Below are 57,671 nucleotides of genomic sequence, written 5' to 3' on the forward strand. Positions count from 1 at the left end.
GCCCCCTTCGAGCGGAACGCGAACGATGATGAGGCGCCCCTCCTTCACAGCCTCCATCGGGCCGTCCCCTGTTCTCGGCTTCATGGCTGCCATCGTGGCTCCCTTTCGTGGATGTCGTGAACCTTAAGTTTATCGTCCCGCGGGGAACTCGCGGACGCCGTCCACATATGGGGCGTATTCTTGCCGCCATCTTGCGTCATGGGATGCGGCGGAACGTCACGGAATGCGCCAGAACGTGTTCGCGAGACCGTACATGTTGTAGATCCACCACCATTGCCCGGCGAGGCCGGCGACGAGGACCACGATCCGCCATACCGTGCTCCGTGGCACCGCGAGGGCGCCCCACAGCGGCGACACCGGCAGGAGGAGACGGAAGATGCTCGACTGGGGGAAGAACACCGCGAGCAGGTAGAGCAGGTAGGCCGCACTCCAGAGGCTGATCTCCACTCCCAGCCGGCGAACCGGCGCCGCGAACAGGAGAGCGGCCGCGACGCCGACGATCAGCAGTCCGAGCACGACGTAGCCGAGCACGACGGGCCACCCCCACTGCTCCGCCCAGAACCGGGTCGCCTCGAGGAAGCCGTCGAAGGGGAAGAACTGGCCCGGAGAATCGGGGATCCAGTTGCGGCGCCAGGCCAGCTCGGTCGCCAGATAGGCGCTGGCATCGCCGGTCACGATTGCCGCGATCACCTGCCACGAGAAGCCGACGACCGCCGCCCACAGCCCCAACGCGACGATGTGCACGACCTCGCGCGCGGGCAGCGGCTCGACGCGGCGGCGGAACCAGCGCCAGATGCCGAATAGCGCGAGGAACAGCGAGAACGCGAGCACCCCGGGTCGGGTGAAGCCCATCACCGGCACGAGCAGGTACAGCCACGCGTAGCGTCGCCGCATCACGAGCAGGAGCGCGAGGAACAGCCAGAACAGGAAGAGCGACTCGGCGTAGCCGACTTGGAAGAGCGCCGCCAGGGGCCCCGCCGCGAAGAATACGACCGCCCACGTCGCAGCGCTCCGGTCCAGGCGCAGCCGCAGCATCCGGTACAGCGCCCAGGACGCTCCGTATCCCGCCACGAGGGAGATGAGCACGGCGGCCACACCCCAGCCGCCGAGCACCGTGCCGAGCGCCCCCGCGAGGAACGGGTACAGCGGCATGAACGCCCACTGGTTCTCGGCGACGAGTCCCGTGTCGGTCAGCGGCAGCTGCGCCGGGTAGCCGTTCACGGCGACGAACCAGTACCAGGTCGAATCCCACCCCATCGCGAGATCGCCGACCGTGGCGTTCGCTCCGAATCGCGAGGTCGGACCCGACAGCGCGGCCGCCGCGACGAAGAATCCCGTCGTCACCGCGCGCGCCGCGAGGTACAGGATGCCGATGCGGAGCGCCGCCGGCCAGCCCGCCCAGCGCGCAGCGAGGCGTGTGGTCAGCGGGTCAGCCACGTGCGGAGTCCGCGTTCGACGTCGTCGATCTGAGCGAGCGGCACGGCCTCCTCGTCGTGGTGGGCGAGGCTCGGGTCGCCGGGACCGTAGTTCACGGCCGGCACCCCGAGCGCCGAGAACCGCGCGACGTCGGTCCAGCCGTACTTCGGGCGCGGTACGCCGCCGACGGCCTGGAGGAACTCCTTCGCGAGCGGCGCGTCGAGTCCGGGCCGCGCTCCGTCGGCGCGGTCGACCACATCCACCTCGAACCCGGCGAACACGTCGCGCACGTGCTCCTCCGCTTCGTCGACCGAGCGGCTCGGCGCGAACCGGTAGTTGACCTCGATCTCGCAGAGGTCCGGGATGACGTTGCCGGCGATGCCCCCGCTGATGCGCACCGCGTTCAGACCCTCGCGGTACTCCAGCCCCTCCACCTCGATGGTGCGAGGGCGGTACTCCGCGAGCCGGCTGAGAACAGGGGCCGCCGCGTGCACCGCATTCTCGCCGATCCACGCCCGCGCGCTGTGTGCGCGCACCCCGTGCGTGCGGACGATCGCGCGCAGGTTGCCGTTGCATCCGCCCTCGATGCGGCCGTTCGACGGTTCGCCGAGGATGGCGAAATCACCGGCGAAGAGATCGGGGCGGGTCCGGGAGAGCCGCGTCAAGCCGTTGAGGTCGGCATCCACCTCCTCGTGGTCGTACCACATCCACGTGATGTCGGCCCGGGGGTCGGTGAGCTCTGCCGCGAGGTGCAGTTGCACGGCGACGCCCGCCTTCATGTCGACCGTGCCGCGCCCCCAGAGCGACGGGACGCCGTCGATGTCGGCGAAGCGGGTGGGAAGGTTGCGATTGATCGGAACGGTGTCGATATGACCGGCGATCACGACGCGCTGAGCGCGACCGCGATCGGTCAGCGCGACGATCGTGTCGCCGTCGCGGTAGACGTCGAGGTGCGGCAGGGCGCTGACCGCATCCGCGATCATGTCGGCGAGCGTCGTCTCGTCGCCGGACACGCTCGGAACGTCGCAGATCAGGCGGGTGAGCTCGATCGAGCTCAGGGACAGATCGAGCTCGGGCATGCCGTCCACTCTAGCGAGCGCTGATCGACGCGCGTGCGAGGCCGATAGCCTGGTGCCGTGACGGAACAGCGAGCGATATCAGGCACGGGACTGGCGACGACGAGCGAAGACGGGACGGTCCTCGACACCTGGTTCCCGCGGCCGCGGATCGACGCGGGCGATTCCCCCGCCGACGCGGACGCCGCCGCGCAGGAGCTGCGCGAGTTCGAGGGCGCCGACGAGCGCCGTCGCGTGACGCGCACGATCGTCACCGTGCGGATCGATCCGGATGCGGCGCCCGCATCCACCGCCGATGCCTACCTCCGGCTCCACGCCCTGTCGCACCGCCTCGTGCGTCCCGGCGAGGTGAACCTCGACGGGATCTTCGGGCACCTGCCGAATGTCGCGTGGACGAACGCGGGACCCGTGCATCCGGATGTCGCCGCCGCGCGACGACCGGCCCTGCTGGCGGCCGGCATCCAGGTGCAGAGCCTCGACAAGTTCCCGCGGCTCCTCGACTACGTGACCCCGCCGGGCGTGCGCATCGCGGATGCCTCGCGAGTGCGCCTGGGCGCGTACCTCTCCCCCGGCACCACCGTGATGCACGAGGGGTTCGTGAACTTCAACGCCGGCACCCTCGGCACCTCGATGGTCGAGGGACGCATCTCGCAGGGCGTCGTGGTCGGCGATGGCAGCGACATCGGCGGCGGCGCGTCCATCATGGGCACGCTGTCCGGCGGCGGCACGCACCGCGTGTCGATCGGATCCCGCACCCTGCTCGGCGCCAACGCCGGGATCGGCATCTCGCTCGGCGACGACTGCGTAGTCGAGGCCGGCCTCTACGTCACGGCCGGCTCCAAGATCGTGCTCGCCGACGAAGCGCCCGGCGCGGACGGCGCCCGCCCCACGGCCAAGGGAGCCACCCTCTCCGGCCGGAACGGTCTGCTCTTCCGCCGGAACTCGTTGAGCGGAGCGATCGAAGTCGTCCGCCGCGCCGGCGTCGGCGTCACCTTGAACGAAGCGCTGCACGCATGAGCGGGCGGCTGAAGAAGAAGCTCTACAACGCCGAACTCGCCCGTCTTCAGGCCGAACTCGTCGAGATGCAGGCCTGGGTGCAGCGCAACGGCGCGCGCATCGTGGTCATCTTCGAAGGGCGGGATGCGGCGGGCAAGGGCTCGACGATCACGCGCGTCGCGCAGTACCTGAACCCCCGCGTCACCCGGATCGTCGCGCTGCCCGCGCCGACCGAACGGGAGAAGTCCCAGTGGTACTTCCAGCGGTACGTGCCGCACCTGCCCGCGGCCGGCGAGATCGTGCTGATGGACCGCTCCTGGTACAACCGGGCCGGCGTCGAGCACGTGATGGGGTAATGCACGCCCGACGAGTACCACCGGTTCCTGCATCAGGCGCCGCTGTTCGAGCGGATGCTGGTCGAAGACGGCATCCTGCTTCTGAAGTACTGGTTCAGCGTGTCGGACGTCGAACAGGAGAAGCGGTTCCGCTCGCGGGCGGAAGACCCCATGCGGCGCTGGAAGCTCAGCCCGAACGACGTCATGTCGATCACCAAGTGGGAGGACTACTCCCGGGCGAAAGACGCGATGGTGCTGCACACCGACATTCCCGAAGCGCGCTGGCACGAGGTCGACAACGAGGACAAGCGCCGCGGGCGGATCAACATGATCCACCATCTGCTCGGCGCCATCCCGTGGACCCCCGTGCCGCACGAGCACATCGACATCCCGGAGCGCCCCGCATCCGGAGGCTACGAGCGCCCGCCTCGCGAAGAGCTGGGCCTGGGACTCGTCCCCGACCACGCCGCAGAGCTGTCCTGACCCGAACGAACGAACGCGCCGGGTGCGTGATCCGCACCCGGCGCGTTCTGTTTCGTCGCGATCAGAACATGATCGACAGGGCGAAGTTCCAGACGCAGATGAACACGAGCATCCCGAGGCTGTAGAGGATCGACGCCCGGAGGATCTCGCTCTCCCGGCCCGACAGGCCTACGGCCCCCGCCGCGATGGCGATGGATTGCGGCGAGATGACCTTCGCCGTGTTGCCACCCGCGGTGTTCGCCGCGACGAGCAGAGCGGGGTCCGCTCCGATGCCGGATGCGGTCGCCACCTGCAGCGGCCCGAACAGCGTGTTGTTGTTGACGACCGAGCCGGTGAGGAACACACCGATCCAGCCGATGATCGGGGCGAGCAAGGGGAAGACCGGTCCCGCCGCCGCGAGTGCGGCACCCATCGAGGCGGATCCGCCGGAGAAGTTCGCGATGTTCGCGAGCATCAGGATCAGGGCGATCAGCACGAGCGCCTGCCAGAGCTCGCGAAGCGTTCGACCGAGCTCGACCCAGAGGTCGCGCCATCCGAGCGCCCTCGTCGTCAGAAAGGAGACGATGACGGCCAGCAGAATCGCCGTACCGGTCGCGTTGAGCGGTGTGAAGCTCCACGCCGCGGTGATCAGGTCGCCGTTCGGCCGGGTTCCGGCACCGGACAGCCCCGGGATCGCCCAGGTGAACACCGTTCCCGCGAGCGGACCGGCCGCCGCGCCCGTCGCCGGGTTGGCCGCGGCGAACAGCGCCTTGAAGGCCGGGATGCTCCACACGAAGATGAACGCCGTGAGGATGTAGAACGGGCTCCACGCGACCACGATGTCTCGCACCGAGTGACGCTCGGGAGTGGGCACCGCAGCGCCGTCCTCCCGGAAGATGCGCCGTGGCTGCCAGACGCGACCGAGCAGGAACACCGCGACCATCGTGCCGAGGCCCGCGCCGATGTCAGCGAGCTCCGGGCCGAGGAACCACAGCACGCCGGCCTGGATGCCGCTGAACACCAGGCTGACCACGAGCGTGGCGGGCCAGGTCTCTTTGAGTCCGCGCCAGCCGTCGAGGATCATCACGAGCAGGAACGGGATCAGCAGCGTCAGAGGCTGGAGCAGCAGCACCATCATGCGCGAGAGCTCGTGCACGTCGAGACCCGTGACCTGGGCGGCCACGATGACCGGGATGCCGATGGCGCCGTACGCGCCGGCTCCGGCGTTCGCGACGAGCGAGATCATGGCGGCCTTGACCGGCCGGAACCCCAGCTGAACGAGCAGGGCCGCGCAGATCGCGATCGGCACACCGAAGCCGGCCGCACCCTCCAGGAACGCGCCGAAGGCGAAGCTGATCAGCAGCACCTGAATGCGCTGGTCCTGAGAGACGCCGCCGATCGAGGACCGGATGACGGCGAACCGGCCGCTGGCGACAGCCAGGCGGTACAGCCAGACGGCCATGACGATGATGAACGCGATCGGCCAGATCGACGTCAGGAAGCCGAGAACGCCGGCGCCGGCCACGGCCGGTGCGGGCATGCCGAACACCGCGAGCGCGACCACGATCTCGACCACGAGCGCGATCGCAGCCGCGACCATGCCTTTGAGTTTGAAGACCACGAGCCCCAGCAGGAACACCAGGATCGGAATTGCGGCCACCACCGCCGACAGGAGCGCGTTACCGAGCGGGTCCGTCGTCTGAATCCACATGGGAGTCACCTTTCACGTCGCGCGTTGCGACCAGGACTCACGCTATGGGGTTTGAATCCGCTGTGAATAGGATGTGCGCCGTGAAAACTGGCGTGTCGCGACATCGGTGCCGCGAACGCCGGTACGCGCCGGTGAGCGTCAGCCCAGACCGGGGTAATTGCGCTCGGGTGCTCCCGTGTACAGCTGCTGCGGACGGCCGATCTTGCTCTGCGGATCGGTGTTGAGCTCCCGCCAGTGCGCCAGCCATCCGGGCAGACGCCCGATCGCGAACAGCACGGTGAACATGCGCGTCGGAAAGCCCATCGCCTTGTAGATCACGCCGGTGTAGAAATCGACGTTGGGATACAGACGACGCTCCTTGAAGTAGTCGTCACTGAGCGCGATCTCCTCGAGCTCCTTGGCGAGGTCGAGAAGCGGGTCGCTGACACCGAGCTCGGCGAGCACCTCGTCGGCGGATTCCTTCACGAGCTTCGCGCGCGGGTCGTAGTTCTTGTACACGCGGTGCCCGAAGCCCATGAGCTTCACACCGTCTTCCTTGTTCTTCACCCGCTCGACGAAGCGTTCGACGCTCTCGCCCGAGTCGCGGATGCGGCCGAGCATGTCGAGTACGGCCTCGTTCGCGCCGCCGTGCAGGGGCCCGGAGAGGGCGTTGATGCCGGCCGAGATCGACGAGAAGATGTTGGCGCCGGTCGAGCCCACGAGCCGGACGGTCGACGTCGACGCGTTCTGCTCGTGGTCTTCGTGAAGGATCAGCAGACGCTCGAGGGCGCGCGACATGACCGGGCTGATCTCGTAGCGCTCGCTCAGCACGCCGAAGTTCAGCTTCAAGAAGTTGTCGACGAAACTCAACGAGTTGTCGGGGTACAGGAACGCCTGACCGACGCTCTTCTTATGCGCGTACGCGGCGATGACGGGCAGCTTCGCCAGCATCCGGACCGTGTTCAATTCGACATGCTCGGGGTTGTGCGGGTCGGACTGGTTCTCGTAGTAGGTCGAGAGCGCCGCGGTCGCGGCTGACAGCACCGACATCGGGTGCGCGGTGTGCGGCAGAGCGGAGAAGAACCGCTTCAGGTCTTCGTGGAGCAGCGTGTGCCGGCGGATGCGGTTATCGAAGTCGGCGAGTTCGCTCGCCGAGGGCAGCTCGCCGTAGATGAGGAGCCAGGCGACCTCGAGGTAGGTCGAGTTCTTCGCGAGCTGCTCGATCGGGTACCCGCGGTAGCGCAGAATGCCCTCGTCGCCATCGATGTAGGTGATCGCGGACTTCGTGGCGGCGGTGTTGACGAACCCATAGTCGAGCGTCGTGTGCCCGGTTTGACGCGTCAGCGTCGAGACGTCGATGCTCGGGGCGCCATCGGTGCCGTGGAGCACGGGCAGATTGGCCGTACGACCTCCGACGGTGAGAGTTGCGTTCTCCTGCGGCGAATCGGCATCGCTCATGGCGCCTCCTTGCGGTCGATGGTCGTCAGGGGACCTCCGGATGGGGGTCCGCTCCGGCGCGCTTTGTGTGGGGCGCGTCGAGACGTTCTACAGCCTAGCCGGGGTGGCGGCCAACCATAGAAACCTCCAAGGGATCGGAGAATCGCTTGGAGAACTTCTACGAGCAGGACGAAAGTCGCTGCGCGGCGGCGGCGATCCGTTCGTCGCTCGCCGTGAGCGAGAGGCGGATGTGACGTGTGTGATGCGCGCCGTAGAAGTGCCCGGGACCGCTCAGGATGCCGAGCTCCGCGAGTCGTCCGACGCTCGCCCACGCGTCTTCGTCGAGCGTCGCCCAGAGGTACAGGCCGGCCTCGCTACGATCGATCCGGAAGCCGTAGGCCTCGACCGCGGGCTTCAGCACGGCGCGACGCCGGGCGTAGCGCTCCTTCTGCTCCCGCACGTGCGCGTCGTCGGCGAGAGCCACGATCATCGCCGCCTGCACGGGTGCGGGCGGGATGAGCCCGAGGTGCTTCCGCGCTGTCAGCAGCCGCGCGACGACGGCGGAATCACCCGCGAGGAAGGCCGCTCGGTATCCGGCGAGATTCGACTGCTTGCTGAGCGAGTAGACCGACAGCACGCCGGTCGGGTCTCCCCCGGTGACCGCAGGATCGAGCACCGACGGCACCGGCCGAGTGTCCCAGGGTGCCTCCCACCCGAGCTCGGCGTAGCACTCATCGCCCACGAGGACCGCTCCGAGTTCGGCCGCCCGCTCACGCGCGCGTCGAAGAGCCGCCACATCCCACACCCGCCCGTCGGGGTTGCCGGGCGAGTTGATCCAGACGAGCCGGGTGTGCGCCGGCCACTCCGCCGGGTCGTCGGACGCGACGGGCTCCGCACCGACGAGCCGGGCGCCGACCTCGTAGGTCGGGTACGCGGCACGCGGGTGCACGACAGCATCCGCCGGTCCGAGTCCGAGAAGAAGCGGCAGCAGGGCGACGAGTTCTTTTGACCCGATCGTCGGCAGGACGTTCGCGGGCGTGAGCCCGAAGACACCGCGTCGACGGCGGTACCAGTCGACGATGGCCTCGCGCAGCGGCGGGGTGCCGGCCGTCAGCGGGTACGCATGCGCGTCGGTCGCCGCGGCGAGGGCGTCGGCGATCAGTCGGGGCGTCGGGTCGACCGGCGAACCGATTGACAGGTCCACGATCCCGTCGGGGTGCGCGCGGGCGATGTCCGCGTAGGGCGCGACCGCGTCCCAGGGGTAGTCGGCGAGGTCGGCGACCCCCACGACCGGCCCTACTCGCCCTGCGGCGGAAGCGCCGCGATGAACGGGTGATCCTTGGGGATCACGCCCACCTTGGCAGCGCCACCGGGCGACCCGACCTCGTCGAAGAACTCGACGTTGGCCTTGTAGTAGTCCTGCCACTCGGCCGGCAGATCGTCTTCGTAGTAGATGGCCTCGACCGGGCAGACGGGCTCGCAGGCCCCGCAGTCGACGCATTCGTCCGGGTGGATGTACAACGAGCGTTCGCCCTCGTAGATGCAGTCGACAGGGCACTCGTCGATGCAGGCACGATCCTTGACATCAACGCACGGGAGAGCGATCACATACGTCACGGGTTCGAGTCTAGTTCGCCTCGGAGCGGACTCGACCGACGCCGCGCAGGTCGGGCCACGCGACGACGAGCGCCGTGACCAGCGGCACGCCGGCCATCCAGACGAGGGCAAGGATCTCGTTCTGCTGCGTGAACAGCACGGAACCCCCCGGGGAGGGCTGCGAGAAGAAGTAGGTCGCCAGCATCATGCCGCCGCCGCCCGCGAGCGCGGCCCAGCGGTCGCCGGTGAGCAGACGGAGCGCGACGACGAGGGCTGCCGAGCCGGCGAGGCCGAGCATCAGGCCGACCGGCACGACGCCGAGGAACGAGGAATGCGCGAGCGAGCCGGCTGCGCCGTACACGACGCCGACGACGAGGGCGATCGCCCAGGCGGCGACACGGGAGAAACGAGAATCCACCCGCGGAGTCTATGCTGCGCCGCCCGTGCACGGATGCCGCACGCGTCCGCTCACCCGTCGAGATAAGGGGAATCAGCCGAGCAGAGGGGGTTTCGGCGCGAATTGCCCTCGGCCCGGCAGATCGCCCTCGTCTCAGGAAGCCGCACGGGGACTTACGCGCGGTGCTCGCTCCCGCGGGCGCTGGCGTGGGGATCGCTCGGGGCGCGGTCGGTCCCACCGCGAGGCGACCGACCGCTCAGGCGGCCCAGCCGAGGAGGCGCAGCAGCGCCGCGACGACGGCGGCCGCAGCGACCACCACGAGGAACGGCGCCCGCAGCGCCAGCAGCACCCCCGCCACCACGAGGGCGGGCAGCCGCGCATCGATCTCGATCGCCTGACCCGCACCGAGCGCCTGCACGGCGACCAGCGCGCCGAGGAGGGCGACCGTCAGCAGATCGGCGATCCGGGCCGGGCGCGGCGCCTCGATGAAGCGTGTCGGGATGAGGTACCCGACCGTTTTGAGCACGACGCAGACGATGGCGGCGATCAGCACCGCGTTCCACAGGGTCATTCGCTCGACTCCGGATGCGGAGGGCGCGCGCCCGCCGGCCGATCCCACCAGTTGAACCAGCCCACGACGAGGGCGACCACCGCCGCGAGCAGGACCGGAACTCCGGGCATGAGGGCCGGGGTGAGAACGGTCGCGACGACGGCGGCCGCAACGCCCACGGCGATCGCCTGACGCCCCCGCAGGCGCGGCCAGAGCAGTGCGAGGAACGCGGCCGCCGCCGCCGCATCCAGTCCGTACGCCCGCGGGTCGCCGAGCACATCGCCGAGGAGCGCGCCGAGGAGGGTCGAGAGGTTCCAGCCCAGGTAGATGCCGATGCCGGTGACCCAGAACCCCCACGTCCTCGCGCGGGGCTGCGTCTGGGCGAGAGCGACCGCGGTGGACTCGTCGATGGTGAACGGAGCGGCGAGAGCCTTGCGCCAGAACCCGCCACCCACGACGGGCGACATCCGCATCCCGTACGCGACGTTCCGCACCCCGAGGAGCGCGGACGAGGCGATCGCGGCGGGCGCGGCCGCGAGTCCGCCGGCCGCGATCACTCCGACGAACGCGAACTGCGACCCGCCGGTGAACATGAGGAGGCTGAGCACGCAGGTCTGCCACACGTCGAGCCCCGAAGCGACCCCGAGCGCACCGAACGAGATGCCGTACGCGCTTGTGGCGAGGGCGACGGCGAGTCCCTGACGGGTCGCGCGGCGGACGTCATCCGCATCCGCAGTTCTGCCCATCCTTCGAGCCTAGCCAGGAGCTGAGGAAGAGCGACAGAATCGCCGAGCCGAGGAGAAACGGCCGAGCCGAGGACGTTCCGTGACGGAATATCCTCGGCCCGGCCGAATGCCCTCTCGCGAGCGGCTGCCCCGTGGGTCAGGCGTTCGCGTCCTGGCGCTTCAGACGGCTGGCGTTGCGACCGCGGACGGTCGCGTCGAGCTCGACCTTGCGGATGCGGACGACCTCGGGGGTGACCTCGACGCATTCGTCGTCGCGGGCGAACTCGAGGCTCTCCTCCAGCGTCAGCAGGCGCGGCGGCGTCATCGACTCGAAGGAGTCGGAGCTCGCCGCACGCATGTTGGTGAGCTTCTTCTCACGCGTGATGTTCACGTCCATGTCATCGGCGCGCGAGTTCTCGCCGACGACCATGCCTTCGTAGACCTCCTGCGTGGGCTGCACGAAGAACGACATGCGCTCCTGCAGACCGATGATCGCGAAGGGGGTGACGACACCCGAGCGGTCGGCGACGATCGAGCCGTTCTGACGGGTCGTGATCTGACCCGCCCACGGCTCGTAGCCGTGCGAGATCGCGTTCGCGATGCCGGTTCCGCGCGTCGTGGTGAGGAACTCGGTGCGGAAGCCGATGAGGCCGCGCGAGGGAACGATGAACTCCATGCGCACCCATCCGGTGCCGTGGTTGGTCATGTTCTCCATGCGACCCTTGCGGGCGGCCAGCAGCTGCGTGATCGCGCCGAGGTACTCCTCGGGAGCGTCGATCGTGAGGTGCTCGAACGGCTCGTGGACCTTGCCGTCGACCTGCTTGGTGACCACCTGCGGCTTGCCGACGGTCAGCTCGAAGCCTTCGCGACGCATGTTCTCGACGAGGATGGCGAGAGCCAGCTCACCGCGACCCTGCACCTCCCACGCGTCGGGACGACCGATGTCGAGCACGCGGATCGAGACGTTACCGATGAGCTCGCGGTCGAGGCGGTCCTTGACCATGCGGGCGGTCAGCTTGTGCCCCTTGACCTTGCCCATGAGCGGCGACGTGTTCGTGCCGATGGTCATCGAGATCGCCGGGTCGTCGACGTGGATCTGCGGCAGCGGGCGCACATCTTCGGGGTCGGCGATCGTCTCACCGATCGTGATGTCTTCGAAGCCCGCGATCGCGACGATGTCGCCGGGGCCCGCCGACTCGGCCGGGTAGCGCTCGAGGGCGCGGGTCTTCAGGAGCTCGGTGATGCGAGCGTTGCTGGTCGAGCCGTCGGCGCGCACCCAGGCGACCGTCTGGCCCTTCTTCAGCGTGCCGTTGAAGACGCGGAGGAGCGCGAGGCGGCCGAGGAACGGCGAGGAGTCGAGGTTCGTGACCCACGCCTGGAGCGGTGCGTCGTCGTCGTACGACGGTGCCGGCACGTGCTCGATGATCGCCTCGAAGAGCGGCTCGAGGTCGTCGTTGTCGGGCAGCGCGCCGTTCTCGGGGCGGTTGCGCGAGGCGGCGCCGGCGCGACCGGATGCGTACACGACCGGCACGTCGAGGAGTGCGTCGACGTCGAGGTCGGGCACGTCGTCCTGCAGGTCGGAGGCGAGTCCGAGGAGCAGGTCGTGCGCCTCTTCTTCGACCTCGGCGATACGCGCGTCGGGGCGGTCGGTCTTGTTGACGAGCAGGATGACCGGGAGCTTGGCCTCGAGGGCCTTGCGGAGCACGAAGCGCGTCTGCGGCAGCGGCCCCTCGCTCGCGTCGACGAGCAGAACGACACCGTCGACCATCGACAGGCCGCGCTCGACCTCACCACCGAAGTCGGCGTGACCGGGGGTGTCGATCACGTTGATCGTGATCGGCTCGTCGGTGTGCTCGCCGTTGTAGGTGATCGTCGTGTTCTTCGCGAGGATCGTGATGCCCTTTTCGCGCTCGAGATCGTTCGAGTCCATGGCGCGTTCTTCCATGTGCTCGTGCGAGCCGAACGACCCGGTCTGTCGAAGCATGGCATCGACCAGAGTGGTCTTGCCGTGGTCGACGTGGGCGACGATCGCGACGTTTCGCAGATCGGAGCGGAGGGCGCGCGCCATAAGAGTTCCTTGCAAAGATTAGGGGTTTCGCCGGGATCCGGCCCTCCCAGCCTACCGCAGGCGGCCGAGAGGAGCCCGGGAGCCCGCCGCAGACGCAGAACGGGGCGGGATTCCGAAGAATCCCGCCCCGTTCCGGCCGGTCATGAAGACCGGGCCGGTGTTACTTCTTCCAGCCGACCAGCGTCCAGTCGACCGTGGCGGAGACGCCGAACATCGTCGCGCCGTAGTTGACGAGACCCTGCTTGACGGCCCAGACCTCGGGCAGCGGGGCGATCGGGACGATCGGCACGTACGACCAGATCGTCTTGTTGATCTCCTGGGCGATCTCGATGCGCTTCGCCGGGTCGAGCTCCTCGTTGGCCTGCGTCCACAGGTCTCCGAGCGACTCGTCGGTCGTGCCGGTGAAGTTCTGGCCGGAGTCGAGCGGGTAGACGATCGCTTCGGTCGAGGAGATCGGGAAGGCCGTGCCCTGCCACGAGAAGGAGACCATCTCGTAGTTGCCGGGGATCACGTAGTCGCTGAAGTACTGCGCGGCCGGAACCGTCGTCAGCTCCACCGGGATCCCGAACTCACCGAGGTCGGCCTGCACCTGCTCGGCACGCTGGATGTTCGTCGCGGTGTCGGCGGGAACCGTGATGGTGAGCGTCAGCGGCGCACCATCCTTCGTCCAGGAGTCGCCATCCTTCGTGTAGCCGGCGTCACCGAGGAAGCCCTCGGCGGCTGCGGGGTCGAGCGGAAGTGCGTCGTCTTCGTACCCGTCCTGGCCCTCCATGAAGATGTAGGAGCCCTGCGTCACAGCCGGCACGCCGACGGGCGTGTTGGCCGCGGCCGCGATCTGCTCGCGGTTGACGATCGAGGCGATGGCCTTGCGGACGTTGACGTCCGCGAGCGGCCCTTCCTTGGCGTTCATGGTGAGGTGCGTCCACGTCAGGCCGTTCGTGGCCTGGATCTCCGCGTCGGAGCGTGCCTGGGCCGTCGCGTAGAGGTCGGCGTTGGCCGAGATCTCGAGCGCGTCGATCTCCTGGTTGGCGAACGAGGACCCCTGCTGGTCCTGGCTGACGACCTTGAAGAGGATCGTGTCGAGCTTGGGCTTGTCGCCCCACCAGTTCGGGTTGGGCGTGAGGGTCACGACCTGACCGGTCTGATCGATGTCGGAGATCACGTACGGTCCCATCGACGGCATCGCCTTCGTGAGGTAGCCCTCGTTGAACGCGGTGGGGTCGGAGGCAATGGATGCCGGAAGCACGAGGCCCAGCAGACCCTGCCAGTCGGCGTACTTGGTGCTGAACGTGATGATCACGTCGAACTCATCGGTGCCCTGCTCGATCGACGAGATCTGGTCCCAGCCGGTCGTCGACACGGAGAGGAAGGCCTCGTTCGAGCCGTTGTTGGCCTGCCAGGTGGCCTGCCAGTCGGCGACCGTGATCGGCGTGCCGTCTTCCCAGACCGCATTCGGGTTGAGCTTCATCTCGACGACCTGCGGGTCTTCGCTGCTGAGCTCGACCGACGAGGCGTAGTCCTCGTTGAGAACGGGCTCGCCATCCGTCGTGATCTTGATCGGGCCGCCCTGCGTTGCCGCGAGGATGGTGTTCGTGTCGACGTCGTTGCCGTCGATCTCGAGGTTGTTGTAGTTGACCGGCAGCGCGCCGACCGCGAGGTTGAGCGTGCCGCCGTCCTGGATCTCGTCGGCGGTCGCCGCGTCCCAGTCGACGGTGGGCAGGTCTGCCGCGCTCGTGCTGGCGCTCGGGGCGGCCGTGTTACCGGCCGCGCATCCCGAGATCAGCAGAGCAGCCGCGCCGACCATGGCCAGAGCGCCGAGTGTCCTGGCCCTTCGTGTCCTCATCATGTGATCGTTTCCTCTCGTGTTCCTTGTGTTACCTCGGCGCCGTGGTGCCTTCACCGGGGGGTTCATGACGCGTCGGCCAGTGCCGCCTGTTCCACCAACGCGGAGCGATCCACGTGATGGCAGGCGACCTGTGCGCGACCGTGCGCGGCGAGTTGCGGGTCGGACTCGCGGCAGCGCGTGCGCGCGCTCTCATCGAGCAGCGCGTACAGCGGGCAGCGGGTGCGGAACCGGCATCCCTCGATCTCCTGCGTCGGGCTGGGCAGATCGCCGTTCAGCAGGATGCGCGTGCGCTGCCGCTCGATCGTCGGGTCCGGGATCGGAGCCGCGGAGATAAGGGCCTTCGTGTAGGGATGCCGGGGCGTGTGGAAGATCTCGGCGATCGGACCCTGCTCGACGATCCGACCGAGGTACATCACCGCGACGTCGTCGGCGATCTGGCGGACGACCGCCAGATCGTGCGCGACGAAGAGGTACGACAGGCCGAGGCGGTCCTTGAGGTCTTCGAGCAGGTTGATGACGCCGGCCTGCACCGACACGTCGAGCGCCGATACGGGCTCGTCGAGGATGAGCACCGCCGGGTTGGTCGAGAGCGCGCGTGCGATGCCGAGGCGCTGACGCTGGCCGCCGGAGAACTCGTGCGGGTACCGATCGGCCATGGCCGGGTCGAGTCCGACGAGCTCGAGCAGCTCGGTGACGCGCGCGTCTCGCTCCGCCTTCGACGCTCCCTGCACCCACAGCGGCTCGGTGATGACCTCACCGACCGGCAGGCGCGGGTCGATCGCGCCCATCGGGTCTTGGAAGACGATCTGGACACCCGGACGCAGCGCGTTGATCTCCCGCTTCGTGGCGGATCCGACGTCGGTTCCCTGGATGCGGATGCTGCCGGACTGCGGCGCCGTCATCTCCATGATCTCGAGGATCGTGGTGGTCTTGCCGCATCCGGACTCGCCGACGAGGCCCAGCGTGCGGCCCGGGCGGAGCGTGAACGAGACCCCGTCGACCGCACGGACGGTGCCGACGCGTCGCGGGAACACCGACCCCTTCATGAGGGGGAAGTGCCGGATCAGATCGGTGACCTCGACGACCGGGGCCCCATCGGTCTCCGCGCGCTCCTCGGCCGGAAGGGGCTCGGGGCGGGGGAAGATCTCCGGACGCCGCAGCTCGCCCGACGCGATCTCGCCGGCACGGATGCAGGCCGAGACATGCAGGGGCGACTCCGGGTCGTGCGCGACCAGCGCCGGCTCGACCTCGCGGCACGCGTCGATCGCGATCGGACAGCGCGCGGCGAACGGGCAGCCGGCGGGAAGGTGAGCGAGGGACGGCGGACGACCCTCGAGCGGCACGAGTCGCTGGGTTCCCGCCGTCATCATGTTCGGGACGGAGCGCAGCAGCCCGATCGAGTACGGCATGTGGGGGGCGGCGAACACCTCGTCGGTCGATCCGAGCTCGACCATCTTGCCGGCGTACATCACACCGACCCGGTCGGCGTGACCGGCGACCACTCCGAGGTCGTGGGTGATCAGCACGACAGCTGCACCGGTGATCTCCTTGGCCGTCTCCAGCACCTCGAGGATCTGGGCCTGGATGGTGACGTCGAGGGCTGTGGTCGGCTCGTCCGCGAGGATCACCTGCGGGTCGTTCGCGATCGCCATCGCGATCATCGCGCGCTGCCGCATCCCGCCGGAGTACTCGTGCGGGAAGGCCCGCGCGCGGCGGTCCGCATCCGGGATCCCGACCACCTTCAGCAGCTCGACCGCGCGCGCGGCCGCCGCCTGCGCCGACAGCTTGCCGTCGTGCAGCCGCAGGGCCTCGCTGATCTGATCGCCGACGGTGTAGACCGGTGTGAGCGCGGAGAGCGGGTCCTGGAAGACCATCGCGAGACCCTTGCCGCGCACGCGCGACATCTTGGCGTCGTCGAGGCCGAGGAGGGACGTGCCTTCGAACTCGATGGCACCGGAGACCTGGGCACTCGAGGGCAGCAGCCCCATGATGGCCAGCGACGAAACGGATTTGCCTGAGCCCGACTCGCCGACGATCCCGAGGAACTCCCCCGGGAAGACGTCGTACGAGATGCCGCGAACGGCGTGCACGGCCGGACCTTCGCGCTGCGGGAAGGTGACGCTGAGGTCGCGGACGGACAGCAGCGGGGTTCCGGTCCGGGTCGGGGTCGCGGGGCGCGGGTCAGTCACGGTTGTTTCCAGACGTGGGGTCGATGGCGTCGCGGAGCGCGTCGCCGACGAGGCTGATGGCGAACAACAGCGCGATGAGGACGAAGGCCGGGAACACGAACAGCCATGGCCGGGTGACCGCGGCGGCGGTGCCGTCGGCGAGAAGCGTTCCGAGCGACACATCGGGCTTCTGGATGCCGAACCCGAAGTAGCTGAGCGCCGTCTCCGACATGATCGCCGAGACGACACCGAGGGTCGCGTCGATGATCAGGATCGAGGCCATGTTGGGCACGATGTGGCGCCGCAGGATCTTGCCGGTGGGCATGCCCATGTACCGCGCCGCCCGCACGAAGTCCCGATTGCGGAGCGACCGGGTCTGGCTGCGCACCACCTGCGCCATGATCATCCAGCTGAACAGCGCGATGTAGAACATCAGCACCACCCAGGACAGCCCCTTGATGAGCGGGCTGAGGAGGATGAAGAGGAAGAACGCGGGGATCACGAGCAGCAGCAGGATGAACCACTGGATGACCCGATCGACCCATCCGCCGACGTAGCCTGCCGTCGAACCGACGATCGCCGCGATGATCGTGGCGGCGGGCCCGGCGACGAGACCGATGACGAGGGACTTCTGCAGGCCGGACAGCGTCTGGGCGTAGATGTCTTGCCCGATGGAGTTCGTGCCGAACCAGTGCAGCGTGGTCGGCCCCATGCCCATGTTGAGCGCGTCGCGGTCGGTGATGCCGTACGGATAGAGCAGCGGGCCGATGAACGCCCACAGGATGATGGCCACGACGACCGTGATGCCGATCCAGAAGCGCGGCATGCGCTTCAAGCGCAGCCACACCAGGGCGTTCCGCGACAGCGGCCGCCGGGCACCGGACACGGTGTTTTCCGGCTCGAGAGGAGACTCGAGAGCCTGTTCCTGCATGACGGACATGTCAGGTCCTCACTCTCGGGTCGAGCGCCGCGTAGAGCACTTCGGAGAAGGTCGACGAGATCAGATACAGCAGAGCGACGAAGAGCGTGCTGCCGGCCACCGCGTTGATGTCGTTCTTCAGGATGGCCTCGATCTGGAACTGCCCCATCCCGCGCCAGCTGAAGACGATCTCGAGCATCGCCGAGCCGGCGATGAGCGTGCCGAAGCTGTACGCGAAGAACGTCGACATCGGGATGAGCGCGAGACGCACGCCGTGGCGGTACAGCGCCTGCGTGCGCGGCAGCCCCTTCGCGCGGGCGGTGCGGATGTAGTCGGCCCCCAGCACGTCGAGCATGACGCTGCGCTGGTACCGCGAGTAGGACGCTGCGCCCATCAGCACGAGCGCGAGCGTCGGAAGCAGGAGATGGATGCCGCGGTCCCAGGCGAGGTCCCACCAGCTGCCGCTGATCCCGGCCGTGTACTCCCCCGTGAACTGGATCACTTGCGTGCCCATGAGGGTGTTGAACTGCGTCGCGACGATCATCAGCAGAACGCCGATCACGAACGTCGGCGTCGCGAACACGACGTACGACGCGTACGTGACGATCTGGTCACTCGCGCGGTACTGGCGAACAGCGCCCCACACGCCCAGCAGCACACCGAGCACGGCGCCGATGATCGATCCGATCAGCAGGAGCCGGAGGCTGGCGCCCGAGCGCGAGAAGATCTCGTCGGTCACCTGCGCCCCGCCGACCGTGGTGCCGAGCGAGAACTGGGTGAACAGATTCACCAACCAGTGCCACATGCGCACGATGACGGGCACGTCGGGGTTGACGCCCATGGCGTCGAGGGAGGCGTCGATGGACGCCTGCGGCGGACGGGGATTCATCCCGTAGAACCGAGCGGCGGGGTCGAGAACCGTGCTGGCGAGGATGTACGCCATGCACGTCGCAATCAGACTGAGGATCGCGTAGTTCAGGAACCGCCGGATGACGTAGACCGTCACCGAATGGTCCCAACGGTCCGACGTCGTACAGACAGACAGATCATTGTCGTTCTTTCGTAGTGCTCCCGCTACCTCACGGTGGCGGCTCTGGGGGGAGTGCCGGACCAGTCCGACCCACAGACCCTAACCCCGGCGCTTCAGTGCAGCCGTCGTCGTGGTGGAGTCTTCTCAGGACCGTAACATTTCATGGCCCCTACGCAATGTGCCCTGTGGATAGCTCCATCCGCCCACAGTTAGGTAACCCTAAGCAGCTTTGGTGAGCACAGCGCTCAGATCGCACCGACCACCGCGCTCACCGCACCGACCACGATCACCAGGAGCGCGACGAGCGCAGGAATATCCCACTGGCGGGCGATCGGGGCATCCGGGCGACTCTCCGCCCGCTCGGACTCCCATGCGTCCTGGATGATTCCGAGCTCGCGCAGCGCGGGAGGCACGCGCCTGCCCTCACCCGCTCCGGAGCGCGGCCCCACGCGCGCCGGACGACCCGCGACGGGTCCGCCGTAGGCCTTCACCTCCGACCCGTCGGTGAGGACGAACACGACCTGCCACCGCATCCGGATGTCGGCCACACGCCCCCAGGGGACGGTGGTGCGGCGCAGATAGTTCTGCACGACCGCGCCCTCGCGCGTGATCGTCACGTGCGACGCGTACAGCGTCACGTACACGAGCCAGAGCACCAGCAGGATCCAGGGCGCCAGAAGCAGCGTCTCCCCGATGCCCGCCCGCAGCAGCGCGTCACCGAGCAGCACGAACGCGATCACGCCCGACACGATCAGACCGATCGTGCCGGACGTGCCGCGGAACACGCGCCGCGCGGGCGGGTGGCCAGGCGAGGAGCTCAGAGATCCACTCCCCCGCCGAGCGGGATGGTCGCCCCGGGAATCGCGTCGAGCAGACGACGCGTGTAGTCCTGCGCGGGGTTCGCGAAGATCTCGTCGACGGTCCCCTGCTCCACGATCCGACCCTTCTCCATGACCGCGACCGTATCGGCCGCGACACGGACGACCGCGAGGTCGTGCGTGATGAAGAGGTAGGTCAGGCCCAGTTCGGACTGCAGCTCCGCGAGGAGCTTGAGGATCTGATCCTGCACGAGCACGTCGAGCGCGGATACGGCCTCATCGAGCACCACGATGTCGGGCTTCAGAGCGAGCGCGCGCGCGATGGCGACGCGCTGCCGCTGACCGCCCGAAAGTTCGCTCGGGTACCGCGTCGCGAGGTCCTGCGGCAGCGACACCTGGTCGAGCAGCTCGCGCACCCGCGCCCGACGCGAGGCCTTGTCGCCCACGCTGTGGATGTCGAGCGGCTCGGAGATCGTGTTGCCGATGTTGCGGAGCGGATCGAGCGAGCCGTACGGGTCCTGGAACACCGGCTGCATCCGTCGCCGAAGCGCGAACGCGTCACGGTTCGAGAGCTTCGCCACGTCGGTGCCGTCGATCTCGATGGCGCCGGACGTCGGCTCCTCGAGCTTCAACACCATCTTGGCGACGGTCGACTTGCCCGAACCGGACTCGCCGACGAGCGCGAGGGTCTTCCCGCGCGGGATCTCGAACGAGACCTTGTCGACGGCGCGGAAGGGCTCGCTGCGGAACCCGCCCTGACGGATCTTGTAGTCCTTGGTGAGGTCGGTGACCCGCACGGTCGGCGCGAGATCGGCCAGATCGTCCGCGGTCTCGATCCCGCGGCTGACGGCGACGGCCTGCAGCCGCTGCGACGCGATCGAGGGCGCGGCCGCGACGAGCCGCTGCGTGTACGGGTGGATCGGGTTCTGCAGGATCTCGCGGCTCGGACCGGCCTCGACGATCTCGCCCTGCTGCATCACGATGATCTTCGACGCGCGTTCGGCGGCGAGGCCGAGGTCGTGCGTGATCAGGAGCATCGAGGTGCCCTTCTCGCGCGTCAGCGACGCCATGTGGTCGAGGATCACGCGCTGCACCGTGACGTCGAGCGCCGAGGTCGGCTCGTCGGCGATCAGCAGCTTCGGGTCGGCCGCGAGGCCGATGCCGATCAGGGCGCGCTGCCGCATCCCGCCCGAGAACTGGTGCGGGTACTGGTGGAGGCGCTTCTCGGCGTCGGCGAGGCCGGCCTGCTGCAGAACCTCGATGGCGCGGTCGGTGATCGCCTGGCGGCCGGTGGCGACGCCGTTCGCACGGATCGCTTCCTTCACCTGAAAACCGATGCTCCACACCGGGTTGAGGTTCGACATCGGGTCCTGCGGGACGTATCCGATGTCGCGACCGCGGACCTTCTCCATCTGCCCCGGCGTGAGCTCGGTCAGCTCTCGCCCGTCGAGCGTGATGCTGCCCGACGTCACGTGCCCGGTGCCGGGCAGGAGGTTCACGATGGCGGATGCGGTCGTCGACTTGCCCGAACCGGACTCGCCCACGATCGCGACGGTCTCACCGGGGAACACGTCGAGGTTCACGCCGTGCAGCACTTCGCGGCTGCCGGCCTGGGTGTCGAACGCGACCCGGAGGTTGCGGATGCTGAGCAATGGGGTGGTGGTGCTGTCGCTCATCGACGCGCCCTCGCTCTCGGGTCGAGGGCGTCGCGGATCAGCTCGCCCAGCAGGATGAACGCGAGCACCGTGACGGTCAGCGCGATCGACGGATAGATGAGGGCCATCGGGGCGTTCCGCAGCGACTGCTGCGCGTTGCTGATATCGGCACCCCACGACATGACATCGGATCCGAGTCCGACACCCAGGAAAGCGAGGGTCGCCTCGGCGACGATCGCTGCCGCGAGCGACAGCGTCGACAGCACGATCAACGGAGCGATCGCGTTCGGGACAACGTGGGTGACGAGGGTCTGGAACCGCGTCTGACCCAGCGCCCGCGAGGCGGTCACGAAGTCCGCCTGACGGACGCGGAGGATCTCGGCGCGAACGACTCGGGCGGTGGAGGCCCAGGCGAATCCACCGATCGCGACCGCGAGGGTGAACACGTTCCGGAAGTCCGAGAACACGCTCATGACGACGACCGCGGCGAGGATGTACGGGATGGCGAAGAAGATGTCGCCGACGCGCGAGAGCAGCGAGTCGAGCCATCCGCCGTAGAAGCCCGCGAGGGCGCCCATGATGAGGCCGATGACCGAACCGATCAGCGTCGCGAGGAGTCCGACGGACAGCGACGTGCGCGATCCCCAGACGATTCGCGCCCAGATGTCGCAGCCCTGGAACGTGAACCCGAGCGGGTGACCAGACATCGGTCCGCCGTTGCTGTTCGCCAGCTGGCAGTCGTTGTTCGGCGGAGTCTGCGTGAACAGCGTCGGGAAGATCGCCATGATCAGCACGACGAGCACGATGAGCACCGACAGCCAGAACGTCGGGCGCTTGCGCAGGTCGCGCCAGGCGTCCCGCCAGAGGCTCGACGGCTTGTCGTCGATCTTCACCGCGTCGACGGTGATGACAGCGTCCTTCACCGGAGCGACGAAGTGCGTGGGCAGTTCGGAGTTACTTGACATAGCGGATCCTCGGGTCGAGCAGACCGTACAACAGGTCGATGACGAGGTTGACGAGCACGTAGAGGATCACGAAGACCGTGACGAACGACACGATCGTGGGACCCTCGTGGCGCAGCGTCGCCTGGAAGAGGGTGTTACCCACTCCCGGCACGTTGAAGATCGCCTCGGTCACCGTGGCACCGACCAGCAGCACGCCGAAGTTCGTCGCGGAGTTGGTGATCACCGGGATGAGCGAGTTGCGGAGCACGTGCACCGGGATGACGCGCCGACGCGACATTCCCTTGGAGTACGCCGTTCGCACCCAGTCCTGGTTGAGCGTGTCGATCACGGAGCCGCGCATGAGGCGCATGCTCGTGGCGTAGAGGCTCACACCCAGCACGATCGCGGGCAACCAGAGATCGCCCCAGTCGTTCGAGGACCCGACCGTGGGCTTGAACCATCCGAGCTGGATCGCGAGGAAGTACTGCGCGAGGAACGCGAGCACGAAGATCGGGATCGCGACGAAGACGAGCGAAATCACGAGGGCGACGTTGTCGAACAGCTTGCCCTTACGAAGAGCCGAGATCGTGCCGATGATGATCGCGAGCGTGAACTCGATCGCGATGGCCATCACGGCGAGGCGACCGGTGACCGGGAGCGTGCGGGCGAGGACATCGTTGACCGACTGCCCGGAGAACGTCGTACCCATGTCACCCTGCAGGATGCCCATGAGGTAGTAGAAGTACTGCACGATGAACGGCTGGTCCAGGTGGTACTGGGCCATGAGTCCGTCGATGACCGCCTGGTTCGGCGTGCGATCGCCGAAGAGCGCCAAAATGGGGTTGCCTGGCATCGCGAACACCAGGAAATAGATGAGCAGGGTGGATCCCAAGAACACCGGGATCACCTGCAGGATGCGTCTGAGGATGTAACCGAGCACCCTCACTCCCTCCAGCCGGGTGGATGCAAGCAGGTCGCCGTCGCGCGATCGGCGCGGGCGACCGCATCCGTTGTAGAGCATAAGCGCCGCATGTGTGACGCGGGTTGCTCCTGGACAGGCCGCGAGGCGGTGACTCTATGGTCACCGCCTCGCGGATGTGATCGAGAGGGCTTACGCCTTCGTGATCGCGTAGTACAGCGGAACGGAGTTCCAGCCGAACTGGACGTTGTCGACCGTCTCGGCGAATCCACCGTTGACGTTCGAGTACCAGAGCGGGATGGCCGGGAGGTCCTGGAGCAGGATCTCCTGCGCCGACTGGAAGTCCTCGTTGGCCGTGGCCGGGTCGGTGCTCGAGATGCCGTCGCTCAGGAGCTGGTCGAACTCGGCGTTCGAGTAGTCACCGTCGTTCGAGCCCGCGTTGGTCGCGTACAGCGGTCCGAGGAAGTTGTACAGACCCGGGTAGTCGGCCTGCCATCCGGTGCGGAACGCGGTCGTGATGGTGCGGTTGGTGACCTCGGTACGCAGCGACGCGAAGTCGACGTACGGGGCGCCGGATGCCTCGATGCCCAGCGTGTTCTTGATCGAGTTGGTGGTCGCGTCGACCCACGACTGGTGTCCGCCGTCGGAGTTGTACGCGATCTGGAACGTGCCGTCCCACGGGGAGATGGCGTCGGCCTCGGCCCACAGTTCCTTCGCCTTGTCGGCGTCGAAGCCGAGGACGTCAGCGCCCTCCAGGGAGTCCGACCAGCCGTCGATCACCGGAGAGGTGAAGTCGCTGGCGGGGGTGCGGGTGCCCTGGAAGATCGTGTCGGTGATCTCCTGGCGGTTGATCGCCATCGAGATCGCCTGGCGACGCAGCTTGCCCTCTTCGCCCGCGAAGTGCGCGAGGCTCTCCGGGATCGTGAAGGACTGGAAGATCGCGGCGGGCTGGTTGACCTGACGGTCACCGAGGTCCGACTCGTAGGTCGCGAGTGCCGCATCCGGGATGGCGTCGAGGACGTCCAGGTTGCCGGCGAGCAGGTCGGCGTACGCCGCATCCTGCGACGCGTAGAAGACGATCTTGAGTCCACCGTTCTGGGCCGCACGGCCACCGGTGTACTCGTCGTTCTTGACGAGGTCGATCTCGACGTCGTGCTGCCACGCGTCGTCCGCGGCCAGCTTGTACGGGCCGTTGCCGATCGGGCTCTCACCGAATGCGTCCATGTCGTCGAACGCGACATCGGGGAGCGGGTAGAAGGCCGAGTAGCCCAGGCGCAGCGCGAAGTCGGAGGCCGGCTTGTTCAGCGCGATGGTGAACGTGTAGTCGTCCACCTGCGCGAGACCGGTGAGCTCGGAGTCCTCGTCGTAGCTGAAGCCCTCGATGTCCTCGAAGAAGTAGCTGGAGAGCTGCTCGTTGGAGGCCAGAGCGCCGTAGTTCCACGCCTTGATGAAGTTGTCAGCCGTGATCTCTTCACCGTCGGTGAAGGTCAGGCCTTCCTTGATCTTGACCGTGAGGTGCTGAGGGTCCTCGGTCGTGATCTCTTCGGCGACGTCGTTGACGGGAGCGCCGTTTGCGTCGTAGTAGACGAGGCCCGCGAAGATCGAGTCGAGGATCTTGCCGCCGCCCGTCTCGTTCGTGTTGGTCGGGATGAGCGGGTTCTGGGGCTCGGACCCGTTGGCGCTGATGACGGCGTCGGACGAGCCACCGGTGGACTCGTTCGAGCCACCGCCGCTCGCGCAACCGGCCAGGGCGAGTGCCCCGACTCCGACCAGCGCGATGCTCGCGAGAGCGATTCTGCTGCGCTTCACTATTCCTCCTGTGCAGGGATGATGCGAGCATGACGAAGCTGTGCGATCGTCATGTCGCGAATACGAGAACGATAAGCACGCGCCTCGCCATGGTCAAAACGGCTGACGCAAAAGTTACATAGCCTTAACGTCGACATGAACAGATGAAGCAGATTGCTCAATCTGTGAGCACACGGCGCATTCAGCCGTGCGAAACGGAGTCTCGCGGCTACTCGGATCGAGTTTCGGCGGATGCGGGCACCCAGTCGGCGAAACCGGTGAGGACGCCGTTCGCAGCCGCGGCGGGCCGTACGCTCGTGACCGCATCCGACCAGACCGTCACGATGGGCACCGGCACGAGCGGCAGTGACCACGCCTGCGCCGCGATCTGTTCGTCGAGCGCATCGAGGATCGGATCGCGGGCGTCGGCATCCGTCTCCGCGCCCAGCTGCGCGATGAGATCGTCCACGGTGTCGTCCGACCAGCCGGAGACGTTCGCCGCTCCCGCGGTCGCGTAGCCCGCGGCGAGCGCCACCGGAGCCGACGGATCGGCATCCCACGCGAAAAGCGCCGCGTCGTACTCCCCGGGAGTCGACAGCCTGGAGGCCCAGTCCGCGCGCGAGGCGTCGACGAGCGTGATTCCGGCCTCGGCCGCGGAGGCCGCGAGCAGCCCGAAAGCCGCCGCCCGCCGGGAGTCGTTCGCAGGGAAGAGCAGCCGCACGGTCGGGTTCGGCACGTCCGCCTCGGCGAGCAGATCGCGCGCGCGATCGATGTCGGGGGCGTCGTCGGGTGCGGGTGAGGTCTCGGGCGAGGGCGGGGTCTCGGGTGCGGGCGCCGACGCCTCGGGTGTCGGCAGCGGATGCGGATCCCCGACCGGGTCGGGAGGGCGCACGGCGGATCGGCGCACCTCCGCATCCGGAACGAAGGGAGTCGCGAGTGCGGCGAGGAGGGCCGCGCGGGGCACGGTGGCGAGGAACGCGGTGCGCACGGTGCGGGCCCGCTCCTCATCGCCGCCGTAGGTCGCGGGGTCGAACACGCCCCCGCCGGCGGTCTGCAGGTCGAGGTGGTCGAAGCCCGTGCCGAGGGCGACGGCCGCGCCAGCGGCCTGACCCGCGAATGCGACCGATTCGGACGTCGCGGGCGCAGCGGCGATGTCGACGTCACCGCGGGAGACGGCGGCGAGGCGCTCGGCGGCATTCGGGATCGCCTGGACCGTCACCCGCTCGACGCGGGGGGACGGCCCACCGATACCGTCCGGATTCGCCCGCAGATCGACCCGGGTGCCGTCGGCCGACACCGCGTCGATCAGGTACGCGCCGTTCGTGACCGCGTTATTCGCCCCGACAGCGCCGAGCGCGAAGTCCTCGCGGTATGCCCGGGATACCGGAGCGAGCCAGTCGAGATCGTCGTCCTGGACGGCGGCGATCAGCGCGGCTTTGGCTGCCGGTGTGTCCAGATCGTCATCCGGATGACCGAGCATCGCGACCCGGTGCGCGGCGACCGGCGGCGCGTCGAAAGCCGACTCCCAGTCGGCGGCGGGCGAGGTGTAGACCAGGGTGATGCTGCGGCCGTCGTCGCCGATCTCAGGGGTCTCGGCAACGAGGTCGAGGCCCCGATCCGGGCCCGCGCCCGTGTTCCAGCGCGTTTCGGGGAGCCCATCCGCATCCGGTTTTCCGCCCGTCCGGTGCGTCGTTCCGGCCGCCCATGTGAGCAGCAGGTCGGCGGCGTCGACGCGGGCGCCATCCGACCAGCGCACGCCGTCGTTGACCGTGTAGATGACGGTGAGCGGATCACGGGACTGCACGCGGATGCTGCCGAACCGATCCTGCGGCACCCGCTCGCCGGCGGCGTCGCGGCGCCAGAAGCCCGAGGTCGTGAGCGCGGCGAGCGCGGTGTTCGCCGCGCCGTCCTGGCCGAGGACCGCGGGGTTCAGCGACGTGACGGGTGCATCGAGGGCGACCGTGATCGCACTCCCCGGCACGAGACGGTCGGTGTCGTCGGGAGCGCACGCGGAGAGCCCGACCGCCAGGGCGGCCACCACGATCGTCGCCGTGAACCTCGTGCGCCACCGCATCCGCGGTCCTCCTCGTTCGTGCCGTGTGTAAGCCGGTCGCCGCTCGTCGTGCCCGCGTACGGTCATGGTGCCCTGTGGCGATGTCGCGTGTGCGCGGGGCGGGCTTCATGTCCGCGGCGGTGGGCTACGCGTCCGCGGCGCGGACCTCGTCACGCCCGCAACGGAACCCCGACACTTTATGCGTCGACCCTGAACGTGCCCGCCCGGGTGGGGAGGCCGCGTGCGCTATGGCAGGCTGACCGGGTGCAGAAGCGCCCCTTCGGAGTGTTCGATCCCGCGCCCGTGGGCGGCGCCGCGCGCACCCGCATCCGGTGGGAGATCTGGCTCGTGCTCGCCGTATCGGTCGGGCAATCGGCGCTGTACTCGGTGCTGTCCTTCATCCGGACCGTGCAACGCTCGCTGGAGACGAACCAACCCGTCGGGGCGCAGCAGACGCAGCTCAACCCCGCGCGCGACGCCGAGGCCCTCTGGGACGCGCTGTACCAACTGCTCGACATCGTGTTCTCGCTCGCGGTGGTCGCGCTCGTCGTGTATCTGCTGTGGGAGCCGGGGTCACGTGCGCTCGCGCGCATCGGGCTGGACTTCCGCCGCATCGGCGGCGACGCCGGCCGCGGTCTGCTGCTCGTCGCGGTGATCGGGATTCCCGGGCTCGGGCTGTACGTCGCGGGCCGGCTGCTGGGCGTCACGGTCGGCGTCGTCGCGTCGCCGCTGGATGCTGCCTGGTACACGGTGCCGCTGCTCATCCTCGCCGCGGTGCGTGCGGGCCTCACCGAGGAGGTCATCTTCCTCGGCTACTTGTTCGACCGCCTGCGCCGGCTGGGCTGGAACTGGTGGACGATCATCCTGGTCACTGCGGGCCTTCGCGGGCTCTACCACGCGTACCAGGGCGTCGGATCGATCATCGGCAACGTCGCGATGGGCATCGTCTTCGGATGGTGCTACCGACGCTGGGGACGGGTCATGCCCCTGGTCATCGCGCACACGGTGATCGACGTCTTCGCCTTCGTCGGCTACCCCCTCGCCGTCGCGCTCTGGCCCGGCATCTTCTAGCCCCGGCGCTGGCGTGGCGGCGGGTGGCCCCGCTCGCCGCCGTCGGTCGCTCAGGCCGGGAACACCGCATCCGACCGCGAGACGGGATCTTCGCGCCGAGACAGTGGGGTAACCCCTACGTCTCGGCGCGAAGATCCCGTCTCGCGGATGAGGGGGAAGGGAGAGGCGTCGGGCGCACCAGTCCTCCCCAGCTGGGCGATGCGCGGGATCGTCCACGGATGGGAGCAGGGGTCACCTGCGGAAGCACACGGAGGCCGACCATGGCGGGATGCTGACACCTCTTCGCCCCCTCACTGCACTGCCCGCACCGATTCCGCTCCTCAAGGCGCGAGACGTTCCGCATCCGGAACGTTCGATCGCCCGAGGCGAGCTGACCCCGGTGCGGCGGGGAATCTACGCGAGCACCACCCACTGGAATGCGCTGGCGCCGTGGGACCGATACCTGGCTCGGGTACATGCCGTCGCTGTGAGCTGGCCCGATGCCGTGTTCAGCCACGAGTCGGCCGCCGTTCTCCAGGGGCTTCCCGTGTTCGGAGACCCGATCATCGTGCATCTCATCGCTGGGCCGGGCGCGACGTCGGGAGTGAACGGCGGTATTCGAGTTCACACCGGCGGTGCTGCCCGAGAGCTCCACGTGCGGGACGGCCTCCTGATGACCTCGCCCATCGACACCGCGGTCGATCTGGCTCGATCACGGCACGAGGTCGTCGGGTTGAGCGCGGCGGATGCGGCGCTCCGGACCGATCCCACCGCCACGGTCGAGGCGTTGGTCGCGCGAAACGAATCGCGTCACAGTAGCCGCGGACGGCGACACGCACGCTGGGCCCTGCACCGCGCCGATGGTGCGGCCGAGACGGTCCTCGAGTCCGCGAGCCGCGCGGCCGTGGAATGGCTCGGCTACCCCGAACCCGAGCTGCAGTGGCACTTCGGATCGACCGCATACGGCGAGGAGCGATCCGATTTCTGGTGGCCGGGTGCGCGTCTGGCGGGCGAGGCGGATGGTGATCTGAAGTACGACGGCCGCTTCGGCGACGCACCGGCGCTCTTGCGGGAACGCAGACTGCGAGATACCCGCATCCGCCGTCGAGCACGTGCCGTGGCCCACTGGGGATGGACCGACGTCGCCGATTTCACGGCGCTCGACGGCATCCTTCGCGGAGCGGGCCTCGTCCGCACGTTCGGCGAGGACGTCGCTCGACTCGCGGGAATGCGCCATGCGCTCGCCGGACGCCCGTTCCCGGGAAGGACCGCAGACCGGCTCGCGCCACGCCCTCCCGCGAGACGGGATCTTCGCGCCGAGACATAGGGGTTACCCCCCTGTCTCGGCGCGAAGATCCCGTCTCGCGGTCGGGGAGGGCGGATGGGAGCGCCCGGCGGCCCGGCCCGCGCAGTCTCGCGGCCAGGCCGAACCCCGCGCGCGGGTCAGGCGAAGGCCTCGGGCGGGGGGCAGGCGCAGACGAGGTTGCGGTCGCCGTAGGCGTTGTCGATGCGGCGCACAGGCGGCCAGTACTTCGAACGCACGAGCGCCGGCACCGGGTAGACAGCCTCTTCCCGGGTGTACGGATGCGGCCACTCCCCCACGATGACCGCCTGCGCGGTGTGCGGCGCGTTCACGAGCGGATTGTCGCCCGCCGGCCAGCGACCGTCGGCGACCGCGAGCGCCTCGGCCTTGATCTGGATCATCGCCTCGATGAACCGTTCGATCTCGGCGAGATCCTCCGACTCCGTCGGCTCGACCATGAGCGTGCCCGCGACCGGGAACGACATCGTCGGGGCGTGGAAGCCGTAGTCGATCAGACGCTTGGCGACGTCGTCGACCGTGACCCCGGTCTGCTCCCGCAGCGGGCGCAGGTCGAGGATGCACTCGTGCGCGACGAGTCCCGCGTCGCCCGCGTAGAGCACCGGGTAATGGTCGCGCAGACGCACGGCGATGTAGTTCGCCGCGAGCACGGCTGCGCCGGTCGCGTTCCGCAGACCCTCGGCGCCCATCATCCGCATGTACGCCCACGAGATCGGCAGGATGGATGCGGAACCGTACGGTGCCGCAGAGATCGGCCCGCCCTCGAACACGAACCCGCCGGCGTGCTCGGCCCGCTGCGCGAGCGGGTGCGAGGGCAGGAACGGCGCGAGGTGCGCCTTCGCCGCGACCGGTCCGACACCGGGACCGCCGCCGCCGTGCGGGATCGCGAACGTCTTGTGCAGGTTCAGGTGCGACACGTCGCCGCCCAGGTCGCCGAAGCGCGCGAACCCGAGCAGCGCGTTCAGGTTCGCGCCGTCGACGTACACCTGCCCGCCCGCGTCGTGCACGGCGGCAGTGATCTCGAGCACGTCGTGCTCGTACACGCCGTGCGTCGACGGGTACGTGATCATGAGCGCCGCGAGCGTCGCCGCATGCGTCTCGATCTTCGCGCGGAGATCGGCGAGGTCTACGTTGCCGGCCTCATCGCACGCGACGACGACGACCTTCATGCCGGCGAGCACGGCGGATGCGGCGTTCGTGCCGTGCGCCGACGACGGGATGAGGCAGACCGTGCGTTCGGTCGACCCCTGCGCGAGGTGGTACTGGCGGATCGCGAGAAGCCCCGCGAGCTCACCCTGCGACCCGGCGTTCGGCTGCAGCGAGACGGCGTCGTACCCGGTGACCTCGGCCAGCCACCCCTCGAGCTGCTCGATCATCGCCAGGTAGCCGTGCACGTCGGCCTCGGGGGCGAACGGATGCACCTGCGAGAACTCCGGCCACGACACCGCCGCCATCTCGGTCGCGGCGTTCAGTTTCATCGTGCACGATCCGAGCGGGATCATGCCGCGATCGAGCGCGTAGTCGCGATCGGCGAGCGTCTTCAGGTACCGCATCATCGCCGTCTCGGAGCGGTGCGCCGAGAAGACCGGGTGCGTCAGGTACTCGTCGACCCGGTGCAGATCGGCGGCGACCGCAGCGAGAGGTTCCGCGTCCGCGAGCACGGGCGCGGGCCCGTCGCCGAACGCCCACGCGACCGCGGCGAGGTCGGCCGCGGTCGTCGTCTCGTCGACCGAGACACCGACGGTCGTCGCGTCGGCGCGGAGCAGGTGCACGCCCCGTGACCGGGCGCGGTCGACGACGGCATCCGCATCCGGCACCTCGACGCGAACCGTGTCGAAGAACGCCTCGTGCTGCACGGTGAGCCCCCGCGCGCGGAGGGCCGCAGCGAGCGCGTCGGCCGCGCGAGCAACGTCGGTCGCGATCGCGCGGAGCCCCTCGGCCCCGTGATAGACGGCGTACATCGCCGCCATGACGGCCAGCAGCACCTGCGCGGTGCAGATGTTCGACGTGGCTTTCTCCCGACGGATGTGCTGCTCGCGCGTCTGCAGCGCGAGCCGGTACGCGGGGTGGCCGGCGGCGTCTTGCGACACCCCGACGAGGCGTCCGGGCAGCTGCCGTTCGAGTCCCGCGCGCACTGCCATGTAGCCGGCGTGCGGGCCGCCGAAGCCGAGCGGCACACCGAAGCGCTGGGTGGTTCCCACCGCGATATCGGCGCCGAGCGAGCCCGGCGAGCGCAGAAGGGTGAGTGCGAGCAGGTCGGCCGCGACGACCGCGCGCCCGCCCTGCGCCTGCACGTCGCCGATCACGGTCGACGGGTCCCAGACGCGTCCGGATGCGGCCGGGTATTGCACGAAGACACCGAACGGTGCGGCATCCGCGGGAAGACCGTCGTCGGCCAGCGCGGCCTCGACGATCTCGATGCCGACGGCGGCCGCGCGGTGGCGCAGCAACGCCAACGTCTGCGGGAGCGCGTCGGCGTCCACGACGAACACGTTCGAGGCGGACTTCGAGGCGCGGCGGGCGAGCAGCATCCCCTCGACCACGGCGGTCGATTCGTCGAGCATCGAGGCGTTCGCGGTGGCGAGTCCGGTGAGATCGGTGACCATGGTCTGGAAGTTGATGAGCGCTTCGAGGCGCCCCTGCGAGATCTCGGGCTGGTACGGCGTGTACGCCGTGTACCAGGACGGGTTCTCGAAAACGTTCCGGGAGATGACCGACGGCGTCAGCGTGCCGTAGTACCCGAGCCCGATCATCGCGGTCGCCGGCCGGTTCTGCGCGGCGAGCGTGCGCAACTCGGCGAGCGCCTCGGCTTCTGTCGCCGCGGCGGGGATGACGGAGGCGTCGAGCGGCTGTGCGTGGATGGATGCGGGAACAGCCGCATCCACGAGCGCCTGCACGCTCGCGTACCCGAGCGCCGCCAGCATCGTGTGCTGCGCGGCCGCATCCGTGCCGATGTGGCGGTCGGCAAAGGTCTGCGTCACTCGGCTCCTCCGATGAGGGCGAGGTAGGCGGTGCGGTCCAGGAGCCCCTCGGGCACGGCGTCGCCGAGGTCGACGCGGACGAGCCAGGCGCCGAACGGATCGGCGTTCACGAGCGACGGGTCGTCGTCGACGGCGCCGTTGACCTCGATGACGCGGCCGGCGACGGGCGCGTAGAGCTCGCCGACGGACTTGGTCGATTCGATCTCACCGCAGATCTGCGCGCCGGTGAGCTCGGCGCCGATCGCGGGCAGCTCGACGAAGACGACGTCGCCGAGCTTCTCGGCGGCGTAATCGGTGATGCCGAACGTGGCGACGCCGTCGGCGATCGACACCCACTCGTGCTCGGCGGTGTAGGACAGGGCGTCGAGATCGGTCATTTCTTCCTCCGGTAGAAGGGCAGGGCGGTGACGGTCGCCGGGATGGCGGTGCCGCGGACGTCGATGAACAGTTCGGTACCCGGCGCGCTCGCGTCGGGGGTGACATAGGCCATGGCGATCGGGTGGCCGAGCGTCGGACTCAGCGCACCGCTCGTGATCTCGCCGAGGTGCGCGCCCGCGGCGTCCACGACGGCGTAGCCGGCGCGTCCTGCCCGCTTGCCGGCGGAGACGATCCCGACCAGGACGGCGGATGCGGCGTCCGCTCGCGCGGCGAGTCCGGCGCGCCCGATGAAGTCCTCGTCACCCGAGGAGATCACGCGCGCGAGGCCCGCCTGGGCGGGGGCGATGTCGCGGGTGAGTTCGTGCCCGTAGAGGGGCATTCCCGCTTCGAGGCGCAGGGTGTCGCGCGCGGCGAGACCGGCCGGGACGAGGCCCTGCGCGGCCCCGGCCGCGAGCAGTGCGTCCCACAGCGCGGGGGCCGCATCCGTCGGCACGAGCAGTTCGAAGCCGTCCTCGCCGGTGTAGCCGGTGCGGGCGACGAGCACGGGCTGCCCCTCGAACGCCGCCGCGCGGACCGCGTAGTAGCCGAGCTCGTCGAGGTGCCAAGCCTGCGGCTCGTCACCCTGGCGACGCGCGGGGGCGACGAAATCGAGACCGGCCACATCCGCCAGGATGGCGGCGGCACGCGGGCCCTGCAGCGCCAGCAGCGCCGACGCCTCGGAGGCATCCTCGATGCGCACGTGAGTGCCGGTGACGAATCCGAACGCGCCGTCTGCCGTGACGGCGGGCGCCGGAGAGGGGAAGACGTCGAGCGCAGCGGCGAGCGCGCCCGCCACCTCCGCGTAGTTTCCCGCGTTGGCGATGATCAGGAAGTGGTCGTCGCCCAGCCGGTAGACGATCAGGTCGTCGACGATGCCGCCGTCGTCGGCCAGCAGCAGGCTGTACTTCGCCTTGCCGAGCGGCATCGTCGAGATGCGACCGGCGAGCGCGAAGTCGAGGAACGCGGCGGCGTGCGACCCCTCGATGACGAACTCGGCCATATGCGATACGTCGAACAGCCCGGCCGCTTCGCGGACGGCGCGGTGCTCGGCGAGGTCGGACGAATAGCGCACCGGCATCATCCAGCCACCGAAGTCGGTGAAGCTGGCGCCGAGTGCCGCATGGCGCTCGCGGAGCACGGTGTATCGGGGAGGAGCGGTCGATGGAGCGTCGGTCATGAGTTCTCCCGGATCGGGGCGGGCAGGCGGGTGCCTGAAGAACTCCCCCTCTGTCATGGGCCTGAGAGTTTCACCTCCGCGCCGACGAATCGGATGCGGGGGTTTTCACCGTCGGCGGATGCCGAGACGCGCTCGACATCGCTTTCCAGAGTGGCCTGATCGTGGCGGTACGCGTACCTGAGAGATTGGCGGGGAGGCTTGCTCCTTCGGTGCTCGGCTGGTGTCACCGAGGCTCTCCCGCAACGATCATGGGGCCGATATTCACGTGTGGCGCCCAGCATAGCGGGCGCGGGCACCGATCCCGTTCAGCCGACGCAGGCGCCTGTCGCGACCGCATCCGAAAGGCCGGGAGCGGCGGCGACGACCGGTGCGAGCGGCGTCGTGGTCATCGCGTACCCGATGTCGGAACCGTCGTCGGCGCGGGCGAAGACGACGCCGGCGACCTTTCCGGCCGCATCGAGCACAGGGCCCCCGGAGTTGCCCGGGCGAACGATCGCCGTGAGGGCGTAGGTCTCGCGCGGATTGTCGCCCTGGCCGTAGATGTCGGGCACGAGCACCGTGCCGACCGAGCGGACGGATGCGGTCCCCATCGTGAAGGGGCCGCCGTAGGGATACCCCTGCACGACTCCGGCGCCGCCGATCGCAAGGTTCGGGGCGAGACCGATCGGGCTGGCGTCGAGCGCGTCGACGGCGATGACCGCGAGGTCGGCGGTCGCGTCGAAATAGACGACCCGTCCTTCACGTGCGGGACGGCCGGGAAGCTCCACGACGGGCGCGTCGACGCCCGCCACCACGTGCGCATTCGTGACGAGGCGGTCTTCTGCGATCACGAATCCGGTGCCGGTGAGGCTGCGACCGCACGAGTAGGCGGTGCCGGCGATCCGCGCGACGGACTGGGCGGAGGCGCTGAGCGCCGGGTCGTCCAGATCGACCGGCGCCGCCGTCGGGCCGACGGGAAGGGTGTCGAACAGCGCCCCGAATTGCGGCAGGCCGTCGTCGATGACGACCGAGCGCACCTGCGCGAGTGCTTCATCGACGGGGCGCGGGGTGAGGTCGTCGATCGTCCGCAGCACGACGGAGGAGCCGACCGCCGACGAGACGAACGGGATGCCGGTGGTCGCGACGGCCTGACCGGTGAGCGACAGGGCGAGGGCGACCACGACGACGTTCGCCACGCCGCCCAGCGCACGGTCGATCCCTCTGAGTTTGATCCGGTCGACCCCGCGGCGGAGCGCGCCGCCGACGGCCGCCCCGAGCGCGGCGCCGCCGAAGAGCAGAAGGGCGATGATCGCGAGCGTCGCCCAGGCGCGGCTGACATCGGAGGGCAACAGTCGGCCGACGACGGGCACCAGCCACCAGGCGGCGAGACCGCCGAGCACGAGTCCGACGAGCGCGCCCGCGCTCGCGAGGAGGCCGCGGCGGAGCCCCACGACCAACGCGGAAACCAGGACGAGCGCCAGCACGACGTCCAGCACGATGGTGATCATTTCCGCCTCCTGGATCAGGGTACGGGGCACTTCCTGAGCCGTTGCCGTAACTCGGCGGCGACCCGGGTTTGATCTTCAGGTCACCATGACACTAAGATCGGCACGGAGATAAAGTCACCATGACACGAACCGGTAGTCCCGCCCCCGTCCGCGCGGATGTCGCGACCGACATCACGCGCGTCGCCGTGTCGACGGTCATCTTCAGCCTGCGCCGCGGAGCCGACGACGCTCCGCAGCTCGTCCTGCCGCTCGTCCGCCGCACCCGGGATCCGTTCGAGGGACTGTGGGCGCTGCCGGGCGGATGGCTCGACATCGCCGAAGACCTCGAGGATGCGGCATCCCGCACCCTCGCCGAGACGACCGGCCTCACCCCCAGCTATCTCGAGCAGCTCTACGCCTTCGGAAACGTCGACCGGTCCCCCTCGCGGGTCGTGTCGATCGTCTACTGGGCGCTGCTGCGCGCCGACGAGGTCGATGCCCAGGTCTCCGCGCACGCCGCCGGACGCGATGCGCCCGAAAACGTCCGCTGGTTCCCGGTCGCCGGTCTCCCCCCGCTCGCGTTCGATCATCAGCAGATCATCGACTACGCGCTCTGGCGGCTGCGCAACAAGGCCGGCTACAGCCGCGTCGCGCACGGCCTGATGACGGATTGCTTCACGCTCGCCGATCTTCGCGAGGTCTATGAAGCGATCCTCGGCCGCCGCCTCGATCCGGCGAACTTCCGGCGTCAGGTCGAGAACTCCGGAAGCCTCGTCCGCACCGACGCGTTCCGCACCGGAAATCACCGCCCCGCACGTTTGTACCGCCCCCACGCGGGCGCCGAGCTCGCCGATCGCGGCCCGCTCTCCCCCGCATCCGCACCGCACGAATCGAGCACGAGATGAGCCAGGCCACGCTGACCCTGCAGCCCCGCCCGATCGACCCTTCGGTCGATCATGAGATCCAGGCGATCGTCGCCGGGGCGGGCACCGCCTCGACGTGCAACACGGATCTCGCCGCCGGGCCCTGGTCGTTCGACACGCGCCCGGGGTACGGCCCCGGCGCCTCGATGGGCGACGTCATCCCGACCGGTTCGCCCCGCCAGGGTCAGCTCCCCCAGGAGTACCGCGACGCCTCCGACGACGACCTCGATGCCCGCATCCGTGCCGCCAAGGCGGCGCTCGGAGATCGCGTCGTCGTTCTCGGGCACTTCTACCAGCGCGAGGAGGTCATCCGGCACGCCGACTACGTGGGCGATTCGTTCCAACTCGCGGGGGCCGCACAGGCACGCTCCGAGGCGGAGGCGATCGTCTTCTGCGGGGTGCACTTCATGGCAGAGACCGCGGACCTCCTCTCCGGCCCCGACCAGGCCGTCATCCTGCCGAACCTGGCCGCCGGATGCTCGATGGCCGACATGGCGAACATCGACCAAGTCGAGGAGTGCTGGGAAGACCTCGAAGACCTCTACGGTGACCTGGACACTCCGGATGCCGACGGTCTGCTGCCCGTCATCCCGGTGACGTACATGAACTCGTCCGCCGCGATCAAGGGGTTCGTCGGACGCCACAACGGCATCGTGTGCACCTCGTCCAACGCCCGCACGGTGCTGGAATGGGCGTTCGCGCGCGGACGCCGGGTGTTGTTCTTCCCGGATCAGCACCTCGGGCGCAACACCGCGAAAGCGATGGGCATCCCGGTCGAGCGGATGCCGATGTGGAACCCCACGCGTCCGCTCGGCGGAAGCGACGAGCAGACCCTGCGGGACGCGCAGGTCATCCTCTGGCACGGCTTCTGCTCGGTGCACCGCCGGTTCACGGTCGATCAGATCGATCAGGCGCGCCGCGAGCACCCGGGTGTGCGCGTGATCGTGCACCCGGAGTGCCCGATGGCCGTGGTCGACGCCGCCGACGAGGCCGGATCGACGGACTACATCCGGAAGGCCATCGCTGCGGCCACCGAACCCACCACGTTCGCGATCGGCACCGAGATCAACCTCGTGCAGCGACTCGCGGCCGAATACCCGCAGCACGAGATCTTCTGCCTCGATCCCGTGGTGTGCCCCTGCTCGACGATGTACCGTATCCACCCCGGCTACCTCGCCTGGGTGCTCGAGGCGCTCGTGGCAGGTCAGGTGCTCAACCGCATCACGGTTCCGGCGTCGGTCGCCGACCCGGCCCGCGTCGCGCTCGAGCGGATGCTGGCCGCCAAGCCCACCGGTCTCGGCCGGTGAACACCACCCGCGCCCGCACGGCGCAGGCGATCGTCGTCGGCAGCGGCATCGCGGGACTGACCGCCGCCCTTCGCGCCGCCCGGAACGGTGTCGCGGTCACCCTCGTAACGAAGGACCGCCGCGACCACGCGGCGACGCACTATGCGCAGGGCGGCATCGCCGGCGTGATGACGGCGACCGACACCACCGAGGAGCACCTGCACGACACGCTGACCGCGGGCGCGGGTCTCACCGACCCGGTCGCGGCCCGCATCCTCGTCGAGGAGGGGCCCGCCCGCATCCGGGATCTGATCGATGCGGGTGTGCCGTTCGACCGGGATGCGGCGGGCGTGCTCCGGGCGGGCCTCGAGGGCGCGCACTCGCACCCTCGCGTGCTGCACGCCGGGGGCGATGCGACGGGGGCCGCGATCGAGCGCACCCTGCTCGAGCGCCTCGCCGAGAGCGACGTGACCGTGATCGAGCACGCGTTCGTCCGCGACCTCGTCGTGACCGACGGCCGCGTGACGGGCGTGGAGGTGCTGACGGGCGGACTTCGCCGCACGCTCACCGCGGATGCGGTCGTGCTCGCGACGGGCGGCGCAGGGCAGCTCTACCCGCACACGACCAACCCGTCGGTCGCGACCGGCGATGGGATCGCGCTCGCGCTCCGCGCGGGGGCGGCCGTCGCCGATCTCGAGTTCGTGCAGTTCCATCCGACCGTGCTCGCCGTCGGTGCGCCGTTCCTCGTCTCCGAAGCCGTCCGCGGCGAGGGGGCGACGCTGATCGACGCGCACGGCCACCGGTTCGCGCGGGACGCCCACCCCGACGGCGAACTCGCCCCGCGAGACATCGTCGCGCGTGCCATCGCGGCGCAGGACGACACGGTGTTCCTCGATGCGACGGGCCTCGGCCGCCCCGACACGGCGCGGTTCCTCGCGACCCGCTTCCCGACGATCGACGCCGCCATCCGCGCGCGCGGCCTCGACTGGGCGACCGAGCCCGTGCCGGTCACCCCGGCCGCGCACTACCTAATGGGCGGCGTCGTCACCGACCTGCAGGGACGTACGACCCTGCCGGGCCTCTACGCCGTGGGCGAGACCGCCCGCACGGGCGTGCACGGAGCGAACCGGCTCGCCTCGAACTCCCTGCTCGAAGGCGCGGTGTTCGGCGCCCGCGTGGCCGACGCGATCGTCGCCGACGCGGGCGCGGATGCCGGAACGTGGGCCGGCCCGGCCGCCCCTCCCATCGCTGCTGTCGGTGCTGTCGCTGCTCCGGAGCCGAGCGCACCCGACGCCGCCGGCATCCGCCCGTTCCACCGCGCGGCCCTGCAGGAACTCATGTGGCAGCACGCCGGCCTCGTCCGCGACGCCGAAGGCCTGCGGCACGCCGCCGACACCCTCGCGGGCTGGAGCGCCGAAGACGACCGGGCGACGGATGCGGTCCCCGCGCTCGAGGACTCGAACCTCCTGCGGGTCGCGACGGCCGTGGTCGACGCAGCACGACGACGGACCGCGTCGGTCGGTGCCCACTTCCGCCGCGACGACGCACCCGCCGAGCCGCGCGACCCGGCGTCGGCGCTCCCGTCATCGCGCACGCCCTCATCACGCACGGCGACGACCCGCACGGCATCTCCGCGCACGACTGTGCCCGACCGGGAAGAGGCTCCCGCATGCTGACCCGCACCACGATCGACCGTGTCGTCTCGGCCGCGCTCGACGAGGACGCCCCCTGGGGCGACCTGACGAGCGAGTCGCTCATCCCGGCCGAGGCCGTCGCGACCGCCGAACTGGTGGCCCGCGAGCCGGGCGTGTTCGCGGGCGGCGACGTCTTCGCTGCCGCGTTCGCGCTCACCGACCCGTCGGTGCGCGTGGAGCTGCTCGTCGCCGACGGCGGGGCCTTCGCCACGGGCGACGTTCTCGCCGTCGTCACGGGCCCCGCCCGCTCCGTGCTCACCGCCGAGCGGGTGGGCCTGAACTTCGTGCAGCGGATGGCGGGCATCGCTACCCTCACGGCCGCCTACGTGGCCGAAGTCGCCCACACCGGCGCGCGGATCGCCGACACCCGCAAGACCACCCCGGGTCTGCGCGCGTTCGAACGTCACGCCGTCCGCTGCGGCGGCGGCCACAACCATCGCTTCTCGCTGTCGGATGCGGTCATGGCCAAGGACAACCATCTCGCGGTGCTGACCGCATCCGGGGTCTCCGTCACGCAGGCCCTCGAGAGCGCCATCGCCCGCCTGCCGCACACGACCCACGTCGAAGTCGAGGTCGATCGACTCGACCAGATCGAGGCGGTCCTCGCCGCCGGGATCGGCACGATCATGCTCGACAACTTCTCGCTGGACGATCTGCGCCGCGGCGTCGAGCAGGTCGCCGGGCGGGCGACGATCGACGCGTCCGGCGGCGTCACACTCGAGACGGTGCGCCAGATCGCCGAGACCGGCGTCGATGTGATCTCCGTCGGCGCCCTCACCCACGCGGCTCGTGGACTCGACCTGGGTCTCGACATGCGCGTCGCGCTGCCGACCGAGGACTGACGCCCGATGGCGAGCCTGTACCTCGACAACGCCGCCACCACGGCCGTGCGCCCCGAGGTGCTCGAGGCGATGCTGCCCTACTGGACGCACGCGTTCGGCAACCCCTCCAGCCACCACGAGGTCGGCGAGGAGGCGGCCCGCGCACTCGCCGACGCGCGCGCCCGGGTCGCCGAGGTGATCGGCATGCGCGCGGGAGACGTGATCTTCACGTCCGGCGGCACGGAGGGCAACAACCTCGCTGTGAAGGGCATCGCGGTCGCCGCTCGCCTCGCCCGCGGCGCACGGCACGTGGTCACGACTCCCCTCGAACACGAGTCGATCCTCGAGTCCGTGGCTGCCCTGGAACGCGTGCACGAATTCACCTCGACCCGGGTTCCGGTCGACGCGTACGGACGGGTGAGTCCGGATGCGGTCGCCGCCGCGCTCCGCGACGACACGGCTCTCGTGAGCGTCGGCTACGCGAACAACGAGGTCGGCACCGTGCAGGACGTCGCCGGGATCGTGGCCGCCGCGCGGGAGCGCCGCATCCCGGTGCACCTGGACGCCGTGCAGGCCGCCGGGTGGCTGCCGCTCGCGGGCCTCGGCGTCGATGCCCTCACGATCGCGGGCCACAAGGTCGGCGCGCCGAAGGGCACGGGGGTTCTCGCGGTGCGCGGCCGCATCCCGCTCGAGCCGCTCCTGCACGGCGGAGGGCAGGAGCGGGGTCGTCGCAGCGGCACCGAGAACGTCGCGGGCGCCGTCGGGCTCGCGGCCGCGCTCGAACTCGCCGAACGGGAACGCGAGGAGTCCGCGGCGCGCGTGCGCGCGCTCCGCGACGCGTTCATCGCGCGGGTCGCCGCGCTCGTGCCCACGGCGCGCCTGACCGGGCACCCGAGCGCGCGACTCCCCGCCTCCGCGAGCTTCACCTTCGCCGGCACGAGCGGCGAGGCCGTGCTGCTCGAACTCGAGCGCCGCGGCGTGGTCTCCTCGAGCGGGTCGGCGTGCGCCGCCGGCAGCGACGAGCCCTCGCACGTGCTGATCGCGCTCGGCATCGCCCCCGCCGTCGCCCAGACGGCCGTGCGCTTCACCTTCCCGCACGACCTGTCCGCGTCCCTCGACGCGGTCGCGGATGCGGTCGCCGCATCCGTCGCCGCCGTACACTCGGGGCCGTGACCACCGCCGCCCTCATCACGATCATCGTGCCGGGATACAACGTCGCCCCCTGGGCGGCGGAAGCGCTCGCCTCGCTGCGGGCACAGACGCTCACCGAGTGGACGGCGGTGCTCGTCGACGACGGGTCGACCGACACGACCGGCGCGATGTTCGAGGCCGCAGCCGCGGCCGACCCGCGATTCCGGGTGATCCGGCACGACCGTCGCCAAGGCCTCGGCGCCGCCCGGAACGCCGGACTCGCGCTCGTGCAGACGCCGTTCATCGGGTTCCTCGACGCCGACGACGTGCTCCTCCCCGGCGCGCTCGCCCGCCTGGTCGCGGTGCTCGATGAGACCGGCAGCGACCTGGTCGCGGCGGCCTACGTGCGGCTGCGACCGGACGGTGCCGGCGGATACGCGCCCGGCCTCGTGCAGCCGTGGGTGGCGGCCGCGACCGCGCCCGAGCGCCGCGGTGTCACGCTCGAAGAGCACCCCGACGCCTCCGCCAACGTCGTCGCCTGGTCGAAGGTGAGCCGTGCCGCGTTCTGGCGCGACAGCGGCATCCGTTTCCCCGAGGGGCGCCTGTACGAAGACCAGGTCGTCGCGCAGACGATGTTCGCGCGGGCACGCCGCTTCGATGTGGTGCCCGACGTCGTCGTGCACTGGCGTGAACGCGGCGACGGATCCTCGATCACGCAGCACGAGAACCGCCTCGACGTGCTGCGGGACTGCCTCGACGCGATGAGCGAGGGCCTGCACGTGCTGGAAAGCACCGGCCACCGCCGCGCGGCGCACGCGCGGCTGGGTCAGATGCTACGGATGGATGTGCCGCGCCTCACGCGAATCGCCGCCGAGCATCCGGATGACGCCTACCGCCGCGCGCTCGGCATCTTCACCCGCGATCTCTTCGACCGCGCCGAGAGCGGATCCATCCCGCTCGCCGACGACGCGCTCACCGCACTCGCGGCCGCCCGCCTCTGGTAGCGCAGCCCGGGGGGGGTCACCCCGTCACGGCGCGGCCGGACCGGGGCTCGGTCAGGCGCTCTCGTCGACGATGATCCGGGCGGCCGCGAGCTGCTCGGCCGCGAGATCGGCGTACAGCCCGCCGCGGGCGAGCAGATCCTGGTGGGTGCCCGACTCGACGATGCGCCCACCGTCGACGACGTGGATGACGTCGGCCCCGACGACGGTCGACAACCGGTGCGCGACGGTGATCGTCGTGCGGCCGTGCGCGGCCGTGTCGAGGGCGGCCTGCACGAGACGCTCCGAGACGGTGTCGAGCGCCGAGGTCGCCTCGTCGAGGAGCAGCACCGGCGGGTCTTTCAACAGCACCCGTGCGATGGCGATGCGCTGCTTCTCGCCGCCCGACAGCCGATAGCCGCGCTCCCCCACGACCGTGTCGTACCCCTGCTCGAATCCGTCGATCACGTGGTGGATGTTGGCGGCGCGGCACGCGGCTTCGAGTTCCGCATCCGTCGCGTCCGGCTTCGCGTACCGCAGGTTCTCGCGGACGGTCGCGTGGAAGAGGTACGTCTCCTGCGACACGATGCCGATCCGATCGATTATGGAGGCGGTCGTGACGTCGCGCACGTCGGCTCCCGCGAAGAGCACGCTGCCGGCGCTCGCCTCGTAGAGCCGCGGCACGAGGTACAGCACGGTCGTCTTCCCGGCCCCGCTCGGGCCGACGAGCGCGACGTGCTGGCCCGGCTCGGCGACGAACGAGACGTCGGCGAGCGTCGGCCGAGACTCGTCGGTCGCCCCCGGGTAGCGGAACGACACGTTCCGCAGCTCCACCCGCCCGACCGGGCCGGGAGCCCCAGCGACATCGATCGCGCCGGGCGAATCCTGGATCGCCGGCCTCAGGTCGAGGTACTCGAAGATGCGCGCGAAGACCGCCGCCGAGGTCTGCAGATCGAGCGCCACGCGCATGAGGCCCATAAGCGGCTGCAGGAGGCGCGCCTGCACCGTCGTGAACGCCACGATCGTGCCGGCCGTGATCGTGGCGGCGCCGTCCGCGCCGTCGGAGAGGAAAATGCCCGACATGAGGTAGATGACGGCGGGCACGCTGGCGATGATCACGCCGACGAGCGCGAAGAACCCCTGCCCGCTCATCGCCTGCCGCACCTGCAGCCGCACCTGCACGAGACTCTCGGTGCGGTACCGGCGCGACTCGTCGCCCTGTCGGTTGAACGACTTCGCGAGCAGGATGCCGGACACGCTCAGGCTCTCCTGGGTGATGGCGGACAACTCCGACAACGACTCCTGCGTCTGGCCCGCGATCCGCGCCCGCACCTGCCCGACCCGGCGCTGGATCAGCGCGAGGATCGGCATCATGAACACGGCGACGATCGTCAGGCGCCAGTCGATCAGAATCATCGCGACGAGCGAGGCGATGACGGTGACCGTGTTGCCGAGGATGCTCGTCATGGTGTTCGTCAGCACGTCCGACACCGCGCCGACGTCGTTCTGCAGACGCGACTGGATCGCCCCGGTCTTGGTGCGCGTGAAGAAGCCCAGCTCCATGGCCTGAAGATGCTCGAACAGGCGCACCCGGAGGTCGCCCGTGACGTTGTTGCCGACGGTCGAGGTGAGCCAGGTCTGCAGCACCTGCAGCCCCGCGGAGAAGAAGAAGAGGGCGGTCATGATGCCGACCAGACGCAGCAGCAGACTCATGTCGACCGCACCGCCGTCGGTCGGGAAGAGCGCGTCGTCGAAGATGCGCTGCACGATGAGCGGCGGCACGACCGCGATCGCCGCACCGATGACGACGAGACCCGCCGTGAACACGAGGCGAGTGCGATAGGGCCGGAACAGCGCCGCGACGCGGGCGCCGAGGTGGTCGATGCGCGGCGCCTGCGCGTTGACCGCGCGTTGACTCGATGCATCCGCACGGCGGAACGACACAGGACGCTGCGGTCCCATGGGCATGCTCATCCGCACAGCCTAGATCTGTCTTGCGCACGCCGGCCCGGAAGCGGCGGGAGCCACCGCGGCGGGCGGGCGGATCTGCATCCGTTCACGAAAACGGGAATGCGATGTCACCGGTCGCCGTTAGTCTTCACGTTCGCCGGTTCCGGCACATCCCCGTACCCCGCCTCTTGAGGAGACGACGATGCACGTCGATGCCGTTCAGACCGGTTCCCTTTCCCGTCCGAGCACCGCCACGCCAGTCGCCCGCAACGATAACCGCGTGATCTGGTTGCTGCTCGCCGCCGCGTTCGTCGCGATCTTGAACGAGACGACGATGGGTGTGGCGATCCCGCACCTGATCACCGACCTCGGGATCACCGCGGTGCTCGCCCAGTGGCTGACGACCGCCTTCATGCTGACGATGGCCGTGGTCATCCCGATCACGGGCTTCCTGCTCCAGCGCCTAACCACGCGCGCCGTGTTCGTGACGGCGATGTCGCTGTTCTCCGCCGGCACCCTGATCGCCTTCCTCGCTCCCGGCTTCGAGGTGCTCCTGATCGCCCGCGTCGTGCAGGCCTCCGGCACCGCGATCATGATGCCGCTGCTCATGACGACCGTGATGACCCTCGTTCCGCCGCAGACGCGGGGGCGCATGATGGGCCGTATCAGCATCGTCATGGCCCTCGCCCCGGCGATCGGCCCGACTCTCTCGGGATTCATCCTCGACAACTTCAGCTGGCGCTGGATCTTCGGCGTCGTTCTCCCTATCGCGCTCGTCGCGCTCGGCGTCGGCGCGCGCCTGATCCACAACATCGGCGAGAAGCGTCGGGCGCGCGTCGACATCCTGTCGATCGTGCTGTCGGCGTTCGGTTTCGGCGGCCTGGTCTACGGTCTCGCGCAGATCGGCGGCGGCTCCTCGCACGGCGGCGGAGCGGATGCGGACGCCGCCGCAACGGCATCGGCGCTCACCCTCTGGGTGGCGCTCTCCATCGGTGTGGTATCGCTCGCACTGTTCGTGTGGCGTCAGCTGCGCCTGCAGAAGACCGACGACGCCCTGCTGGATCTGCGCGTCTTCCGTTCCGGCAACTTCTCGCTGTCGGTCGCGCACTTCGCCGTGATGTCGCTCGCGTTCTTCGGCACGATCACCGTGCTGCCGCTCTTCGCGCAGAACGCCATGGGCCTGAGCCCGCTCGAAACCGGCCTCGTCGTGCTGCCCGGCTCACTCGCGATGGGCCTCGCCGGTCCCCTCATCGGCCGCATCTACGACCGCTGGGGCCCCCGCGTGCTGCTGCTCCCCGGCTCGATCCTCGTCGTGGTTCTTCTCTGGGTCTTCACGACCCTGAGCGAGACGACGCCGATCTGGGAGCTGCTGGTCACCCAGACGTTCCTGTCGCTCGGTCTCGCGATGTCGTTCACCCCGCTGTTCACGGCGTCGCTCGGCTCGCTCGAACCGCGTTTCTACTCGCACGGCAGCGCGATCGTGAGCACCGTGCAGCAGGTGGCGGGAGCCGCCGGCATCGCCGTCATGATCACGATCATGAACGCCGGCTACGTTGCAGGTGCGGCGAGCGATCAGGCCGCGTGGGCGGCGGGTGCGCGCGGAGCGTTCCTGTTCGCCGCGATCGTCGCGATTCCGACGATCATCAGCGCGTTCTTCATCCGGAAGCCCGACGACAGCGTGGGGATTCCGGCCGGTCACTGACCGCGTCAGGCGATCAGGCTGCCGGCAGCGCCGGAGTGATCGCTCGGGGCTTTGCCCCGGTGATCACCCGGCGCGAGGCGTCGGGACGATCAGACGCTGCAGGAGCCGCCGCCGCAGCATCCGGATGCGGCATCCTCGATCACCGGAAGAAGGTTCTCCGGGGCGGGAGCGGGCTGGAGCTGGATCGGCCGGGGTGCAGACATGCTCACCATGCTAGACCCGGTGCTCGCCTCCGCGGGCCGAGCGCCGTTTGGCGCGCTCGGGCACGGCCTCGCCGAGGGGCGACCGGGACGCTGTGCCGCGATGGCACGGCCCTGCTCGGCCGCCTGCGTGCACAACTCGGGAAGAATCGACCCATGAGCCACGTCACGACCGGCCTGCCCTCCCGTTCTGCCATGTTGCGCACGGTCACCCGGCGGTTCCGGTGACTTTTCCGAGCGCGCAATGGTGCCGCAGCCGGTCGCACGGCGCGGTGTGCACGCGCCCCCGCGGCCACGCTGGTCTGCACAACCGCTCGGGCACGAGCCGAATGTGGTCGGACCGGCAGGCGGATGCGGCGGCGTGCCCCGGCTCGGGCGCTCCGGCAGAGCCCGCACACCCGCTGCCCAACGGTTTTCCGCACGGGCGCGCGCTCTGCCCGGAGTGCTGGGGGTTCGCTGCGGTGGCCGACGGCGTGCTCACACTGCACGATGCGTTTCGCGGAGCGGAAGACGACACCGCGGCCGCCGATCGCGCCGCCTGGTTCAACGTCTCCGGCTGGAGTCGCTGACCACCCCCTCGCTCGACCGCCCCGATCGCGTTCGGCCGCGCCCACTCAGACCGGGGGCGAGGAACGCTCGACGAGACGGGTGATCGCCGTGAGCGGGATCCCGATCCACGCCGGACGGTTGCGCACCTCGTAGATCGCCTCGTACACGGCCTTGTCGATCTCGAACGCGTCGAGCAGCGCGCGACGCGAACGTACGTCGTCGCCGGATGCGGCCACGTACCCGTCGAGGAACGCGTTCCTCGCGGTGGAGGCCCAGGATGCCGCGTCGATCGGTGGGGTCTCTTGCGCGAGCGAGCCGGCGACGTAGTCGAACGAGCGGAGCATTCCGGCCACATCTCGAAGCGGAAGGTCGGGCCGTGATCGCTCCGGCATCGGCCGCAGCGGCTCCCCCTCGAAATCGAGCAGGACCCAGCCGAGCTCGGGCGAGCGCACCGCCTGACCGAGGTGCAGGTCGCCGTGGATCCGCTGCAGCGCCGGCCACGCCATCCCCGCGATGGCGCGGTACAGGGCCTCGATGCGCGGAGCGAGCGGCTCGAGCGCCGGAACCTCGCGCACGGCGATCGCGAGGCGACGGCGCAGGCTGACGAGCGCCGATTCGATCTCGGCCGGGCCCGCGGGAACAACCGGGAGGGCGCCGCGGAGCGTCGCGTGCACCTCCGCGACGGCCACACCGAGATCACGGGCCGGGATGCTGAAGTCCTCTCCGCGCGAGGCGGCATCCCGCGCGACGACCCAAGCGTCCTGCAGCCCGGAGAGGAACTCCTGCGCGAAGGCCAGGTGGCCGCGCGCCTGGCCGTCGGCGCGACCGGGATCCGGCCAGGTGCCGACGAGCGCTCCGAGCGATGCCGGCACGCGGTGCGATCCGGCGGCGGTCAGAGCGCTCTGGGTGGTGACGTCGGGGTTCTCGCCGTGGTGCAGCACCCGGAAGACCTTGACGATCGCGGTCGGCGTCGACCCGCCCTCGACCTCGCAAACGAGCGACGTGTTCGACTGCTCTCCCGAGAGCACGTGCGCCCGCGTCACTCGACCGGGCGCCGAGAACACCTGCCCGCGCAGGCTCGCACCGGCAACGTCGACCCGGGCACTGTCGGCCATCGCGGCCACCAGGGCCTGCGCATACGCGGCATCGTGGGGTCCGTCGTAGAGCCACCGATCGCCCGATCGACCGATCAGCGCGCCCGCGCCGTCATCGACCGCCGCCGAGCGGGACACGACGGGCACCTGGTACAGCACCGGCGCCTCGTGCGCTTCGTCGATCACGAGGTGGACGGCGATCTCCGCATCCGGGTCGGGCGAGGGAACCGCCATCGCGGCGATGACCCGAAGGCGGGGCACGCGTCCCTTGGTCGCGTACCAGCGCTGACGAGGCAGCCATTCGGAAAGAGTGTCCAGGTCGACAGTCAGCGTCATGACGCCATGCTGGCACGGGCGGGTCCGCATCCGGTCGCCCTTGATTCCGGCGGTCGAAAACTCTAGGCAGTGCCGGCACGCGATGCATCACGAAAGAGACGTCCGCGCGCGGTTAGCACACTGAAGGGCACCGCGGCAACCGTGGCCAGGTCGTTGCGTGCGAGCGTCGAAGCCGCTGAAGTGGTGCGATGGCAACGGACATCTCAGCGAGCGAAGCGAAGAGCGGCGGCGGTCTCAAGCGCGCGGTCGGCGGGTGGTTGTTGTTCGCCTTCATCGTGGGCGACACCCTCGGCGCCGGCATCTACACACTCGTCGGCACGATGGCGGCGGATGTCGGCGGTGTGATCTGGCTGCCCCTCCTGATCGCCCTCGTAGTGGCGCTGCTGACGGCCGGTACGTACGCCGAACTCATCACCAAGTACCCGCACGCGGGTGGCGCCGCCCGCTACGTGGACCGGGCGTTCCACATCCCCTACCTGTCGTTCCTCGTCGGATTCCTGATGATGGCGTCGGGCATCACGACGGCCGCGGCCCTCGCGAACGCGTTCGCGGGCGACTACCTCGCCGCGCTCATCGACGTGCCGGCCGCCCCCGCCGCGGCCGTCTTCATCGTCCTGCTGACGCTCATCAACCTCCGGGGGGTCAAGGAATCGCTCAGCGCCAACTTCGTCGCCGCCATCATCGAGGTGTCCGGTCTCGTGATCGTCATCGTCGTCGCGGCGATCGCCTTCGGCGCCGGAAACGGCGACCCCGGCCGCATCTTCGAGTTCGCCCCGGACGTGCCGCCGCTGCAGGGCGCGTTCGCCGCATCCGTCATCGCGTTCTTCTCGTTCCTCGGGTTCGAGGCCGCCGCGAACATGGCCGAAGAGGTCAAGAACCCCTCCAAGAACTACCCGCGCGCGCTCTTCGGCGCGATCATCACGGCGGCCGTCGTGTACCTGCTGATCGCCATCGGCGCCGTCATCGTGCTGCCGCCCGCAGAGCTCGCCGAATCGAGCGGCCCGCTGCTCGACGTCGTCGCGGCGAGCGGAGTCGGGGTGCCCGCGTGGCTCTTCGGCATCATCGCGCTGATCGCGATCGCGAACGGTGCCCTGCTCTTCATGGTGATGGCCAGCCGCGTCGGCTACGGCCTGGCGCGTTCGGGACTCCTCCCCCGCGCATTCGGACGCGTCCTGCCGAAGCGTCAGACCCCGTGGGTCTCGATCGTCGTCGTCGCGGGGGCCACGATCGCCCTGTCGTTCCTCGGCGACGTGTCATCGCTCGCCGAGACGACCGTGCTGCTCCTCCTCCTGGTCTTCCTCGCGGCGAACGTGAGCGTGCTCGTGCTGAAGAAGGACAAGGTCGAGCACTCGCACTTCTCCGTGCCGCGCGTCGTACCGATCCTGGCGATCATCGCGAGCATTGTGCTGCTCGCCCAGCAGTCCGGTGCCGTGTGGCTCGGTTCGCTCGTCTACATCGCCATCGGTTCGGTGCTGTTCGTCATCGCGCGACTGAAGCGCAACAGCGAGGTGCGCTCCGAGACCGCCGAGCTGCAGACCATTCGCGACGCCGGCGATGCGCCGGGAACAAACACCGACGCGTAGCTCGGGTGGTGTCTGCGGGGCGGATGCGGTCCGCCGCCCCGCAGGGCCGATCGCCGGCGCCTTCCGCGGGGCCGCGCCCCCGGCGTTAGCCTGGGTACGGTCGCCATCCGCATCGGCCGACGAAAGGCCCCCTGTGAACCTCACACTGCTCGAGCGCTTCGTCGCCGTCGCCGAAGAACTCCATTTCCCGCGCGCTGCGGGCACCCTCGGCATCCCGCTCGCCTCGCTCTACTCGTCGATCGACAAGCTCGAATCCGAGATCGGGCAGCCGCTGATCACCCGCGATGCCCCGACGACGCTGACGCCCGCCGGGGCGCTACTGCTCGTCGATGCCAAGCAGGAGATCGCCGCCGCGCCCGCCCCCGCGAAGAAGCCGGTCGTTCCGGCGGGCGGCAAAGCCAAAGCATCAAAGGGCAAGGGGCGCACGCCCGTGGTGAAGGGCCAGCCGAAGCCGTACAAGAAGCGCCAGGGTCGCTGACCCGCCGCATTCCCCCTACGCTTCGGCGACCTGACCGCCGTCGACCCGCCAATGCCGATCGGTGCGCACCGTCGAGAGCATGCGGCGATCGTGCGTGACGAGCAGAAGGGTGCCGTCGTACGACTCCAGCGCCTGCTCGAGCTGTTCGATGGCCGGCAGATCGAGGTGGTTCGTCGGCTCGTCGAGGACGAGGACGTTGATCCCCCGGGCCGGCAGGAGGGCGAGGCCCGCGCGCGTGCGTTCGCCCGGTGACAGCTCATCGACGGGGCGCCCGACATGGTCGGCCTTCAGCCCGAACTTCGCAAGGAGGGTTCGCACGTCGGCGGAGGCGAGCGTCGGCACGAGCGCTTCGAACGCATCCGCGAGCGGCTGCGTCCCGGCGAGCAACGACCGCGCCTGATCGATCTCACCGACCTGCACGTTCGCGCCCAGGCTCGCGGTGCCCTCGTCGGGCTGCTGGGTTCCGAGCAGCGCGCGGAGGAGGGTCGACTTGCCGGCGCCGTTCGGGCCGGTGATGCCGATGCGCTCCCCCGCGTTGATCTGCACCGAGAGTGGACCGAGGGTGAACGAGCCCTGGCGGAACACCGCACCGGAGAGCGTCGCGACCACAGAGCTGGAGCGCGGAGCCGCCCCGATCGTGAACTCGAGCTGCCATTCCTTGCGCGGCTCGTCGACCTCGTCGAGTCGCGCGATCCGACTCTCCATCTGCCGCACCTTCTGCGCCTGCTTCTCGCTCGACTCGGCAGCGGCTTTGCGCCGGATCTTGTCGTTGTCGGGTGACTTCTTCATGGCGTTTCGCACGCCCTGACTCGACCACTCGCGCTGCGTGCGGGCGCGGGAGACGAGATCGGCCTTCTTATCGGCGAACTCTTCGTACTTCTCCCGCGCGTGGCGGCGCACCGTCGCGCGCTCCTCGAGGTAGGCGTCGTATCCGCCGCCGAACACGCGATTCGACGCCTGCGCGAGATCGAGCTCGAGCACGCGGGTGACCGCGCGCGCGAGGAACTCCCGATCGTGACTGACCAGCACGGCGCCGCCCCGGAGGCCGCGCACGAACGCCTCGAGCCGCTCGAGTCCGTCGAGGTCGAGGTCGTTGGTCGGTTCGTCGAGCAGCACGATGTCGAAGCGACTGAGCAGCAGAGCCGCGAGCCCGACGCGCGCGGCCTGCCCGCCCGAGAGCGAGGTCATGGTCGCCACATCCGCCGGCACGCCACCGAGATCGAGCCCCAGATCGGCCAGCACCACGGGAAGGCGCTCATCGAGGTCGGCCGCGCCGCTCGCGAGCCATCGGTCCAGCGCCGTCGAGTAGGCGTCGGCGGGGTCGATGCCGGAACCCTCCGCGAGCGACGGGTCGCCGAGCGCGGCGGCGGATGCATCCATCACGCGGGTCGCTTCGGCACAGCCCGTGCGCCGGGCGATGTAGGCGGCGACCGTCTCTCCCGCGACGCGCTCGTGCTCCTGCGGAAGCCAGCCGACGAAGGCGTCGGCCGGGGCGAGCGAGATCGTACCGCCCTGGGGCTCATCGATGCCGGCGAGCAATCGCAGCAGCGTCGACTTTCCGGCGCCGTTCGCGCCGACCACCCCGACGACATCACCGGGGGCGACGGTCAGATCGAGCGAGTCGAAGAGCGTGCGGTGGCCGTACCCGCCGGCCAGGTCTCGGGCGACGAGTGTGGCGGTCATCCGTCAATCCTGTCACCGGCAGGCGGCTCCGCGCACCACCCCGCGCACACGGGCGGCGGCCGGGCGCGGGGCGCGCGGCGGATACACGAGGGTGACCAGCACGACCGACACGATCATGAGCAAGAACCACGAACTCAGCTTCGACAGCGACACGGGCTCCCACCCGTCCACCTGGTTCGGGTACAGCCAGGCACCGGCCCAGGTGCTGATGTTCTCGGCGAGGTAGATGACGGCCGCTACCCCCGCGAACACCAGCAGGAGCGGTAGGCGCAGACGCGCGCGCCACACTCGCGCGTGCAGAACCGTGGGCAGCCAGAGGGCGACGACGGCGACCATCAGCCCCCAGCGGGCGTCCCACCAGAAGTGATGAAGGAAGAAATTCGCGTAGATCGCGGCCGCGACGATCACGGTCGCCCAGACCGGCGGATACCGGCGGAACCGGATGTCGAAGAGCCGGTACACGCGCACCATGTACGACCCGACGGCGGCGTACATGAACCCGCTGAACAGCGGCACTCCGGCGATCCGCAGCACCCCGCCGGCGTCATACATCCACGATCCCGCGTCGGTCTTGAAGATCTCCATCGCCGTCCCTGTGATGTGGAACGCCACGATCACCCAGAGCTCGCGGCGGTTCTCCAGGCCCGCCGCGATCATGCCGATCTGGATCAGCACGGCGGCGATCGTCAGGGCATCGTTCCGGGCGAGCGGGGCCGCATCCGGATACCAGAGGCGGGCGGCGAGGATCACGGCGAGCAGCAGCGCCCCGAACACGCACGCCCACGCCTGCTTCGCGAAGAAGACGCCGATCTCGACGAGCGCGCCCCGCCAGCCGGTGCTCGGGGCGCGACGCAGGATGCGGTGGGCCCGGTCGTCGAGGCGTCGTTCGAGGCGCGTGGGCTTCTGCACCCCGCGAGGCTAGGGCGCGCGGCTGAATGACCGGTGTGGTCCGGTCAGGTCCGGCGCCGCGTCAGGTCCGGCGCCCCGGTCAGGTCCGGCGCCCGTCAGACGAACCGCACCCAGTTCGCGGTGCGCCCGGTCTCCGCCCGACCCCGCAGGTCGAGGTCGTCGCCGTGCACGGCGTACAGCGAGACGGTCGTGGACTGCTCGCCCGCGGCGACCAGATACGCGCCGTCCGCACTGATGTGGAACCCGCGCGGCTGCGGCTCGGTGTCGACGAACCGGGTGGGCGCCGCGAGAGAACCGTCCTCGGCGACGAGGACGGCGCCGAGCGTGCTCTCAGATCGCTCGGAAGCCCAGAGTCGCTTTCCGTCGTCGGCGACGTGCAGATCAGCACCCCAGATGAGGTGCTCCGCCCGCGGGTCGGCGCCGAACCGGCTGCGCGTGAGGCCGCGCGTCGGGTCGAACGCATCCGCGGCGCCCTGGAGGGTCAGCGCGCCGGTCGCGGTGTCGCGCGTGTAGTGCAACACCTCGGCCGAGAACTCCGTCAGCACGTAGACCGCGTCCTGGGCCGCGTTCAGCACCAGGTGGCGCGGGCCGCTGCCGGCCGGCGCCGCGACCGTCGGGGGGTCGAGCGGCGTGAGGGTCGCGTCATCCGCCAGCGCGTACTGGGCGATCAGATCGGCGCCGAGGGAGACGAAGTAGGCGTTCCGCCCGTCGGCGCTCGGCAGCACCGAGTGCAGGTTCGGGAATTCGATGCGGGAGGCCGGCTCGCCGACCACGCCGTCGACGATGGGAGCGCTGATACCGAAGCCGCCGCCGTACGAGGCACCGAGCAGCACCGTTCCGTCGTGCGACAGGCTGAGGTAGTTCATGCCGCCGCCCACCAGGTCGAGGCGCGAGATCTGCTCGAGCGCGCCGCTCGCGCGGTCGAGGCGGAGCGTGACGATGCCGGGCGACTCTTCTTTCGTACGTCCCTTGACGCCCGCGTAGACCAGGCCCCGCGTGGAATCGACGGCGAACGTCGACGTTCCGGTCAGTCCTTCGGTGAGCGCGATGCGCTCGAGCGCGCCGTCGAAGAATCGGAAGGTGCTGATGCTGCCATCACCGGAGTTGGCCACGAGGACGAGAGATTCGGTCATCTCTCGATCGTATGCACTCCGAACGGGGGTCAGCCGAATCCGCCGTCACCGAGGGTCGTTCGAGATGAGGGTCAGTCCCAGTCGAGGTAGTCCTCGATGGCCCAGGACGTCGCGCCGACGTGGGTCGCGGGGAAGAGGTGCCCGCCGCCCTCGACCGCGACGACGCTGACGAGGCCGGGCGCCGCGGCGCGCAGCAGCTCGCCGTTCGCCGTCGGAGTGATGGTGTCCTCCGTGCCCTGGATGATGAGCACGGGCACGCCATCGGCGAGCGCCGACAGTTCACCGGTCGCTTCGCGCGCCGCGCGCTGCATGGCCTCGAGGTCTTTGTCGCGGGCGACGTCGGTGCCGTCATCCGGACCGTCCGACCCCGCGGTGCCCTCGACGCCGAGCAACAACACGCCGTTGACGCGGTCGTGATGGTCGATCGCCACGAAGCGCGCGACCGTGCCGCCGAAGGCGTGTCCCCCGACCCACGCGTCGGCCACACCGAGGTGGTCGAGGACATCGACGACGTCCTGGGCGAGATCGTGCAGCGTGACGGCTGCATCCGTGGGTCGACGTGCACCGATCCGGATGAGGTGGAAGTCCTCCTGCGCCACCGAATGCGCGAGCGGGCCGAGGTATCCGATGTTCAGGCCCTGCCCGGGAAGCAGCACGACCGCGGGCCCGTCGCCCTCCACCTCGAACGGGATGGCGCGGCCGTCGGGCTCGAAGATCTGGGAGTCCGGCATTCGTGCATCCTCTCGCGGGGGTGGGTGTCGACGTTCCAGCCTAACGTTCGCGCGCCGCGCGCCACCGTGTGCGGCGAGCCTCGCTCGCTTACTTCGGGCCGCCCCGTCCCGCGCTCGCCCGCGCCCGCTCCCGCTCCCGCTCCTGCTCCCGCGGGAAGAACGCGCTCACGTGTCGCAATCCGCCGCCGCTCGCGACCGATTCCGACACTTGAGGCACTCTCCCACACGCTTACGTGTCGCAATCCGTCGGTGCTCGCGACCGATTCCGACACCTGAGGCACTCCGGTGCACGCTCACGTTCGCTCGCGCGTTGACGAGAGCGTCCACGCTCACGTGTCGCAATCCGTCGCCGCTCGCGACCGATTCCGACACTTGAGGCACTGTTATTCACGCTCACGTGTCGCAATCTGCTGCCGAACTCGACGCATCGCGCCACGTGAGCCCCGAGCGGGTCGGAGGCGGGCGTCCGCGCCGCCGGGGATCGACATTCTGGCCTTATGGTCGCGCCGAGGGCCACGCTGCACGCGAGGGCCACTGTGCGTGGGGCCACGGTGCGCGAGGGCGAAAGCGCGCGAGGGCGACAGCGCGCGAGGGCCACGGTGCGCGGCGATCTAGCGACGGCCGCGGGCACCATCCGCCGCCGTCGCCCGCGGAGTCCCACGCTTCGCGTGACGGATGCGGCGACGCGTGAGCACGAAGGCGAACGACAGCACGATGAGGCACAGCCCATTGACCAGGATGGCGAGAGTCGTCGTGGGCGTGAGCACGCCGTCGTTTCGCACCCAGATCACGATGGGCGACACGATCGAGCTCGCGGCGAGCATCACTGTTCCTGCGGGGCCGAAGGGCAACTGGCCGCGCTGCACGATCAGTCCGATGCACACCACGACGAGCAGCAGCACGATGATCGCGGCGCAGATGACGACGAGCACTTCCGAGGCGTCGAGCGCGATCGATCGCCGCTTACCGATGCCGAGGCCGCAGAACAACATGACGAGTGATACGACGGCGACCGCGAACGCTGCGCCATCGAACACGCGGTCCGGCACGTTCGTGCGCGCCGGACGCCGGCGGCGTTGGCGCCACGGCTGGCCGTCGAATTCGGAACTCACACGTCGATCATGCCGCGTGGTGACGCTGAGAGCGTCACCGGGAGTGAAGCCGACCGCCGGAGAACACGCCCGACGGGCGAAGGCTCTCGAGGCACCCGGGACGGCGGCCTGTTCAACCCGTGCAGCTCACGCCGACAGGAACCACGATCACGCAGTCGTGCTTTGCCGGGTCGTAGTACTCGACGCCTTCCGGGAGGACGGGTCCGGGCTCGCCGATGAGCGCCCGAAAGTCGTTCGGGCGGCCTTCGGTGCCGCCGCACTCGAACCCGTCCGGGTAGATCAGCCAGGGCGTGGCATCGCGCGCCCATTCGGGGAGCTCCGTGGCATACGTCGGGGTCGGTGTCACGGGAGGCGTCGGCAACGGGAGCTCCGCCTGCGGCGCTGTCGTGGTGACGCACCCGGAGAGCGCACCCGCAGCCACCACGAGGCCGGCGAGGGACGTGAGGAGCGTGGCTGCGCGCGACATTAAGACATGCTCGCAGACGAATCCCGCCGACCCCAGCCCGGCGCGCATCACCTAGCGCGAGCGCGGGCTCTACGCGGTCAGGACTCGCTCGCGTGGATTCCACTGCGGGGCCGGGCTCCACGCGAGCGAGTCGCTGTATGCGCCAGCCCTGTCAGCGGGCGTCGGCCAGCGTGGTCACGCTGACGCTCCAGGTGACGCCGAACCGGTCGGCCAGCATCCCGAACCCCGCACTCCACGCGGATGCAGCGAGCGGCTCGACGACGGTGGCATCGACGCTCAGCAGCTCCCAGTAGCTGCGGACCTCGTCGAGCGTGTCGCCCGAGATCGAGACGAACACAGCCTGGTCGGTAAACGTGACGCCGTTCTCGCGCCGCACCACGCCGCCCCCGGCGATGCCGGTCGCGGTGTCCCCCGGAATGTCGTAGCCCATGACGCGGAAGCCCGATTCCGCGGCGACGAGTCCGAACACGACCCGGTCGGCACCCGGGAGGTCGGCCGGCATTCCGAAGTCGCCGTACGTGTTGATGACAAGCTGCCCGCCGAACACGGACTGGTAGAACTCGAGCGCCGTACGCGCGTCGCCGCGGAAGTTGAGGTGGGTGGTGGTCTGAATGGTCATGGTGCACTCCCTGGTGAACGTGGCCGGAGTGTTCCGGCGAGATCGACCCTGACCGTTATCTAGGACTGCTTGTGTCCTAGACCCCGCTTACGCTGAGATCGTGTCCACGACCTCCCGCCTTCTGCAGCTGTTGTCGCTTCTGCAGACCCGCCGCGACTGGCCGGGGTCGGTGCTCGCCCAGCGCCTCGACATCAGCGACCGGACGGTGCGGCGCGACGTCGACCGCCTGCGCGAGATGGGATACCGAATCGACGCGACGATGGGCCCGGATGGTGGGTACCGGCTCGAGTCGGGATCGGAACTCCCGCCACTCCTCTTCGACGACGACCAGGTGATCGCGCTGGCCGTTGCCCTCCAGACCGCAGGCGTCAGCGGCGCGGGGATCGAGGAGGGCGCGCTCCGAGCGCTCACGACGGTCCGGCAAGTGATGCCCTCGCGACTCCGCCACCGGCTCGACGCGCTGACGTTCACCGCGCTTCCCGCAGGCCCGGGTGAGGCGGCACGGGCGCCCACCGCATCCGAGGTCCTGATCGGGATCGCCGCAGCGATCCGGGCACGGGAGACACTGCGCTTCGACTACGCGCGGCCCACGATGGCGGGTACCGACGCTGGGGACCCGGCGCCGCCGCATCGAGCCCAGCCGCATCATCTGGTCGCCCTGCACGGTCGGTGGTATCTCGTCGCGTGGGATCCGGAGCGCGAGGACTGGCGGATCTTCCGTGCCGACCGGATGACGCTCCGCACCCCGAACGGACCGCGATTCGAGCCGCGCGCGGTTCCAGGCGACGACGTCGCGGGGTTCGTGACGGCGCGCTTCCAGGGCTCCGTTCCCAACACGGGGTGGCCGTGCCTCGGCACGGTGGTGCTGCATCGCCCGGCCGACCAGGTGCTCCCCTTCGCCGGCGACGGAATCGTCGAGAGCATCGGCCCCGATCGGTGCCGGCTCGAGACGGGATCGTGGTCGTGGATCGCGCTCGCCGCATCCCTCGGT

48 protein-coding genes, 1 pseudogene and 1 riboswitch (2 of these 50 only partly in view) are annotated in these 57,671 nt (G+C 69.6%); of the genes and pseudogenes, 15 read left to right on the plus strand and 34 right to left on the minus strand.

Annotated features, from left to right (window positions below):
- The 3 genes from LQ938_RS10015 to dapE all read right to left on the minus strand — a co-directional run.
- Positions 1 to 93, minus strand: partial view of a DUF3117 domain-containing protein gene (locus LQ938_RS10015; RefSeq protein WP_223720733.1) — the 5' portion only. It extends 78 nt beyond the left edge of the window; the window shows 93 of its 171 coding nt (coding positions 1-93); the start codon lies at positions 91 to 93; its stop codon lies off the left edge, out of view.
- A 123-nt stretch (positions 94 to 216) separates the two neighbouring features.
- Positions 217 to 1,437, minus strand: a complete 1,221-nt coding sequence (locus tag LQ938_RS10020; protein WP_223720732.1) for a hypothetical protein — start codon at positions 1,435 to 1,437, stop codon at positions 217 to 219.
- Entirely contained in the window at positions 1,422 to 2,495 is a 1,074-nt protein-coding gene (gene dapE, locus LQ938_RS10025) for a succinyl-diaminopimelate desuccinylase (RefSeq protein WP_223720731.1), read from the minus strand. Before dapE ends, LQ938_RS10020 begins: the two co-directional genes overlap by 16 nt.
- Before the next feature lie 57 nt (positions 2,496 to 2,552).
- Between dapE and dapD the strand changes: the two genes are divergently transcribed.
- Both dapD and ppk2 read left to right on the plus strand, forming a co-directional pair.
- Positions 2,553 to 3,509, plus strand: a complete 957-nt coding sequence (gene dapD, locus LQ938_RS10030; RefSeq protein ID WP_223720730.1) for a 2,3,4,5-tetrahydropyridine-2,6-dicarboxylate N-succinyltransferase — start codon at positions 2,553 to 2,555, stop codon at positions 3,507 to 3,509.
- Positions 3,506 to 4,306, plus strand: a pseudogene (gene ppk2 / locus LQ938_RS10035) (polyphosphate kinase 2). Before dapD ends, ppk2 begins: the two are co-directional and overlap by 4 nt.
- A 61-nt stretch (positions 4,307 to 4,367) precedes the next feature.
- On the opposite strand, the gene LQ938_RS10040 reads toward ppk2, so the two are convergent.
- From LQ938_RS10040 to LQ938_RS10125, 18 genes are all read right to left on the minus strand, one after another.
- Positions 4,368 to 5,996 carry an L-lactate permease gene (locus tag LQ938_RS10040; protein ID WP_223720729.1) on the minus strand — a complete coding sequence of 543 codons (1,629 nt, stop codon included), beginning with the start codon at positions 5,994 to 5,996 and terminating at the stop codon, positions 4,368 to 4,370.
- Between the two features lie 138 nt (positions 5,997 to 6,134).
- Positions 6,135 to 7,433 carry a citrate synthase gene (locus LQ938_RS10045; protein WP_223720728.1) on the minus strand — a complete coding sequence of 433 codons (1,299 nt, stop codon included), beginning with the start codon at positions 7,431 to 7,433 and terminating at the stop codon, positions 6,135 to 6,137.
- A 157-nt stretch (positions 7,434 to 7,590) separates the two neighbouring features.
- A complete protein-coding gene (dapC, locus tag LQ938_RS10050) occupies positions 7,591 to 8,700 on the minus strand; it encodes a succinyldiaminopimelate transaminase (protein WP_223720727.1) in 1,110 nt (369 codons plus the stop codon).
- A gap of 8 nt (positions 8,701 to 8,708) precedes the next feature.
- On the minus strand, positions 8,709 to 9,029 hold the full coding sequence (gene fdxA / locus LQ938_RS10055; protein WP_223720726.1) for a ferredoxin: 321 nt from the start codon (positions 9,027 to 9,029) through the stop codon (positions 8,709 to 8,711).
- 10 nt (positions 9,030 to 9,039) lie between these two features.
- Entirely contained in the window at positions 9,040 to 9,426 is a 387-nt protein-coding gene (locus LQ938_RS10060) for a DUF6113 family protein (RefSeq protein WP_223720725.1), read from the minus strand.
- Between the two features lie 235 nt (positions 9,427 to 9,661).
- Entirely contained in the window at positions 9,662 to 9,976 is a 315-nt protein-coding gene (locus LQ938_RS10065; RefSeq protein WP_223720724.1) for an AzlD domain-containing protein, read from the minus strand.
- Positions 9,973 to 10,701, minus strand: a complete 729-nt coding sequence (locus LQ938_RS10070; RefSeq protein WP_223720723.1) for an AzlC family ABC transporter permease — start codon at positions 10,699 to 10,701, stop codon at positions 9,973 to 9,975. Before LQ938_RS10070 ends, LQ938_RS10065 begins: the two co-directional genes overlap by 4 nt.
- A gap of 136 nt (positions 10,702 to 10,837) precedes the next feature.
- Positions 10,838 to 12,748, minus strand: a complete 1,911-nt coding sequence (typA, locus tag LQ938_RS10075) for a translational GTPase TypA (RefSeq protein WP_223720722.1) — start codon at positions 12,746 to 12,748, stop codon at positions 10,838 to 10,840.
- 160 nt (positions 12,749 to 12,908) lie between these two features.
- Positions 12,909 to 14,591, minus strand: coding sequence for an ABC transporter family substrate-binding protein (locus tag LQ938_RS10080; protein WP_223720721.1), 1,683 nt, complete (start codon positions 14,589 to 14,591; stop codon positions 12,909 to 12,911).
- Between the two features lie 65 nt (positions 14,592 to 14,656).
- Positions 14,657 to 16,783 (minus strand): dipeptide ABC transporter ATP-binding protein, encoded by a 2,127-nt coding sequence (locus LQ938_RS10085; RefSeq protein WP_223720720.1) that lies wholly within the window; start codon positions 16,781 to 16,783, stop codon positions 14,657 to 14,659.
- Positions 16,776 to 17,702, minus strand: a complete 927-nt coding sequence (locus LQ938_RS10090; RefSeq protein ID WP_223720719.1) for an ABC transporter permease — start codon at positions 17,700 to 17,702, stop codon at positions 16,776 to 16,778. Before LQ938_RS10090 ends, LQ938_RS10085 begins: the two co-directional genes overlap by 8 nt.
- A gap of 1 nt (position 17,703) precedes the next feature.
- Positions 17,704 to 18,687, minus strand: a complete 984-nt coding sequence (locus LQ938_RS10095) for an ABC transporter permease (RefSeq protein WP_223720718.1) — start codon at positions 18,685 to 18,687, stop codon at positions 17,704 to 17,706.
- A gap of 269 nt (positions 18,688 to 18,956) precedes the next feature.
- Entirely contained in the window at positions 18,957 to 19,496 is a 540-nt protein-coding gene (locus LQ938_RS10100) for a PH domain-containing protein (RefSeq protein WP_223720717.1), read from the minus strand.
- Between the two features lie 32 nt (positions 19,497 to 19,528).
- Positions 19,529 to 21,205, minus strand: coding sequence for a dipeptide ABC transporter ATP-binding protein (locus LQ938_RS10105; RefSeq protein WP_223720716.1), 1,677 nt, complete (start codon positions 21,203 to 21,205; stop codon positions 19,529 to 19,531).
- The gene (locus LQ938_RS10110) at positions 21,202 to 22,149 is read right to left on the minus strand and encodes an ABC transporter permease (protein ID WP_223720715.1); all 948 of its coding nucleotides are present in this window, start codon (positions 22,147 to 22,149) and stop codon (positions 21,202 to 21,204) included. Before LQ938_RS10110 ends, LQ938_RS10105 begins: the two co-directional genes overlap by 4 nt.
- On the minus strand, positions 22,139 to 23,068 hold the full coding sequence (locus LQ938_RS10115) for an ABC transporter permease (protein ID WP_223720714.1): 930 nt from the start codon (positions 23,066 to 23,068) through the stop codon (positions 22,139 to 22,141). The genes LQ938_RS10110 and LQ938_RS10115 overlap by 11 nt, the downstream gene beginning before the upstream one ends.
- A gap of 171 nt (positions 23,069 to 23,239) precedes the next feature.
- A complete protein-coding gene (locus LQ938_RS10120) occupies positions 23,240 to 24,856 on the minus strand; it encodes a peptide ABC transporter substrate-binding protein (RefSeq protein ID WP_223720713.1) in 1,617 nt (538 codons plus the stop codon).
- A 208-nt stretch (positions 24,857 to 25,064) separates the two neighbouring features.
- Complete coding sequence (locus tag LQ938_RS10125) at positions 25,065 to 26,909, minus strand: ABC transporter substrate-binding protein (RefSeq protein WP_223720712.1); 1,845 nt, start codon at positions 26,907 to 26,909, stop codon at positions 25,065 to 25,067.
- Between the two features lie 243 nt (positions 26,910 to 27,152).
- On the opposite strand from LQ938_RS10125, the gene LQ938_RS10130 reads away from it, so the two are divergent.
- Positions 27,153 to 27,959, plus strand: a complete 807-nt coding sequence (locus LQ938_RS10130) for a CPBP family intramembrane glutamic endopeptidase (protein WP_223720711.1) — start codon at positions 27,153 to 27,155, stop codon at positions 27,957 to 27,959.
- Positions 27,960 to 28,227: 268 nt separating this feature from the next.
- Positions 28,228 to 29,265: a hypothetical protein gene (locus LQ938_RS10135; RefSeq protein ID WP_231341319.1), complete on the plus strand. Its 1,038-nt coding sequence runs from the start codon at positions 28,228 to 28,230 to the stop codon at positions 29,263 to 29,265.
- A 116-nt stretch (positions 29,266 to 29,381) separates the two neighbouring features.
- Here the strand turns inward: LQ938_RS10135 and gcvP are convergent, their stop codons facing one another.
- The 4 genes from gcvP to LQ938_RS10155 all read right to left on the minus strand — a co-directional run bounded on the left by gcvP (position 29,382) and on the right by LQ938_RS10155 (position 35,321).
- Positions 29,382 to 32,240 (minus strand): aminomethyl-transferring glycine dehydrogenase, encoded by a 2,859-nt coding sequence (gene gcvP, locus LQ938_RS10140; RefSeq protein WP_223720709.1) that lies wholly within the window; start codon positions 32,238 to 32,240, stop codon positions 29,382 to 29,384.
- Positions 32,237 to 32,617 (minus strand): glycine cleavage system protein GcvH, encoded by a 381-nt coding sequence (gene gcvH, locus LQ938_RS10145; protein WP_223720708.1) that lies wholly within the window; start codon positions 32,615 to 32,617, stop codon positions 32,237 to 32,239. The genes gcvP and gcvH overlap by 4 nt, the downstream gene beginning before the upstream one ends.
- Positions 32,614 to 33,834, minus strand: coding sequence for a glycine cleavage system aminomethyltransferase GcvT (gene gcvT / locus LQ938_RS10150; protein ID WP_223720707.1), 1,221 nt, complete (start codon positions 33,832 to 33,834; stop codon positions 32,614 to 32,616). The genes gcvH and gcvT overlap by 4 nt, the downstream gene beginning before the upstream one ends.
- 155 nt (positions 33,835 to 33,989) lie before the next feature.
- A riboswitch (glycine riboswitch) is annotated at positions 33,990 to 34,084 on the minus strand.
- Between the two features lie 55 nt (positions 34,085 to 34,139).
- Complete coding sequence (locus LQ938_RS10155) at positions 34,140 to 35,321, minus strand: MarP family serine protease (RefSeq protein ID WP_223720706.1); 1,182 nt, start codon at positions 35,319 to 35,321, stop codon at positions 34,140 to 34,142.
- Between the two features lie 119 nt (positions 35,322 to 35,440).
- Here LQ938_RS10155 and LQ938_RS10160 point away from each other — a divergent pair, with 119 nt between their 5' ends.
- The 6 genes from LQ938_RS10160 to LQ938_RS10185 are packed head-to-tail and all read left to right on the plus strand — an operon-like array spanning position 35,441 to position 42,159.
- On the plus strand, positions 35,441 to 36,205 hold the full coding sequence (locus LQ938_RS10160; protein ID WP_223720705.1) for an NUDIX hydrolase: 765 nt from the start codon (positions 35,441 to 35,443) through the stop codon (positions 36,203 to 36,205).
- A complete protein-coding gene (nadA, locus tag LQ938_RS10165) occupies positions 36,202 to 37,530 on the plus strand; it encodes a quinolinate synthase NadA (protein ID WP_223720704.1) in 1,329 nt (442 codons plus the stop codon). Before LQ938_RS10160 ends, nadA begins: the two co-directional genes overlap by 4 nt.
- Positions 37,527 to 39,185, plus strand: coding sequence for an L-aspartate oxidase (gene nadB / locus LQ938_RS10170; protein WP_223720703.1), 1,659 nt, complete (start codon positions 37,527 to 37,529; stop codon positions 39,183 to 39,185). The genes nadA and nadB overlap by 4 nt, the downstream gene beginning before the upstream one ends.
- Positions 39,179 to 40,045 carry a carboxylating nicotinate-nucleotide diphosphorylase gene (nadC, locus tag LQ938_RS10175; RefSeq protein WP_223720702.1) on the plus strand — a complete coding sequence of 289 codons (867 nt, stop codon included), beginning with the start codon at positions 39,179 to 39,181 and terminating at the stop codon, positions 40,043 to 40,045. The genes nadB and nadC overlap by 7 nt, the downstream gene beginning before the upstream one ends.
- A 6-nt stretch (positions 40,046 to 40,051) precedes the next feature.
- Positions 40,052 to 41,197, plus strand: a complete 1,146-nt coding sequence (locus LQ938_RS10180; RefSeq protein ID WP_223720701.1) for a cysteine desulfurase family protein — start codon at positions 40,052 to 40,054, stop codon at positions 41,195 to 41,197.
- Positions 41,194 to 42,159 carry a glycosyltransferase family 2 protein gene (locus tag LQ938_RS10185; protein ID WP_223720700.1) on the plus strand — a complete coding sequence of 322 codons (966 nt, stop codon included), beginning with the start codon at positions 41,194 to 41,196 and terminating at the stop codon, positions 42,157 to 42,159. The genes LQ938_RS10180 and LQ938_RS10185 overlap by 4 nt, the downstream gene beginning before the upstream one ends.
- 51 nt (positions 42,160 to 42,210) lie before the next feature.
- Here the strand turns inward: LQ938_RS10185 and LQ938_RS10190 are convergent, their stop codons facing one another.
- The gene (locus LQ938_RS10190; protein WP_374197451.1) at positions 42,211 to 44,103 is read right to left on the minus strand and encodes an ABC transporter ATP-binding protein; all 1,893 of its coding nucleotides are present in this window, start codon (positions 44,101 to 44,103) and stop codon (positions 42,211 to 42,213) included.
- A 184-nt stretch (positions 44,104 to 44,287) separates the two neighbouring features.
- Between LQ938_RS10190 and LQ938_RS10195 the strand changes: the two genes are divergently transcribed.
- Positions 44,288 to 45,787 carry an MDR family MFS transporter gene (locus LQ938_RS10195; RefSeq protein WP_223720698.1) on the plus strand — a complete coding sequence of 500 codons (1,500 nt, stop codon included), beginning with the start codon at positions 44,288 to 44,290 and terminating at the stop codon, positions 45,785 to 45,787.
- A 529-nt stretch (positions 45,788 to 46,316) separates the two neighbouring features.
- Positions 46,317 to 46,556, plus strand: coding sequence for a hypothetical protein (locus LQ938_RS10200; RefSeq protein ID WP_223720697.1), 240 nt, complete (start codon positions 46,317 to 46,319; stop codon positions 46,554 to 46,556).
- A 45-nt stretch (positions 46,557 to 46,601) separates the two neighbouring features.
- On the opposite strand, the gene LQ938_RS10205 is transcribed toward LQ938_RS10200, so the two are convergent.
- Entirely contained in the window at positions 46,602 to 47,966 is a 1,365-nt protein-coding gene (locus LQ938_RS10205; protein WP_223720696.1) for a maltokinase N-terminal cap-like domain-containing protein, read from the minus strand.
- A 188-nt stretch (positions 47,967 to 48,154) separates the two neighbouring features.
- Between LQ938_RS10205 and LQ938_RS10210 the strand changes: the two genes are divergently transcribed.
- Together LQ938_RS10210 and LQ938_RS10215 are read left to right on the plus strand one after the other, a co-directional pair.
- Positions 48,155 to 49,549, plus strand: a complete 1,395-nt coding sequence (locus LQ938_RS10210; protein WP_223720695.1) for an APC family permease — start codon at positions 48,155 to 48,157, stop codon at positions 49,547 to 49,549.
- A gap of 133 nt (positions 49,550 to 49,682) precedes the next feature.
- Positions 49,683 to 50,027, plus strand: a complete 345-nt coding sequence (locus LQ938_RS10215; RefSeq protein ID WP_223720694.1) for a LysR family transcriptional regulator — start codon at positions 49,683 to 49,685, stop codon at positions 50,025 to 50,027.
- A gap of 15 nt (positions 50,028 to 50,042) precedes the next feature.
- On the opposite strand, the gene LQ938_RS10220 is transcribed toward LQ938_RS10215, so the two are convergent.
- The 7 genes from LQ938_RS10220 to LQ938_RS10250 form a co-directional block, all read right to left on the minus strand.
- On the minus strand, positions 50,043 to 51,710 hold the full coding sequence (locus LQ938_RS10220) for an ABC-F family ATP-binding cassette domain-containing protein (protein ID WP_223720693.1): 1,668 nt from the start codon (positions 51,708 to 51,710) through the stop codon (positions 50,043 to 50,045).
- 12 nt (positions 51,711 to 51,722) lie between these two features.
- Positions 51,723 to 52,619, minus strand: coding sequence for a DUF817 domain-containing protein (locus tag LQ938_RS10225; RefSeq protein WP_223720692.1), 897 nt, complete (start codon positions 52,617 to 52,619; stop codon positions 51,723 to 51,725).
- A 95-nt stretch (positions 52,620 to 52,714) separates the two neighbouring features.
- Positions 52,715 to 53,752 carry a lactonase family protein gene (locus LQ938_RS10230; protein ID WP_223720691.1) on the minus strand — a complete coding sequence of 346 codons (1,038 nt, stop codon included), beginning with the start codon at positions 53,750 to 53,752 and terminating at the stop codon, positions 52,715 to 52,717.
- A 71-nt stretch (positions 53,753 to 53,823) separates the two neighbouring features.
- Positions 53,824 to 54,483: an alpha/beta fold hydrolase gene (locus LQ938_RS10235; protein WP_223720690.1), complete on the minus strand. Its 660-nt coding sequence runs from the start codon at positions 54,481 to 54,483 to the stop codon at positions 53,824 to 53,826.
- A gap of 611 nt (positions 54,484 to 55,094) precedes the next feature.
- A complete protein-coding gene (locus LQ938_RS10240) occupies positions 55,095 to 55,595 on the minus strand; it encodes a hypothetical protein (RefSeq protein WP_223720689.1) in 501 nt (166 codons plus the stop codon).
- 112 nt (positions 55,596 to 55,707) lie between these two features.
- Entirely contained in the window at positions 55,708 to 56,061 is a 354-nt protein-coding gene (locus LQ938_RS10245; RefSeq protein WP_223720688.1) for a hypothetical protein, read from the minus strand.
- Positions 56,062 to 56,212: 151 nt separating this feature from the next.
- Complete coding sequence (locus tag LQ938_RS10250; RefSeq protein ID WP_223720687.1) at positions 56,213 to 56,680, minus strand: VOC family protein; 468 nt, start codon at positions 56,678 to 56,680, stop codon at positions 56,213 to 56,215.
- Positions 56,681 to 56,780: 100 nt separating this feature from the next.
- On the opposite strand from LQ938_RS10250, the gene LQ938_RS10255 reads away from it, so the two are divergent.
- Positions 56,781 to 57,671: the 5' portion of a helix-turn-helix transcriptional regulator gene (locus LQ938_RS10255; RefSeq protein WP_223720686.1), read on the plus strand. The gene runs 108 nt beyond the window's last position; only the first 891 of its 999 coding nucleotides appear in the window; the start codon lies at positions 56,781 to 56,783; its stop codon lies off the right edge, out of view.

The organism is Microbacterium sp. cx-55 (genome assembly GCF_021117345.1).
In the GTDB taxonomy this organism is placed as follows: domain Bacteria; phylum Actinomycetota; class Actinomycetes; order Actinomycetales; family Microbacteriaceae; genus Microbacterium.

What these genes read in the sequence shown, in the direction of transcription:
- dapE (WP_223720731.1), bottom strand. Translation starts at nt 2,495, where the DNA reads ATGCCCGAGCTCGATCTGTCCCTGAGCTCGATCGAGCTCACCCGCCTG.
- LQ938_RS10040 (WP_223720729.1), bottom strand. Translation starts at nt 5,996, where the DNA reads ATGTGGATTCAGACGACGGACCCGCTCGGTAACGCGCTCCTGTCGGCG.
- LQ938_RS10045 (WP_223720728.1), bottom strand. Translation starts at nt 7,433, where the DNA reads ATGAGCGATGCCGATTCGCCGCAGGAGAACGCAACTCTCACCGTCGGA.
- LQ938_RS10065 (WP_223720724.1), bottom strand. Translation starts at nt 9,976, where the DNA reads ATGACCCTGTGGAACGCGGTGCTGATCGCCGCCATCGTCTGCGTCGTG.
- LQ938_RS10070 (WP_223720723.1), bottom strand. Translation starts at nt 10,701, where the DNA reads ATGGGCAGAACTGCGGATGCGGATGACGTCCGCCGCGCGACCCGTCAG.
- typA (WP_223720722.1), bottom strand. Translation starts at nt 12,748, where the DNA reads ATGGCGCGCGCCCTCCGCTCCGATCTGCGAAACGTCGCGATCGTCGCC.
- LQ938_RS10080 (WP_223720721.1), bottom strand. Translation starts at nt 14,591, where the DNA reads ATGAGGACACGAAGGGCCAGGACACTCGGCGCTCTGGCCATGGTCGGC.
- LQ938_RS10090 (WP_223720719.1), bottom strand. Translation starts at nt 17,702, where the DNA reads ATGTCCGTCATGCAGGAACAGGCTCTCGAGTCTCCTCTCGAGCCGGAA.
- LQ938_RS10105 (WP_223720716.1), bottom strand. Translation starts at nt 21,205, where the DNA reads ATGAGCGACAGCACCACCACCCCATTGCTCAGCATCCGCAACCTCCGG.
- LQ938_RS10110 (WP_223720715.1), bottom strand. Translation starts at nt 22,149, where the DNA reads ATGTCAAGTAACTCCGAACTGCCCACGCACTTCGTCGCTCCGGTGAAG.
- LQ938_RS10125 (WP_223720712.1), bottom strand. Translation starts at nt 26,909, where the DNA reads ATGCGGTGGCGCACGAGGTTCACGGCGACGATCGTGGTGGCCGCCCTG.
- LQ938_RS10135 (WP_231341319.1), top strand. Translation starts at nt 28,228, where the DNA reads ATGCTGACACCTCTTCGCCCCCTCACTGCACTGCCCGCACCGATTCCG.
- gcvH (WP_223720708.1), bottom strand. Translation starts at nt 32,617, where the DNA reads ATGACCGATCTCGACGCCCTGTCCTACACCGCCGAGCACGAGTGGGTG.
- gcvT (WP_223720707.1), bottom strand. Translation starts at nt 33,834, where the DNA reads ATGACCGACGCTCCATCGACCGCTCCTCCCCGATACACCGTGCTCCGC.
- LQ938_RS10155 (WP_223720706.1), bottom strand. Translation starts at nt 35,321, where the DNA reads ATGATCACCATCGTGCTGGACGTCGTGCTGGCGCTCGTCCTGGTTTCC.
- LQ938_RS10160 (WP_223720705.1), top strand. Translation starts at nt 35,441, where the DNA reads ATGACACGAACCGGTAGTCCCGCCCCCGTCCGCGCGGATGTCGCGACC.
- nadA (WP_223720704.1), top strand. Translation starts at nt 36,202, where the DNA reads ATGAGCCAGGCCACGCTGACCCTGCAGCCCCGCCCGATCGACCCTTCG.
- nadC (WP_223720702.1), top strand. Translation starts at nt 39,179, where the DNA reads ATGCTGACCCGCACCACGATCGACCGTGTCGTCTCGGCCGCGCTCGAC.
- LQ938_RS10180 (WP_223720701.1), top strand. Translation starts at nt 40,052, where the DNA reads ATGGCGAGCCTGTACCTCGACAACGCCGCCACCACGGCCGTGCGCCCC.
- LQ938_RS10190 (WP_374197451.1), bottom strand. Translation starts at nt 44,103, where the DNA reads ATGCCCATGGGACCGCAGCGTCCTGTGTCGTTCCGCCGTGCGGATGCA.
- LQ938_RS10195 (WP_223720698.1), top strand. Translation starts at nt 44,288, where the DNA reads ATGCACGTCGATGCCGTTCAGACCGGTTCCCTTTCCCGTCCGAGCACC.
- LQ938_RS10200 (WP_223720697.1), top strand. Translation starts at nt 46,317, where the DNA reads ATGTGGTCGGACCGGCAGGCGGATGCGGCGGCGTGCCCCGGCTCGGGC.
- LQ938_RS10205 (WP_223720696.1), bottom strand. Translation starts at nt 47,966, where the DNA reads ATGACGCTGACTGTCGACCTGGACACTCTTTCCGAATGGCTGCCTCGT.
- LQ938_RS10210 (WP_223720695.1), top strand. Translation starts at nt 48,155, where the DNA reads ATGGCAACGGACATCTCAGCGAGCGAAGCGAAGAGCGGCGGCGGTCTC.
- LQ938_RS10220 (WP_223720693.1), bottom strand. Translation starts at nt 51,710, where the DNA reads ATGACCGCCACACTCGTCGCCCGAGACCTGGCCGGCGGGTACGGCCAC.
- LQ938_RS10230 (WP_223720691.1), bottom strand. Translation starts at nt 53,752, where the DNA reads ATGACCGAATCTCTCGTCCTCGTGGCCAACTCCGGTGATGGCAGCATC.
- LQ938_RS10235 (WP_223720690.1), bottom strand. Translation starts at nt 54,483, where the DNA reads ATGCCGGACTCCCAGATCTTCGAGCCCGACGGCCGCGCCATCCCGTTC.
- LQ938_RS10245 (WP_223720688.1), bottom strand. Translation starts at nt 56,061, where the DNA reads ATGTCGCGCGCAGCCACGCTCCTCACGTCCCTCGCCGGCCTCGTGGTG.
- LQ938_RS10250 (WP_223720687.1), bottom strand. Translation starts at nt 56,680, where the DNA reads ATGACCATTCAGACCACCACCCACCTCAACTTCCGCGGCGACGCGCGT.